We start from the raw sequence: 57671 nt of genomic DNA, 5'->3' as shown, positions 1-57671 counted from the left end.
TGGTCCGCGGCGATCCGAAACAGGGAAAGTTCTCGGTATTTCGGTTCCTCGACGGGCATCTGCGCGCCGTCGAGTCGATCAACCGGCCCGCTGATCACGTGACCGCACGACGCCTCCTGGCACTCGGTGACTCGCCGACACCGGAATCGATCACCACGACAACAGATCTACGCTCGCTCGTCCCGCTCGCAGCCGCTACCGCCTGACACTCAACGAGGAGAACACCGTGGAAATCAACTGCGTCTTCCCACCCGCGCTCGCTACACCCGACCACATCGTGCTGGCCGAGGAACTCGGTTACCAACGAGCATGGGTCTACGACGTCCCGGTTTCGTATGCCGACACCGGTGCCACAGTTGCTGCTGCTGCGGCCCGAACATCGACCATTCGACTCGGTGTTTCGGTCTTCACACCTCACCTACGGCACATCGCCGCCAATGCCGCCTTGATCGCCTACCTCGCCACCGTCGCACCCGGGCGCTTCGACGCAGGCGTGGGCGCTGGCTTCACCAGCTCCACATACCTGGGTCGCAAGCCCTCGCGGTGGGCCTACATCGAGGAGTACGTCCTCGCACTCAAAGAACTGCTCGCAGGTCGCGAAATCGAATGGGAAAACTCGATCTTGAGTCTGATGCACAGTCCCGCGTCCGGTATCAGCTACCCGATCGACGTCACCTACTGGATTGCTGCGCATGGGCCCAAGGGCTTCGGTGTCGCGCAGCGGCTGGGTGCTGGAGTGGTCACCAATCCCACACATGGCGACAATCCTGTCCCCTACGACGGAGCCTGCAATCTGACCTACTACGGCACGGTCCTCGAAGACGGAGAGGCGCTCGACGCGCCACGAGTGCTCGATGCCGCCGGCCCCGGTGCATCCCTCGCGCTCCACATGGGCGAGCACGGGCCCTTGGTGGGTATGCCGGAGGCGCTCGGCTATGCATCGGCGATCGAGTCCGTCCCCGAGAATCGGCGGCACCTCGAACTCTATCGAGGCCACCTGATCGAACCGAATGCCACGGATGTCCGATTCATCACCGGGGACGTCATCCGAAAGGGGACGATGACCGGCACTCGCGAGGACATCGCGAGGACACTGCTCCGTCTGGAGAACGCAGGAGCCAACGCCGTGCTCTATCAGCCCGCGGGAACAGATATTCCCCGAGAGCTGGCCGCCTTCAAAGAGGCCGCCGACCTTCGACACACCCTCACCGCCAAGGAGACCCAGCATGCGTAGAGTCGTTACCGGCCACGACACCTCCGGCAAGTCGATCATCGTCGAGGACGGCACACCCCCACGCAGGCACGACTTCGCGTCTTTCCCCGGGTTCTCGTCCACGGTCGCGTGGTCGACCGACGCGGACGTCCCTCTCGAGCAGGGCGGCACCGATCCCACACCCGCACTCTCGACCCTCCTCCCCTCCGCTGGCCAGACTCGGCTCATCGTGTTGACCCTTCCCCCGGACTCGTCGATGGCCGAGCCCACCTTCGACGGGCCGGGCTACGCCGCCGAGCAGCTACGGCACTCACCGGGACTGGCAGAGACATTCGAAGCCGACGGAATGCACACCACACCCACCATCGACTACACCCTCGTCCTCGACGGTGTCGTGACCCTCGAGCTCGACAACGGCGTCACCACCGATCTACACCCCGGCGATCTAGTCGTGCAGAACGCCACACGCCACGGCTGGCGCAACCGGACCGAACGCCCCGTGACCGTGGCTTTCGTACTCATCGGCACCGAGCAGAAAGACTGAATATGCCCTACTTCAGCAAAGTCGGAACCGTACCGCGCAAACGGCACACCGTATTTCGGCAGGACGACGGCTCGCTGTTCTACGAAGAACTCATTGGTGAAGAAGGCTTCACCGGTGACACCTCCCTGCTCTATCACCGGTTCCCGCCCAACGCCATCACCGCCATCGAGTCCGTGACCGGTATCGACGAGACGCTGCGCCCCAACGATCCGATGACACCCCTCCATCTCAAGCTCCATGACCTCGAACCCGGGCCCGACGCTGTTCTGGACCGAATCCTGTTGCTGGGCAATGAGGATGTCCGGATCACCTACGCCGTCGCGCAAGGCGAAAGCTCCTACTACAAGAACAGCGTGGGCGACGAGGTCGTCTACGTCGAAAGTGGAAGCGGGTCGTTCGAGAGCACGTTCGGCCGAATCGACGTGGCGGAGGGTGACTACATCATCGTTCCCACCTCGACTATCCACCGGTGGATCACCGACGACGACGAACTGCGCTTGTGGATCGTGCAAGCAACCGGTCACGTCAATCCACCCGACCGATACCTCTCCGATCGCGGCCAATTCATCGAGGGCACACCGTATTGCGAACTCGACATCCGTCGACCGACCGATGTCCTACTCGGCGAAGGAAACGATATCGACGTCATCGTCCGCACACGGACAGGGCTGACCAAACACACCCACCGCCACCACCCGTTCGACGTCGTCGGCTGGCACGGAGGGATGTATCCCTGGGCTCTGAACATCGCCGATTTCGAGCCGATCACCGGTAGCTTGCACCAACCCCCACCGATGCATCAGACATTCCAAGCTGCCGGATTCGTCATGTGCAATTTCGTGCCGCGACTGCTCGACTACCACCCCCAGTCGGTGCCCATACCGCCGTTTCACTCGAACGTCGACAGTGATGAAGTTCTGTTGTACGCAAAAGGCGATGCCGCTACTCGCCGCGGGACCGGTGTAGCCACCGGCTCGGTCACCGTTCACCCTGCCGGCTTCATCCACGGGCCCCACCCGGGCAACGTCGAACGAGCCCTAGGCGCGCAACGATCGAGCGAATATCAGGTCATGGTCGACACCTTCCGCCCCCTTCGGATCGGTGCTCGTGCCGCCACTCTGTGTGCCGACAGCGACTACCCCTTCACCTGGGCAACCTTGGAAGGGGTGAGCGCCGATGCGTGAACTCATGCCCGTTCGGATGCAGGAAAGCATGGGTGCAGACGTCTACTCGGGGATCGCCCGCGCATCGGGGCTGCTGTGGTGCGGTCGCGAACGCACTCAACCTGGTGCCAACTCGGACACTGTGTTCGTCTACTGCCACCCGAGCTCGAACTTCGTCGGACATTACGCACTGGCACCGACCGCCGCACTCGGGATCGACGCCGTCGGAGTCGTCACGCGCTACGCCGGGAACGACACCCAGGTGATCCTCGAGAACTGCGTCGCAGACCTCGGGTCGGTCATCACACATCTGCGAAACAACGAGGGCTACGACAAGATCGTTCTTGTCGGGAACTCAGGTGGTGGCGGCCTGTCCGCGTTCTACCAGCAACAAGCAGAGAAGCCGACTGTGCGCGATGCACCCGCAGGAGGCGGGACAGACCTCACCACGGCTTCACTGCCGCCGGCTGACGCCCTGGTCATGCTCAACGCGCATTCGGGACGCGCTGCGCTGCTACAGGGCTGGCTGGACCCGGCAGTGCACGATGAGAACGACCCCTTCGATCGCGACCCGGACCTCGATCTCTTCTCCCGAGACGAGGTGCCCCTCGACCTCGATTGGGTGGTTCGCTACCGCTCCGCCCAAGCGGACCGCGCCACCCGGGTCACGGAATGGGCCCAACAGCAGCTCGCGCAGTTGCACACCTCATACGGCGACTCCGTCCCCGACCTCCCCTTCCGAATTCACGGCACCTGCGCAGACCCCCGATTCGTCGACACCACCATCGACCCATCCGACCGACAGCCCGGAACACTGTGGGGAGAGGCGATCTCGGCCAACCTACGTCCCGTCACACTCGGCAGTGTGAGCACTCTGCGGTCCTGGCTCTCGCAATGGAGCACCGCAACCACTAACGGCCACGGACCGTCGTGTCTACAGCAGGTCACCGTCCCCGTGCTCGTAGCGTACGGAACCGCCGACAAGGGCTGCTTTCCCTCGATGGCACGAGAGCTCTACGACGCGGCGACTCATCGGGAGAAAGAACTCCTCACCGTCCCCGGCGCCGGTCACTACTTCGAGGGACCACCCGAACTACTGACCGACACCTTGGCCACCATCACCGGCTGGGCCGAGCAAGTGCTGTCGTGAGCACAGCATCTGTGTACCGGACTGCAGAAAGACCACTACGGTGAACGCCCCCCTCGCTGATCACCGGCGGGTCCCGCGGCATCAGACTCGGTACCGCCACTCACCTCACCTCACAAGGATGGGCGCTGACTTTGACCGCCCGCGACGCCGATCAGCTCGATCGAGCCCGAGCAATGCTGCTGCGCTACGACGAACCCGTCGCAGTCGTGGCCTGCGACCTCGAGGAGGACGCATCAGCAGAACGCGTTGTGGCCGAACACCAAAAGACGTTCGGGTCCCTGAACGCACTCTTCATGGCCGCCGGTGTCGGTTCCGCCGCCCCACTGGACCGCTACCCGATGACACGTTTCGACAAGCAGCTCGCGGTCAATCTGCGAGCACCGTTCGCGCTCACTACCCTGGTATTGCCACTGTTGCAGTCCGGTGCGAGGAATCAGTCGGTCGAAGTGCAGGGAACGATACGGGCGTACCCCGATGCTGGCCAGTCTCGCGACTGAACGGAACGCCCTATTTGAAACTTAGGTTCGCGCTCCTTGACCACCCCGAGACGGTACCGAATTCCATTGTTGCACTGCCGTCTCGGATCTATTGGTCTCACCGCAATGCGCTGTCCCGATGGTAATTTGGAACTTTGATGCGGCAACGAGAGGAACAGGTCCGGGTGGGACGCGTCCTTTGCGACAGTACGGCCGCCCGCTGTTCACCCAGGTCATCGCTGCCTGTTCGAGAACGTAAATATCCAACGCCCGACCCTGCAATCCGGTCACGTTCAACTCTCGAAAGCTCGGACGCGATCGCACAAAACAGTGCAGACTCCCAATCGGATCAAATTGTAGCTGGAACGGATGTGCTGCCGTGGGTGATCGTCATCGTGAGGACAACCTGGGGACCGGTCGCGTCTCGGGGATCGAGACGCATAGCGCGTCGATAGGTATCACCCGCTACTTCATCGACACCGGGCAACTCGAGTGGGATGCTCGTGCGGCCGACATCTTCGATGCGATCCGCGATCCCCGTCCGGCAATCGAGATATGGCAGGAACGTGTGCACCCGGACGACGCGCATCTGCTGGTCAAACTTTATGGAGACGCGAGCGCCGACATCGGTGCGGAGTGCATTTACCGTGTTGTTCTCTCCGACGGCACCGTTCGTCACATTCTCACTCGAAGTGTCGCCATAGAAACCGCGGTGAATGGAGATCCGACGGTTCTGACCGGTGTGGTTTCGCTGGTCCGACCGCATACCGGTACAAGTGACCACCTCGGTGCAGCGCTGGACTCCGTCTCGCTGGGTTTCGCGATTCTCGACCGCGAAATGATCATCCGGTACGTCAACAAGCAGACCGAACTGCACCTCGGCGTTGGACGCGATCAACTCATCGGACAGCACCTGCACGACGCGCTCCCCATTACCAGGGGCTCGTACATCGACGGCCTCCACAGCGACTCGCTGCGCACGCGTGGAGAGGTCAGCATCGAAGCACCCGCGATTTTTCTGCCCGGCAAAATAGTGGAGGTGACCGCCAATTACGTCGGCGACATCGTCGCTGTCAGTTTCCGAGACGTCACCGATAGAGTTCAGACATCCTCGCGGCTACTCGGCGCATACCGGGAACTTCTTGCAAAATCCCGGCTCGACGACCTCACCGGAGTCCTGAACCGGTCTGCGCTGATCGAACGAATCGAGAGGATCAGTGCTGAAACGTCCACTCCTGCAGCGGTGTTGTACATCGACATCGACAACTTCAAACAGATCAACGACACCTACGGCCATCTGGCCGGCGATCATGTTCTGCGCATCACCGCCGCCCGACTCGCCGACCTGTGCGGGTCCTACGCAGTCCTCGGCCGGATCGGGGGCGACGAGTTCGTCATCGCCTTGTTCGACGACGAACCACTGGCAACGACGAACGAGCCGGAACAGCTCCGCCGACGACTACGCCGCGCCACCCGCGCGCCGATCCGACTGGAAGACTCGTTCCTCTCGATCGAATTGAGTGTCGGAATCGCGCGCAACACGGGCGAGTCGACGCTCGAAGACATGCTCGTCCGAGCTGACATTGCCCTGTACGAAGACAAAACAGATAGCTCGCGTCGTCCTCCCAGGCCCGCTGACGACTGACGACTAACGGAGACCGAACCAGAGCAAGGTCGTCGGACACGAGCTCATCGGCTTTGTAACCGGATCGCAGTCTCGGACTGACGCGCTTCGCAGGAACGACGCGGTTTCGCTACCGAAGTAGCGGACACCAATGGAGTCCAAACGTGCCGAGCTGCAGACCGTCTACCGTGGTGAAACCAACAGTAGTGTCAGGGCGATCAGTACGACGATTCCGATGCCCTGGGCGGTCTCCTCGACGAAAAGGGCAGCCAAGCCGGCGGGCCACTCCTGCGTAATACATGCCCGAGCTGGCGATCGGCAGATTGCGCCTCGAAACGAGACGTCAGCTTGTGCATTTCCGCCGTGTTTGAGGACCGACTCGGCCCATAATGGGGGCCATGGAAGGCGCAGCCGAGAACGTCGCACATCGGGTGAATATTCGGACTGTTCGATTTGCGCTGACCCTAGCTGAGGAGCTGCATTTCGGTCGGGCTGCGCAACGCCATTACATTGCTGCTCAACCGTTCGGACGGATCATTCAGGGTTTGGAGTCCGATCTCGGTTACAGACTGTTCGATCGCACCAGTCGGCGGGTGTCACTCACTCCCCGTGGTCTCGTGTTTCTCGACCGTGCGCAGCAGGTCGTCGACGCCTTCGACAGGCTGATCCTCAGCCACCCCATCGGCACGTCTGCGGAGCACTTGACGTTCGGGGTGCTCGGGTTTGGAATCTCGACGCTGTGGGCGGACTTCAAAGACGGCTTATCGGCCGCGATTCCTGACCTGGCGATAAGTTTCGCTGATTTGACCTTGTCGGAGCAGTACGACGCAGTGCTTTCCGGTGCGGTTGACGTGGGGTTTGTTCAGGAGCTAGGGCTCGTCGACGGCATCGACTTGATTCCGGTGACCGCTGGGCCGCGGGTCGCGGTGGTTCCGAAGCAATCTGAGATGGCCGGTGCGACGTGGTTATCAGTGGCGGACATTGCGGAGAGCGAATTTGTCGATCTGGACACAGGTGGACTTCTGGAAGAGTGGGCCGGTCCGGCCTGGGTGAACGGTCGCCGGGGCGATCGTGTCCGCTATCCGGCCGCAATTCCTTCTGCAGTGGCGTTGACCGGGCGCATCGCCTTGCACGCAGCACCCGCCGCGTCGTACTACCCTCACCCTCAGGTCTCGTTCGTTCCCCTCGAAGGGCCGGACTGCACGATCGCTGTAGCGGTCCGGTCAAACGATCGTCGCCCGGAGACCGATCTGATCCGCAGAATTGCCGGTGCCCTGCTCTCAACCTGACCGGAAGCTGATCACAACTTTTTCGCCTGATGATGTCGGTGCGTCTGCGTGCTGAACTGTCGTGACTACGATCACAGACAGAAGGTATGAAATGACGCGTCAGCGCACAATCGTCCGCGGAGGCCATCTGGTCACGATGGATCCAGAGCAGGGCGATCTTCCCAACACCGATATTCTGATCGAGAATGGAACCGTAACAGCGATCGGCCCGAATTTGTCTGACCCGGATGCCGAAGTGATCGACGCCAGAAATCACATCGTCGCGCCCGGACTGATCGACACACACCGCCACACATGGCAGACCCAAATGCGGGCACTGTGCGCAGACTGGACCCTTGCCGATTACTTCCACGGAATTCGGCTCTTGGTGTCGCCAGCTTACACCGCGGACGATGTATACGTCGGCAACTGCCTCGGAGCGGTCGAGGCGTTGAACGCCGGTGTGACGACAATTCTGGATTTCTCTCACTGTATGAATTCGCCCGATCACAGTGATGCTGCCGTCGCCGGACTACGCGACTCCGGAATCCGTGGAGTCCTGGGCTACGGATTCTTCGATTCGAGTCCGCAGACGCCGCAATTCTTCGGAGATCACGACGACAGGATCGCAGACTTCGAACGCGTTGCTGCACAGCATTTCCCGGACCCCAATGGTCTACTGACCCTGGGAGTCGCCCTCACCGAGGTCGGACTGCGCCCGCTGCGGGACACCGCCGCCGAAGTTGCCGTGGCCCGGGCCCACGATGCACTGATCGTGACACACACTGGCTGCGTTTGGTCGATGCCGTCCGGCATAGAAGAGCTCGACGCAGCAGGACTGATAGATGAGAATCAGGTGCACGTGCACTGCAACACACTCACCGAAGACGAATGGGACATCCTTGCCAGCAGGGGTGCGAAGGTCTCCATCTCGCCGGAAACCGAACTGAACATGGGAATGGGCAAATTGGTCTTCGAAGCCGCCGAGCGCCGGGGAATCGAACCGACCCTCTCTGCCGACATCATGTCGCTCAATTCGGGGGACATGTTCGCGCAGACCCGTATGGCGATCGCATTCAAGCGGTGGTCGGACACCGAAAAGGTGAACAACGCGCGCCAAGACCCGGCGGCCGTGTCCGTCTCGGCGCACGATGCATTGAAGTGGACGACAGCAAACGCCGCGAAAGCACTGGGAATGCATGACCGCATCGGAAGCATCACCGTCGGAAAGCGAGCAGACCTCATTCTGGTCGGCGGCCCCTCCATCACGCAGCACACTCACATCGATCCCGCTGGCACCCTCGTCTTCCAGACATCGGCCGAAGACGTCCGAACCGTGCTCGTGGACGGCAAAGTCGTCAAGCGCAACGGAGTGATGATCGACGTCGATCTGCCTGCACTGACCGCACGAGCCGCCGAGTCCTCTCGGTCGGTGCTCGAACGTGTGCGCCGCGCAGTACCCGTGCTCCCCGGAACACCCGAGGGAGTGTTCGAAGGTGTAGGGGCCATGGCGAGAGCAAATCTGAAGGAAACACGATGATAGGTGCGGCGCAGCCCGACTCCTTGCCGATGCCTTCGTTCGATGAGATAGGGCCAGGGGTGTGGGCGTGGGTGCAACCTGACGGCAGCTGGTGGATCAACAACGCCGGGGTGATCGCGGGCGACGATGGTGATGTCATAGTCGATACCTGCGCGACTGCGGAACGCACTCAGGCGTTCCTTCGAGCCAGACGCCGAGCTCAACGCGGCGAAACTCCGATCAGGTTCGCGCTCAACACCCATCAGCACGGCGACCATACGTACGGCAACAGCGAACTTCCCGAGTCGACCGTCATCATCGGTCAACGTCAGATGCGTGCAGGCTTGGCAACCGACACCGTGATCTGCGGCTGCCCGCCATTCTGGCAGCCAGTGCCGCAATGGGGTGACGTGAGTCTACGTCTACCGTCGGTATCGTTCGATCAGTCGATGAATCTGCATCTCGGTGACCGGATCGTCGAACTTCACCATCCCGGATACACCGCGCACACAACCGGCGACGCGGTCGCGTGGTTGCCCGCCGAAAGGGTCTTGTTCGCAGGCGATCTCGTCTTCAACGGCGTTACGCCCCTGGCGTTCATGGGTTCGCTGACGGGGGCCCTGCGGTCGTTGGACTGGCTGCGAGAGTTCGACGCCGAGATAATCGTTCCCGGACACGGACCGGTCATCGAGCGTTCCGGAATAGACGACGTACTCGATGAGATCGCGGGCTACTACCGCTACGTGCAGAAAGCAGGGCAGCAGGGCTACCGCCTCGGCATGTCTCCGCTGGACGCAGCGCGCATGGCCGGACTCGGTGACTACGCCGAAATGCCGGACGCCGAAAGGCTCGTACTGAATATTCATCGCCACTACGCCGACATCTCGGGCACCGAACTGGACATCATCGCCGCATTTCAGGACGCGGTCTTGTTCAACGGCGGACCCATGACGTCGCATCTCTGAAAGAAGCTGATAAACAATGCGATTCGTCAACTTCTCCGATACCGGCAGGCCCCGTGTCGGGCTAGTCGAGGACGGTGTCGTTTTCGGACTCGACGACGGTATTCGTATCGTCGACCTGCTCGGAGACGACCACGCGAAACAACTGCGGGCGGCCGGAAACCGCGCGCGGGCGCACCCTTCTGTCACGCTCGACCTAGCGGAGGCGGACCTACTTGCACCGATCCCAGCGCCGCCCACCGTCCGGGACTATATGACATTCGAGCAACACGTTGCCGGCGTCGCGCGCCTGGTCGATGAGGACAGCGTGGTGCCTGAGCAGTGGTACAAGGCACCAGCGTTCTACTTCACCAATCCTTACGCAGTGATCGGGCCCTACGACCCCGTAGCTGTCCCACCGGGGTGTGAGCTGTTCGACTTCGAGTTGGAGATCGCGGCTGTGGTGGGGCGGTCAGGTCGAGACGTCCTGGTGGCGGATGCCGACTCGCACATCGCCGGGTACATGGTCATGAACGACTGGTCTGCCCGTGACCTGCAGTTCGCCGAGATGCAGGTCAGGCTCGGACCGGTGAAAGGAAAGGACAGCGCTACATCGCTGGGGCCGTACTTCGTTACGGCCGATGAACTAGAGCCACACCGGGCCGGCAACGCCTTCGATCTGAAGATGAGCGCATCGGTCAACGATGTTGTTGTCGGCGAGGACAACTGGGCAAACATGGCTTTCTCCTACCCGCAGATGCTGGCCTACGCATCGCGGGGAACGGAGGTGCGGGCGGGAGACCTTCTCGGTTCTGGGACGTGCGGCTCAGGTTGCCTGGCCGAGGTCTGGGGAAGGCGCGGTAGATCCGCCATTCCCCCCCCTGCAACCCGGAGACGTCGTCGCGCTCGACGTCGACATTCTGGGGGGACAACGCAGCACGATCGTCGCGACCGCCGATGCCGTCCCGATCGGTGCTTTCCGGGCAGTGGTCTCTGAGCGCCGACTGAGCACTGGCGGTGCCTGACTACGCACGGTAGACATCCGAACACGGCAGCGCCTGATTGGGAGTACGACAGCGGTAATCTACCGATCTCGTCTACTGGATGGTTCGTAGCCGACGTCACGCATCTCGACGCACGTGTTGGCGCAGTCGTGCGACTTGTTGGACGTCGACATCGACGGATCGGTCACCGCCGAACAGTCCGGCGAGACGATCCGGTCCACGGTCGTTGGCATCGACTAGTCATCGGCCTGAAGGTGAAGAACACCAACGAATTCTAGAAAATACTCGGTCACTACATCGGGTGCGCGACGAAGGCCGGGCCGCAAGCGCGAGCCTTCCCCTCCTCCGCGGCCTAACGGTTCCCGGTGCAGCGACTAGGCGCGCTCGGGAGCGGACACGAGCAATTCGAGGCCGCCGAACCCAATGCGAAACCGCCGCCGTGCATTTCGACAACAATCGGCATCGGACGATCCGAGACCCGGCTGGGACCGGTGATACGAACACCGACAGAGTGCCCGTCGGCCTCGGCAACCGAGTCCGTGACAACAACATCCGCGGACAAACGGACCGGACCACTCGTCGCCGCAGCCCGAGCAGCCGTGATGTCGCGAAAGTCCACGACCGGAACGTCGGACACCACAGCGTGCAGTTCGGGATCGAGGTCGTCGATGCGCATGCATTCCACGGTAGACGTCGCGGGCAGAGAAAAAGCCACCACTCTTGTGTCACGGGTCACTCCGATGTACGGTCACTAAACCGTTTAAGCAATCACTAGAGGAGACGCTGATGTCGAAACAATTCTCGGATCAACAGTGGTGGGACCGGTTCCTGCAGACGATCAACGAAGATCTCGAATGGGTGACCTCCTCGCAGCACTTCTCTGCCACCATCTCGTTCCGAAGCCCCGAGCATGCGTGGACCATCGACACCAGGAACGGCCGGGCAGTGTCGGTAGTCGAGGGGATTCCGCTGAGCGGAAGCGACGTTGTCCTGGATGCACCCGAACACGAGTGGCAGCGCGTGATCGAGGGGAAGACCGACTGGTTCGAGGGCACCTCACCTGGCCTTGGCGAAATCACAGTCTCCGGAGACTATGTCGCAGCGATGCGGAACGTACAGCCCATGTGGCGCCTGCTCGAGTGCATGCAGCAGGTCGACCCGATTCTGCGCGAGGACTCCTCGTTCTCGCCCGACCCGGTCGTCACCGATCGAGTGCCAGTCGGTCGCTACGTGAACGTCGACGGACTGCGCACCTACTACGAGGAAGCAGGTTCGGGCCAACCGATCGTCTGCATTCACGCTGCGGGCCAGGACACCATGATGTATCGCTGGGTCACCACGGGTCTGTCCGACCACTACCGCGTCATTTCGGTCGACGCCCCCGGTCACGGCAAGACGCTCGAACCAGAGGGCGGGGCGTTCACCTCGTTGGCCCAGCATGCGGAGTTCAACGAAAAGTTCATGGCGGCACTGGGATTGGAGAGGCCTATCATCGTCGGGTGCTCCATGGGCGGCAACATGGTCCTCGATCTTGCGGCCCGGCGCCCGAACTTCTATGCCGGTGTCATCTCCTGCGAGGGCTCGGACTACACGCCGACAGTCAGCCAGGATTTCCTTGCCATGCTCACGTTGAACAGCCCTCAGATTCTCGAATGTTGGGCACGTTCCATGACGGGTGACCGTACTCCCCCGGCGCGTGCGCGTGAGGTCGTTTGGCAGCTTCGCCGAGTGTGTCCGGAAGTCATCCGCGCCGACCTCACCGGATACGCGGGGTTCGATCGACGTGACACGGTAGGCGCGATCGAGAGTCCGGTGCTGCTGCTCCGCGGCGACGCGGACTGGCTGGTGCATCAGGACATGGTCGAAGCCACCCAGTCGAGAATCCCCGGAAGCGAAATCGCCGTGCTGGCCGGAACCGGCCACTACCCGATGATCGAAAATCCGGTGGAATTCAACGACGCCGTGCGCACTTTCGCGGACCGAGTCAGCTGACGTGGTCGCCGAGGAACCCGTGCGCTCATCGCGCGGATTCGCCGACCTGTTCGATCTCACCGGGTACACCGCCCTCGTCACCGGTGCGGCTCGCGGTCTGGGAAGAGCGATCGCGACAGCGTTGGCAGACGCAGGTGCACAGATCGCTGCGCTCGACGTCATCGACATGAGCGAGCTCGAAAGTGACATTTCGGAAGCCGGTGGAAAGTGTGTGTCGAGGACGGCCGATCTCGGTGGGCTGTCCGCTGATTCCGCGAACGACCTCGTGCGATGGGCAGAAGATGCAACCTCCAACCCCGCAACCGTCCTCGTCAACAACGCCGGCGTCATCAGACGAGGCCCGGCGCTGAACACCAGTGTCGAGGACTGGAACACCGTGCTGGCCGTCAATCTGACGGCACCGTTCCTCTTGTCCCAAGCCTTTGCCCAGTACCTTCGCGCAAAAGACTCCGCCGGCAGCATCATCAACATGGCGTCGGTGAACTCCTTTCAAGGCGGAGTCGAGGTGCCTTCCTATGCTGCGTCCAAACACGGCATTCTCGGAGTCACCAGAGCACTGGCCAACGAGTGGGCCCCACACGGCATCCGGGTGAACACCATCGCGCCGGGTTACATGTCGACCGACCTCACCACGGCACACCGAAATGACGCCGAGCGCGCCGCATTCATGCTGAAGCGAATCCCCATGGCACGGTGGGGAACTCCAGAAGACCTTGCCGGTGCCGCGATCTTCCTGGCATCCGACGCATCGCGCTACGTAACCGGCACAACCATCTCGGTCGACGGCGGATGGCTCGCTCGCTGAACATGTCTCGTTGGATTCACGATCACAGAACCTAGGAGTTTCTCATGACCGACACGACTACGAGAACGTCGATCCCCACGACGGTCGAACTATTGAAGGACCAGCCCCAGAATTGGGGCAGGTGGGGTCACGACGACGAAGTGGGGGCGCTCAACTATCTGGGGCCCGCCGAAGCCTTGGCCGGCGCAGCCGAGATCACCTCGGGGAAGTCGTTCACTTTGCAAGTGCAGATCGGAAACCCCAAGGGCGACCCGGCCTTTCCCGGTGCACGCGGGCCCGCCGAACGCGAGAACGTGATGGACCGTGGCGTCTACTTGGCCGGTGAGGGACCCGAAGCAGACGGAGGCGCGCAGTTCGCCGACGACAAGATCACCATGTACCTGCAGGGTTCGAGCCAGTACGACGCGCTCGGCCACCTGTGGTGCGGGGACCAGATCTACAACGGCTACGCAGCCGAAACGACAACCGGTGGCATGAAGAAGGCGAGCATTCTTCCGATCGCGGAGAAGGGCATCGTCGGTCGAGGGATACTGATCGACATCGCGCGTCACCGCGGCAAGAAGTCTCTCGCCAAGGGGGAAACCTTCGATCACAAAGACCTGTTGGCTGCCGCCGCAAGTCAAGGCGTCGACATTCGTAAGCGCGATATTCTGCTGATCCACACCGGCTGGCTCGAATACTTCTACGAGACACCACGAGAGGAGTTCTACGCGAATTTCAACGAACCCGGACTCACCTATTCTCCCGAACTCGTCGCGTGGTTCAACGAGATGGAAATCCCCAATCTGGTGACCGACACCCTCGCCAACGAGGTCACGACCGACCCAGTGTCCGGAGTGTGGCTCCCGCTGCACAACGCATTGATGCGCAACCTCGGCGTCACCTTCGCCGAAATCATCGCCCTCGACGCGCTGGCCGCCGATTGCGCCGCGGACGGTCAATACACATTCTTCTACACCGCCGCTCCCCTGAAGGTGGTGGAAGGGACCGGAGCTCCGGTGAACCCAGTCGTCGTCAAGTAGCGGATAAGCTTGGGCCATGCCCAAAGCGGAAAGTGGCGAGTCAGCCAAGAGCAACCCGCCTGCTCCCGTTCACCGACCACGTAAGGCCACCAAACGGGTAACGATCACCCAGGTCGCGGAGCATGCAGGTGTGTCCATTGCGGCCGTGTCGTTCGCGATGAACGGTGCTCCCGGGGTGAGCGAAGATGTGCGTGCTCGAATTCTCGATGTCGCCCGCGAACTGAATTTTCGTCCGAGCCGCACCGCGCGCGACCTCAGATCGGGCCAGGCCAACACAATCGGGCTTCTCCTGGCCGACATCGCCAACCCGTTCTACTCCGAGCTCGCGTTCGGTGCGATCTCTGCCGCCGCCGAGGCGGGTTTCGAGGTGTTCGTCTCGCACGTCGGCGTCGACGGTGCCCACCAGGCCGAGGCGGCCATGACTCAAGTCGACCGACACTCGGGCGGTCTGCTGTTCACCTCGGTCACATCCGCCGATACAGCGTTGCTCGCCGAACTGACCAAACGCCGAGAGCCGTTTGTGCAGCTGTACCGCCACATTGAAGGACTCGAAGCCGATTTCGTAGGTATCGACGATCTCGCTGCCGGCCGCGAACTCGGTCGACACGTCGTCGAGTGCGGCTACCGACGGGTGGCTGTCCTCGGAGGCCCCCCCTTGTCCAGCGCTTCCCGAAATCGTGCGAACGGTTTCGTCTCGGCGCTGACAGACGGGGGCCTCGAGGTCGTCAACCGCTCTGCCATGTGGGGAGCGCTCACCCGTGAATCTGGAATCCTGCGTGCACGAGAGCTGTTCCGCGATCACCCCGATATCGACGCGGTCATGTGCGGCAACGATGTGATTGCGGTGGGTGTGTACGACGTCTGTCGCGAAGCTGGGCTCAGCGTGCCAGGAGACATCGGTCTGACCGGGTTCGACGACATGAGTTTCGCAAGCGCAGGTCCGCTGCAGCTGACCACGATCACGGTGCCCCGAGAACTGATGGGACGGCGGGGAACCGAGATTCTCCTCGATCGCATCGGTGGTTCGACGTCCCCTGCGCAACATCTGATCCTCCCGTACACACTGCAGGTGCGCGAAACCACCGCCGCTCGGCCCTGATCCCTGCCGATCGACACGTGACGCTTGTCATATGGGGAGCGAGATGCAACACTGACTTAAACCTTTTAGTTGCCTTGGCGACCCCACCCTAGGAGACTCACGATGCGAGCTTTGGTGAAACGTACGAACACGCCGATGGACGCCGTCGTCCTCGACAGGCCCACACCAGAGCCCGGATCCGGTCAAGTTCTGGTCGCAACCGAGGCGTGCGGGTTGTGCGGAAGCGACGTACACGCCTGGAAGCAGGACGCCGGATACGACTGGGTCGCGTCTCCGGTCTGCATGGGCCATGAAGCAGTCGGCACTGTCGTCGAGGTAGGCGACGGTGTCGATCGCCGATGGATCGGACGACGGGTGGTCCCAGTGTCCATCGACGGCTGCGGTCGGTGCTCGGTCTGCCTGCGCGGGCTGCGCCAGATATGCCCGGACAAAGCAGTTCTCGGGCTCTCCTTCGACGGTGCCGCGGCGGAGTTCTTCGTCGTCGACGAGCACCGACTGGTACCCGTCGAGCACGATCTTCCCGCGACCGTTCTGGTACTGACGGAGCCCTTGTCCGTCGCCGGCCGCGCGGTTTCCCACCTGCAACGGGCAGACCCGGAAGCAAAGAACGTGGTGGTCTCCGGTCCGGGGCCGATCGGATTGATGATCGCACTCTTGTTGTCGCAATCGGGTCACGCCGTCCTCCTGACCGGTGCGCCGCGCGATCAGGATCTGCGGTTGGCCACTGCCAGATCACTGGGACTCGCCACCGCGGTCGGTGACGATCTGGGCGGGTTCGAAGCGCAGGGGTGGATCGAAGCTTCAGGATCGGGCGCCGGCCTCGGAACTGCGCTCCGCACTGTGATGCCCGGCGGGACCGTGGTGGTTCCAGCCCTCTTCGCGTCCGACGCGAATCCCGACATGAATCTGGTGACGCGACGCGAGATCCGCATCCTCGGAAGCTACGGTTCGCAACGAAGCGACTACGTGACCGCGATGAACTACCTGGCGACCGACCCGGAAATGTGGGGCTCGCTGGTCACTGTCCGCCAGCTGGAGGACGCGATCGACGCACTCGAAACGGCGGCGGCCGCACAGGCTTTCAAAGTCGTTCTCACTCCGTGACACTGCCCGCTCGGTAACGAGGAAGACCCCGTGGCCCCTGCGGGCCACGGGGTCTTTCTCGTCCTACCCGTCGAGTCGCGCTCACGCCTACGGGGATGCTGCAGCGAGCTCGAGTCCGAGCCGCGCCGGAATGGGTGTCGGGCGGCCGTCCGGTCCGACGGCCACCATCGACACGGTGGCGCGCGCGAATTCATGTGTGCCCGAACGCAACACAAAACCGAGATCGTACGACGAGCGTCCCGACCGCAGTGCCGTCATGACCACGTCGATCTCGTGGATGTCGAACCCGATCGGTGCAAAATAGTCGATCTCCTGACGCCGGATCACCTGTCCGAGATCGGCGGGCAGACCCGCCCGACGGTAGAGCACCGCCCTGGCCTCCTCGAAGAATCGGAAGTACTGAACGTTGCTCACATGTCTCTGCGGATCGAAATCACCGTAGCGAACCTGGGCGCGAAAGACGATGGGCGACATGTTCGGTCTCGCTCTCGGACGGGTCCAGCCTCGCCCACATATCGAGCGGGCGAGGCTGGACGATCTGTGGTGTGAATGGGGGTCGGCTCAGACTGTTTCGCCGGCGTCGCCCAAGTTGCAACTGGCCTTCGACACCAAGGACCGGTCGAGGTGGCGAAACTTGCCGATCGGCTCACGGGTGAACAGTGCCAGCAGTACCACTGCCACCACACATGCGGCAACGAGAAAATACAGACCCCAGTCGTATCCAGTTGCCGAGGAGAACCCGCCACCGGCACCGATGAGAACTCCGAGCACCAATGGAGACAGACCGCCCACGTAGGTGGCTGTCATCATCACCGAGTTCGCTGTGCCGATGGCACCCTTCTCCGCCGCGTCACTGACAAAGCTGTAGATGACCGGGAACACCCCGTTGGTCGCCATACCGGCGAAGAGCTGCAGCACGATCAGCCACGCCAATCCCAGGCCGGCGTACTGCAGCAGGAAGATGCCGACGCCGAGCCATACGAAAGCGATGATGGCTGTGAACTTTCGCCCCAGCCAGTCCGACACTGTGCCCCAAAGGATCTGGCCGATGCCGCCGGTGATGGTGAACACGGCCGAATACGCGGCAGCCTCGGCAAAGCTGTAGTTCCCCACGAACGCAATGTACTGCGGCAACCAGAAACTGATACCTGTGTAGACCGCGATACCGAGCATCGATGCCAGAGACGGAAAGATGATGTTCGGATTCCGCAACGCGCGTGCCAGAGCACCCGGCTCTGCGCGATGCGTCTCCTCGAAATTCGATCCGGACAGAGGCTTGGTCAACCCCGCTGCTTCGGTATCGCTCTCGAATTTGGCGTAGCGCTTCTTGGTGGCGAACAGCCAGTACCCGATCCAGATAGGAATCATCGCGAGCGGAATCAGCAAAAAAACGTAGCGCCAATTCTCCGGTCCGAAGGTCGCCAAGATGCCTGACGTGACGATCGAGGCAATCAGGGTGCCCCACGGATAGCCCGTGTGCTGCAGACCCAGCGCCAGACCTCGGCGCTCGACGGGGTAGGACTCGGCCATCGTGGTCACCTCGACGGCCTCACCAGCGCCGCCGAACGCGTTCTTCACCGACTGCAGGATCACGATGGACCACAGGGAGGACGTCAAGGCACCGATACCGGTGAAGATCGAGAAGATGAAGTAGCCCAAGGCCACGACGGCATTCCGATACTTACGCGCCCACCCATGTCCACCGCGGTCGAACCACGGTCCCAGTGGCAGCGCCAGGAGCGAGCATGCTGCGGTGATGATCGCGGCGATCACACCCGCCGTCTCCGGCGAGATCGAGAACTCATCGACGATCGAAGGCAGAACGAAGAAGAAGATCTGCCTGGTGTTGGCATTCATCGCATAGACCAGCCACAGGAAGATCAGCGCGCCGATCGCGTACGCCGGAGTTCGGGCACGCTTGCGCTTCCTCTCGAGCGGTTCAGGGGAAGGGGACAAGGAATCGCCTGACGGCGACGAGACGACATCGGTCATCGAAGATGCTCCAGTGAGAGTGGCCCGGGTCGAGCCTGAACGAATAGATGAAGTGGCTGCGCAACCGCACCTGAGGAGGTGTGGTTCTCAGCGTCGACGCACTCGATTGCAGGCCGCCCAGGTTGCCGCCGAACGGTTGACCGAACTGTACTAAAACGGTTAAGACGGTGGTGCCTTTTCGAGTAACTCCGATGAAGTCGCCCGAAATGCCGCTATTTACTCAAAGGCGTTCGCACACAAAAGAAACGGCCCCGAGTGAAAACTCGGGGCCGTTCGGAAGTACGGTGAGTCAGCGAATGAAGCGGTCGACGTAGTCCGCGCCGAGGCCGACACTCGTGTAATGCTTTCTGGCATTGTCCAGCTTGGTGAACACGTCCTCCACGCCCACTGGGTTGCCATCGGGGTCGACATAGATGTAGGCACCGGTGACGTGGAACATGGTGATCATCTCGTCGACACCTTCCGGAACCTCTAGCGTGTGAATGTCACCGGGAGGCTCGAAGGCGTAGCTTCCCTGCTCCGCCCACCAGTCGTGCTCGAGGTAGTGCCACCGCCCGCGGAGGGTGGTTGCGTGCACGGGACCGGCGTGGCGATGACGTGAGAGAATTCCGGTCTTGCGCACGCGCAGGATGTTGACGAAGAACCCCTGACTGACCGAGAGTAGCAGCGGCCGAAAGGTCACATCCGGCGACTGTGGAACCCACAGGCGCTCATCGCAATCCAGGTCGAGCGCCCCCAGTTCCACCATGTCGTCGAGCATGCTGTCCGACTTGGGGCCGCGATACGGAACTGCCGCATCGGACGTGTGATCGAGTGTCGAACTCATCGTTGAATCCCTTCTTCGAGGTCGAGAACTAAAACGTTTAATTCAGCATGACACGCGCTCGGTTGGATCCGCAAGGAAACAACCGAAGATTCTGTCATCGGACCGTTGCCACGAATGCAGGTCGATTCGATTTCGACAACTCGCCCTGTCCCGGCATGGCGGATCGAGCGAAGCAGAGAGCGACGATCGTGACCGCACTGGCGATCGCCAGATAGATGGACAGAGGAAGAGCACTGCCGGCCCACGCGACGAGGGCGGCCGCCACCAGTGGCACCGGCCCGCTCGTGAGAGCGCCTCCCAGGTGATAACAGACGGAGGTGCCCGTGTAGCGAACGTTGGTGGGGAACAGATCTGCCATGAAGGTCGCCATCGGTGCGTAGGTCATCGTGTGCCCCACTGCGAGCATCAAGAACAGTGCGAGGAATACCAGGACCGAGTTCCCCGTGTCGATGAGCCAGAAGAAGGGGAAGGACAGCACGAGCATGAACACCGCGCCTGCCATCAAGACCTTCACCACGCCCAATCGGTCGGCCAGCATGGCGGCCAGGGGAATACCGAGAGTCTCGACGAACCCGGCCACGCACAACGCGAGAAGCATGAAATTGCTGGTCATGCCGGCATAGTCCTGGGCGTACTTGATCACGAACACGGTGGCGAGATAGAACGGAATGTTGGGCGCAGCAGTCACACCGATACCGACCAGCAGTCCGCGCCAATTCTTCTTCACCACTTCGACGATGGGAAACTCGGCCGCTTCGTCGTTCTTCTTCATCTTCGAGAATTCGGGTGACTCGAGAATGGCTAGGCGGATGTACAGGCCGACGCCGATGAGCAAGGTGCTGGCCAGGAACGGGATGCGCCAACCCCAACTGAGGAACTGCTCCTCGGGCAGTTGGCGGACCGCGTAGAACGACAGCGTGGACAACACAAGTGCGGCGGGCACACCCATCTGCGGCCAACTCCCGTAGAAGGCGCGCTTCTTCGGAGGTGCTGATTCCACTGCCATCAAAATTGCTCCGCCCCACTCGCCACCGACTGCGAGTCCTTGCACGAGTCGCGAGATCACGAGCAAGATCGGGGCCGCCATCCCCCATGTCTCGTAGGTGGGTAGCACGCCGACCACGACGGTGCCGCCACCCATGAGGAGAAGGGACAGAACCAGCATCTTCTTGCGGCCCAAACGGTCTCCGTAGTGACCGAACAACACCGCGCCCACGGGGCGCGCCACGAAGGCCACGCCGAACGTCGCGAACGATGCGAGCGTCCCGCCGGCGGCGGACATGTTGCTGAAGAAGACCTCGTTGAAGATCAGCGCCGCAGCAGTACCGAAGATGAAGAAGTCGTACCACTCGATCATCGTGCCGATAAAGCTGGCGAACGCGGTCCGCACGATGCCTGGAGGCGCGTCGGTCCTATCCGGTCGCGAGGCGGCGCTTGCTGTCGTGGCCATCCGGTGCTCCATTCACTAAAAGGTTTAAGCAGTGAACCACACCGGGACGACGTATGGCAACCATCACACTGCACACCTCTTTGCGTGTCGCGCCACTCGCGCCCGGTGAATCGGTGAATCGGTGAATCGGTGAATCGGTGAACGGATTCATGCCACTGAGCTCGACGTCGGTCGACGACCCTGGTCCTATGCAGAAGGGAACCAGCCGATGTACAGATTCAGCGCGGGGTGCATTCGCGCACCGGTCGACGACGTCACGGCCCGTTTTCCGTCAACGGTCACCTTGCCGAAATCCGCTCGGTGTCCGCCCCGTCCGCACCCGAAAGAAGCTCGTGAAGTTGGACGGGTCGTCGTACCCGAGCTGAACTCCGATGTCCAACACCGAGAGTGACGTGAACACCAGCAATCGCTTCGCCTCGAGCACGATTCGGTCGTCGATCGTCTTCTTCGCCGTCGTCCCATGACTGTTGGCAGCTCGATTCAGAGTGCGCTCCGAATACCCGAGACGCTGCGCGTAGTCCGAAACCGTACGTATCGAACGGAATTGAGCTTCCACCTCGGCTCGAAACCATGCGAACACCTCGGCCCCCTCCAATGCGGGGTGACCGTCGGTCTCCGAACTCAGTCGTAGAAGTAGGCACGCCAACGCCGATCGTCCGATCTCGCGTCGGATACCGCTGCCGGACGACGGCGGCATAGGCGCGAAAAGCGCGTCGAGCGCCGTGTGGACCCCGGCGCTCGTGCCCGCATCCGCAGTCCAAAAGCTGCGCATGTTCACTGCCGTTATCGCCAGCAGTTGCTGAGTGGACGGCCCGACCGCATGAGAGGCGAACATCGCCACCGATCCGGACAGCGCGTCGATCTCGCCCCATTCGTGGACTTGTCCTGCATGAATCCAGACGACATCCCCCGGGGCGATGTCGTACTCGACGAAGTCGATTCGGTGCACAGTCCGGCCGGATTCCACTCGATAGAGCAAATCGAAATTCAATCGCTGCGGCGCAAGAAACTCTCGTCGACCACCGCTACGCACGATCGCTCGAAGCGTCGTCAGCTCGATCTCGATATCGGACGCGGAGGGTGTGAACTCGACACCACGAACAGATTTGCCTTGTCGCATATTCACCATTCTGCCGCAGGTCGTCACCAGATAGCCGTTTCCAGCTACGGCACTCTTGTGTGGAACCGATCCGCAAAACCGAAGGACGCAACGATGACTGACCTGACATTCACCACTCTGGATACCGGCCCGAACACGCTGGACAAGACCATCACGCTCGTGTCGGGTGACACCCAAGCTGTCCTCGTCGACGCAGGATTCACACGCGCGGACGGACACCGAGCCGTGGCAGCAATTCTCGACTCCGGCAAGGAACTTACGACCGTCTTCATCAGCGCAGGCGACCCGGACTTCTACTTCGGAGCCGAAGTGGTCCAAGATGCATTCCCGAACGCCCGGTTCGTCGCACCCGCCGATGTCATCGACCACATCGACCACAGCTACGACAAGAAGCTCGAGTCGTGGAAGAACCTCGGGGTCAACCTGCCGACCCGCCGCGTCACCCTCGAAGCATTCAGCTCCGACAGCATCACCGTCGACGACCAGACCCTCGAACTGCGCAACGCAGACCTCGATCCGCACAACCGCGGATGGTTCCTCTTCGACCCCGCAACTCGCACAGTGGTGGGCGGCGTCCTGGTATTCAGCGGCCTGCACGTGTGGACTGCCGACTCCTCGACCCCCGAACTCCGTCAGAAGTGGATCGACGGCTTGGACACAGTCAAGGCCTTGAATCCGACCACAGTGATCGCCGGACATCGCTCCGCGGGAGCTGCAGCGGACGGTGCCGCGTTGGCTCATACCCGCGATTACCTGAAGACCTTCGAGCGCATCGTCGGGGAGAAGGACAGTGGCGCTGAGGTCGAGAAGGCGCTGCTGGCCGAGTACCCCGACGCGGGTCTTGCGGTGGCCGCGCATCTCGGGGCACTTGTCGCAAAGGGCGAAATGGCATGGGGATGAACGAATATTCGTCCGATCCGTCACCGGCCGCAGTGGTCCGTCGGCAGTACATCGCATCGGCAGCCGGCGATCTGGACGCACTGCGCGACACGCTGGCCCCAGATGTCGAATGGACCGAGATGGCAGGGTTTCCGTTGGCGGGAACCTACCGCACCCCGACCGGCGTCACGGCCAACGTGATGGAAAAACTCGGTGCCGAGTGGAATGACTGGGCGGCTCACGACGACACCTATGTCGTGGATGGAGAAAATGTGGTTGTCCTTGCCAGATACACCGCCAGCCACAAGCAAACAGGTAAGGCCTTCACAGCTCGCGTAGCTCATCACTTCGTCGTTCGCGGCGGACTGATCGTCCGATTCGAGCAGTTCGTCGACACCGCAGTAGTTCGGGACGCGGCCACCGAGTAAACGCCTGGTGAGGGGCGTTGCGCCGAACTGCACGCTCCGCCCCTCACCGAGCGCAACAACGAATCGTCATGCCCGCAAGAAACCTACGCTCGGTCGTGATCCGCCCGCGCATGTGCTGTATGCCTGTCTACGGCGAGGATCCTCAGCGTTTGGTGTGTGGCAGTACCCGGGTTCGCGGTCATGACCATGAGTTGTTGGTCGGGATCGGTGGCACACGTGAGCATTTCCCACTCAAGGGTGAATTCCCGCGCGCGGATGGCGGAGAAGCTTCGTCCCGCTGGTCTTGAGAACTGCGAGGCCCACCAACCTCGAAAGTCCTTGTCCTGAAGTGATAATTCTCCGACAAGTGCAGCCGAACGAGAGTCACTCGGTGCCTGCGCAGCTTCCATGCGCGAAATGCGACGGCGTCACGTCCGGTAGTTTCCCAGTCCCCGTACAGAGATCGGATCGTTGGGTCGACAAATGCCAGACGGATGTAATTGCGCTCTGACACCGGTAGCTGGGAAAAGTCGGTCATGAGAGCCGAAGCGAGAAAGTTTTACCCCAGGATGTCCCCGTAGCTACCCACAACCACGGCCGGAGACTCGGTGAGCTGATCCAGAATCAGCTGCAAATGGGGTCGCAGACGTTGGTGGCCCGGCGTCGGGGACGGGGTGGAGGTCTTACGGGCGAGACTGTAGAGATACGTCTGCCGATCCTCGTGACCTGTACGACAAACCCGAACCGGTCCACGTTGCACTGGAGCGACTGGTCCCCTTCTACAAAAAGTTTCTCTGCTCCGCACGTGTTGGCAGGTGCCCCGCGTCGCGATTCCACCCCCGGCCGGAATGAAGGACGGGCCTTCGAGGTACTGTTGGTGACACACTTACGGAAGCCGATATGCCGACCAGTACACGTTTCATGGTGGCGATACACGCCCTCACTGCCCTCGCTGTCAGCGAGGGTAAGCCTGTGCGCTCCGACGAACTCGCCTACTCCATCAATACCGGCGCAGTCGTCATTCGCGGATTGCTCTCCAAACTGCACGAGGCCGGTCTCACCACCTCGCAACTCGGCGCGGGCGGAGGCGCTCTACTCGCCGTCCCCGCCGCCGACATCCGTCTACTGGACGTGTACCGAGCAGTGGAGGACTCCGCACTGTTCTCGCACCCTCGCAACGCCCCCTGTGACAGTTGCCCTGTCGGCGGCAACATCACGCGCGCCGTAGAGGGCCCGCTCGAACGGGCACGAACTGCGATGGAAAAGGAGCTGTCACGTGTGACCGTTGCCGACATTGCGGCCGATGTCGCACGCCTGGGGAAGTTTTCGATACCGTACGAGTGGTGAACCGCTTTCGGAGCCGCATGCCCGACGTCTCGAACCGGAGTCGACCTTGACCGAGGCACGCCGCGGCAGAGCGAAACCCTCGACGATGCAAGTCGCAAACGAGGCGTGGGAAGCGATGTATCGCGCGCACACTCGACTTCAGCGAGCGCTGTCGGACAGTGCGATATGGGAAGACCTGCAGCCCAACGAATACGCCGTCCTCTACGCACTGTCGTCGAAGACGGATGGCAAGCGCATCACCGAGTTGACGCAGGATGTCCTGTTGACGCAACCAGGGCTTTCTCGGTTGATAGCGAGACTGGAGTCGCAGGGTCTGATCGTGCGGGTTCTCGACGATTCGGACGGCCGTGCATCGTTGATACAGCTGACCGATGACGGAAGACAAGTCCAACGTCGCGTCGGATCGGCTCATGCACGTGAGGTGATGCTGTCGATGACCAGCTCACTGAATCGAACCGAGCTCGCCGACCTGCGGGACCTGTGTCGAAAATTCGACGAGGAAACCTGATCGAGGCGGATGGGCCCACTGCGGTCAGCGAGCCCATCCGTCACACAGAACGCGGTCAGAATCCCACTTTGTCCGCACCCTTGAGGTCGAGCATTTCACGGGCCTCATCAGGAGTGGCGACCTCGAAGTTCAGTGCCTCGAGAATGGTTCGAATCCGGATAACCTGCTCGGCATTCGATGCGGCCAGCTGTCCCGGGCCGATCCACAAGGAGTCTTCGAGCCCCACTCGCACATGGCTACCCATGGCAGCACCGATGGTCGCGAGCGGCATCTGGTTCTTGCCCGCACCGAGGATCGACCACTGGTAGTTCTCCCCCAGCAATCTGTCTGCGGTGCGACGCATGTGCATGAGGTCCTCGGGGTGGCCGCCGATCCCGCCCAGTAGACCGAACACGGACTGGACGAACAGCGGACCACGGGCAAGCCCACGTTGGTGGAAATGACTGAGGTTGTTCAGATGCGAGATGTCGTAGCACTCGAACTCGAAGCGGGTACCGCCGGCGTTCCCGATTTCCAGAATTCGCTCGATATCGGCGAACGTGTTCTTGAAGACCAGATCTCGTGATTTCTCCAACGCATCACGTTCCCACTGGTGCTCGAACTCGGTGAACCGGTCCAGCATCGGATACAACCCGAAGTTCATCGAGCCCATGTTCAACGATGCGAGCTCGGGGGAAAACGTCGCGACCGGCCTCATCCGCTCCTCGACGGTCATGTGCGGTGAACCACCCGAGGTCAGATTGATAACTGCGTCGGTGTTCGCCTTCAGTTTCGCCAGAATGGGCTCGAAGTGCTTGGGGTCCTGAGAGGGGCGGCCGTCTTCGGGGTCACGGGCATGCATGTGCACGATCGCCGCACCGGCCTCGGCTGCCCCGATGGCTGCGTCGGCGATCTCGTTGGCCGACACCGGTAGGTACGGGGACATACTCGGAGTGTGGATTGCGCCGGTCACGGCGCTGGTGATGATTACTTTGCGTTTGCTGGCCATAATTTGCTCTCTTTCGCGAGTTTTCGATAAGGGTGAAGGATCAGTGAGCGGCAACTGCCGCTTTGCTGGGATCCTCAGTGCCCATGCGGAGCTTCAAACTCAGAAGCGCGCCCACCGTGCACATTGCGGCGACGAAGAACAGCCCGCTGAACTTGTTACCGGTGGCATCCTCGAAGAAGCCCATGACATAGGGCCCGACGAATCCTCCGGTGAGGCCGATCGTGTTGATGAATGCGAGACCGAAGGCGAGGCGCTTGCCGCTCATTCGTGTCGCCGGGAACGTGAACAGGATCGGTTGGATGGCGTAGAAGCTGAACGCCGCCAGGCAGAATCCCATCAGTCCCAGCACGGCACCACTGACTGCTCCGATGGAAAAGCCTACTGCGATACCGAGCATTGCAACCGCGGCGATGATGCGGCTACGTCCGGCTTTGGTGGCGAATCGCGGCATGAATATTGCGCCGATGCCGGCGAAGATCCACGGAATCGCTGCGAGTAGCCCGATCTCGAATGTAGTGAGGTCGCCGTACGTCCCGATCAACGAAGGCAGGAAGAAGCTCAGCGAGTAAATTGCGATCTGGTGTGCGAAATAGATTCCGACGACGAGCAGGATTTGCTTGTCTCGCAATACATCTCGGAAGCTCGAATTCCCGGCCGAGTCTGCACCGGAGTCTTCTTCCGCTTTGATGCGCGCCTCGAGGTCCTTGCCTTCCTCTGGACTGAGGAAGGTTGCCTCGGTCGGCCGATTGGGAAGCGTCTTCCACACGACCACGCTCAAAAGGACTGCGGGGATGCCCTCGATGATGAACATCCACTGCCAACCGTGCAGGCCGCCGAGTCCGTCGAGCATCAACAGCAGCCCGCCGAGCGGGGATCCGACGATCTGAGCGATGACAACGCCCAGCAAGAAGAGTCCGATTGCGCGAGCACGGTCCTTGATCGGGAACCACTGAGTCAGGTAGAACATCACGCCCGGGAACAGGCCCGCCTCGGCGATACCGAGCAGCATGCGCAGGATGTAGAACGACATCTCACCCTGGATCAACGCCATCGACATCGACAGCAGACCCCAGGTGATCATAATTCGCGTGAACCAGAATCGGGCTCCGACCTTATGCATGATCAGGTTGGAGGGAATCTCGGAAAGCGCGTACGTGAGGAAGAAGAGCCCGGCACCGATTCCGTACGCGGTTGCTGACAACCCCAGGTCGATCTCGAGACGATCTTTCGCCATTCCGATGTTGGTCCGGTCGATGAAGGCAATGACGTAGACGATCACCAGAAGCGGCATCAGGCGGCGGAAAACTACCTTCGTGATGGTTTCCGGCGATCTCATCGCCGTTAACGGGGCTTGCGTTCGGGACATGGTCGGCCTCTGCAGTCGGTGAGTGTGTGGTCGGGGTCGGCGCTGGGGTGTGACCAGCGCCATATTCAACGTGTGATGCCCATTACAGAGGGGCCCCTCAAGGTTAAGCAACGTTAAGTAACGCGTTGCCCGATTCCCGATCTACGGCACTACTTAACGTTGCTTAACATTAAGCCCGGCGAGTGTAATCGGCATCACACAACCGTCGCGGAGTTGTAGAGCATGCTTCGCCCCTGCTCCAGGAAGGCATCCTGCGCGTCGGTCAGATTTCAGGAGACTTTGTGACTGCGACCCACGCGCCAGGCAACGACATCACGGTCGAACTTGCCTATGGCAGAGAAGGATTGAATGTTCGACTGCCTGCCGATCGAACCACCGTGGTCGAACCGGTATTCCGACCCGCCGCCACCGACCCGCACGCGACACTGAGAGCTGCACTTACAGGCCCGGTAGCCGGGCCTGCACTGCGAGACGTAGTCGAACGCGGCCAGACTATCGCGGTGTCATTGTGCGACTCCACCCGTCCGCAGCCTCGCGAAGCGATGGTCAGAGCACTACTGGCCGAGCTGGAAGGAATAGTCGATCGTTCCGACTTCGTCCTGCTCGTCGCAACCGGAACTCATCGCAGCAACACCGATACCGAACTCCGCGACATGCTCGGGGACGATCTCGTCGACACGATGCGGATCATCAATCACGACGGACGAGACCCTGAATCGTTGAAGTGGATGGGGACTTTCGGCAAAGGCGTCCCGGTATGGCTGAACCGCCACTGGGTCGATGCGGACATTCGGATCACCACGGGCTTCGTCGAACCGCACTTCTTCGCCGGATTCAGTGGAGGACCCAAATTGGTTGCTCCTGGTCTCGCAGGGCTCGACACCGTGTTGACACTCCACAACGCCGAAAGAATAGGCAGTGAGAACGCGACGTGGGCAGTGTGCGAGGGCAATCCGGTGCACGACGATGTTCGCGCAATCGCGGTGGGAACCGGCGTCGATTTCGCATTCGACGTCGTGCTCAACCGCGAGCAGAGAATCATTGCGGCGTTCGGTGGCGCATTGCTGGAGATGCACGCGGCCGCGCGCGAGGTGGTTCGTGAGCTGTCGATGTGTCCGGTGCCCCAGCTCTACGACGTCGTCGTCACCACCAACTCCGGTTTCCCGCTCGACCAGAGCGTCTACCAGGCGGTAAAGGGAATGACTGCTGCTGCCACGGTGGTCAAGCCCGGAGGCCTCATCATCTGCGCCGCAGAATGCAGCGACGGCTTCCCCGACCACGGTTCCTTTCGCGAAGTACTCGCATCCGAGGCCACGCCCGCGGCTCTGCTCGAGGCAATATCGGCGAGAACCGAAACTGTGCCCGACCAGTGGCAGGTGCAGGTTCTCGCACGGGTTCTGGCCCGAGCACGCGTCGGCATGTACACGACCTCGCTGTCCGACTCCGAATTACGAACAGCCCATTTGTTTCTCGTACCCGATGTCGGCGACGCAGTCCGAGCCGAACTGGCGCGGCTCGGCCCTGACGCCAGGGTCTGCGTCCTGCCCGAAGGACCCCAGACCATTCCCTACGTGACGACAGGAGTTCTCGCATGAAAGACAGCGCTACTCCGAATACAGCGAAGGACCGATTGATCGCTCGTCTGTCGCTCGAGGACCGGGTCCTGATCGCTTTCTCGGGCGGAGCCGACTCAGCACTGCTCGCCTACACCGCAACGCAGGTACTGGGCAGAAGAGCGCTGGCGGTCACGGCCGTTTCCGCAAGCTTGCCCGCATCCGAGCGCAGTGCGGCAGCAGAATTCGCTCGGAGCCACGGCATCGCACATATCGAGGTCTGCACGAACGAGATGAGCAATCCGGACTACATCGCCAATGATGGTGATCGGTGCTTTCACTGCAAGACAGCACTGTTCGATGCGCTCGAACCGATGGCTGCGCTGATGGGCGCACGGATGGCACTCGGGACCAATCTCGACGACCTCGGCGACCACAGGCCCGGACAAGCTGCCGGCCGCCTTCGCGGTGCGATAGCACCGATGGTCGATGCAGGTCTGTCGAAAGCCGACGTTCGTGAGATCAGCGCCTCGTACGGGCTCACGACTGCCACGAAACCGGCCGCTGCATGCTTGTCGTCTCGAATTGCTTATGGCGACAGCGTTACTCCTGCCGCGCTTGCTCGGATCGAACAAGCGGAAGAATCGCTGAAGCGGCTTGGGTTTCGAAACTTTCGAGTTCGCGCACATGCCGACGGCACCCTTGCCAGACTCGAAATGCCCCACGCCGACATGGACGAGGCCTTCCGCTCCAGAGACGAGATCAGAGCCGAGCTGCGTTCCGCGGGCTTTCTCTTCGTTTCGCTCGATCTCGGTGAATTCCGCAGCGGCGCAATGAATGTGCTACTTCCACTGACGGCGGTGACCCGATGAGTGCCGGCCACACTGCGCCTGCGGTGCACCAACTGAACTACACCGTCGACGTCGACCGGGAGCGCCGCCAAGGGCTACCGGAAGTCGTATACGGCCCCGGCAAGACTGCACCGGAGATCGCGAAAATCGTCGAGACACTTCTGCTCGCCAATTCCGGCCCGATTCTGGTGACTCGAATCGAAGCCGATGATGCGGCGGTGGTCACTGCATCGGTCGCCGGCGGACGCTACGACCGCGCCGCACGCCTCCTGGTGTGGAGGCCCGCCGATCCCCGTCGGATTTCGGTCGGAGTAGTGACCGCGGGAACCGCAGACGGGCCGGTCGCCGATGAAGCAGTTGCCGTCGCCACGGCAATCGGACTGTCCGTCGAGCACATACGCGATGTGGGTGTCGCTGGCATACACCGGCTTCTCGACCGCGTTGACGAGATCCGCGCGATGGACGCGGTCATCGTGGTCGCGGGAATGGAAGGCGCTCTTGCGAGCGTTGTCGGCGGACTCGTCGCGACACCGGTGATCTGTGTCCCCACCTCGGTCGGCTACGGGGCGTCGATGGACGGTGTCACCGCCCTGCTCGCCATGATGACGTCCTGCGCCGCGGGGATGGCGGTGGTGAACATCGACTCCGGTTTCGGTGCCGCCATGGCCGTTCATCGAATTTTCGCAGCTCGATCGATGATGTCGGACGATCGGAGTCGATCATGATTCTCTGGCTCAACCCCATCGCCGGCATTTCGGGCGACATGATGTTAGGGGCACTTCTCGACCTCGGCGCACCGATCCAGACACTTCGTGAGGCGATTGCCTCGACCGGAATCACCGGCTGGACCCTCGACGTCGAGAGCGTCGAACGGCAGGGCGTTCGGGCACTGCACGCTGTGGTCGACGTCGATGATGTTGTTTCCGAACGCCATGCACACGAGCTGATCACGATGGCAGAGAGGGCGAGGCCTCGCGAGGCCGCAGATCTCGCGGCCGCTGCCGTTCGTGCACTGGCCAGAATCGAGTCACGAATTCACGACACACCGGTCGAATCGGTACACCTCCACGAGCTCGGTGGTGTCGACACCATCGTCGACACCGTCGGTGTAGCCTCCGCACTGCACGCGCTCGACATCGACGAAGTATGGTCGGGGCCAGTCGGCTTGGGCGTCGGTCAGACACGAGCAGCACATGGCATCATTCCCGTGCCGGCACCTGCCACGCTCGAACTGTTGCGCGGATCGCGTGTTCGCGGAATCGATTCCGACACCGAAACGGTCACCCCGACCGGAGCCGCGCTCCTCGCTGCAGCGAATACTCGATACGGCCCGGTACCCGAAATGACGATGGACGCAGTGGGATACGGTGCCGGAACGCGAGACACACCGGGTCGTCCGAACGTACTCACCGCGGTGCTCGGAACACGCCTGCGTTCCGAGAGTCGCCCCGATGCCATGATCGTTCTGGACACCACAGTCGACGATGTCACCGGCGAGATACTCGGCGAGTTGATCCCAGCGCTGCTCACGGCCGGCGCAGCCGACGCATGGATCACCCCCGTGGTCGGCAAGAAGAACCGACCTGCCCACGTGATCTCGGCGCTGTGTACCCCGTCCACCATGACCGTCGTCGAGGAGTGTCTGCTCACGAGGACAGGCTCATTGGGCGTCCGCCGCACACACGTCGATCGGCGGACCCTGCCACGTCACATGGAGGTGGTGAACGTCGACGGACACGACGTGCGGGTGAAGGTGGGCCCGCATCGATCGAAGCCGGAACACGACGACTTGGTTGCGGTGTCCACCGCGACAGGAGTGCCACTGCGATCGGTGGCCGAGCGAGTACAGACCCTGGTGAACGATCACCACACCCACACCCACACCCATCCGCACACTCACTGATCGACACGACAACCGAGAGGTAGATTCATGACTACGACACCAACCATCCAGCAGATCGCTGTAGTGGGCGCCGGCTATATGGGCGGCGGCATAGCCGTCACATTCGCGGCGCACGGTTATCAGGTGCTCATCGCCGATGTCGATGCCGCCACTGCGGAGCGGGCTCGCGACCGTCTTCATGCCGAAGCCAAGCAGTTCGAGGCCAACGACCTTGTGCCCCTGGGCTTTGCTTCCGCAGTTGCACAGAACTTGTCCGCGGCCGAGTCCATGGAAGCAGCCGTCGCCGACGCCGACTTCATCATGGAGGTCGTACCGGAGATCGAGTCGATCAAACTCGACGTCCTTCGCCGCCTCTCGACCGCGAACCCGACGGCAACGATCGGAACCAATACCTCCGCAATTCCGATCACTTCTCTCGCAGTCGGAGTCGAGAATCCCGATCGATTCCTCGGTGTGCACTGGATGAATCCTGCGCCCTTCATTCCGTGCGTGGAGATCATCCCCCACACCGGCACCCGCGAAGGCCTGGTCGATTTCGCTTCGGACATGATGCGCGCGGTGGGCAAACGCCCGTCCACAGTGTCCGACAGCCCGGGATTCGTCGCCAACCGCCTGCAGTACGCATTGCTGAAAGAAGCATCGACCATGCTCTCCGAGGGGGTGGCAACCGCCAAGGAGATCGACGCAATCGTCTCGAACTCGTTCGGGTTCAGACTCTCGCTCTTCGGCCCCTTCGCCATCGCGGACATGGCGGGACTCGACGTCTACCAAGGAGCATTCGGTGTCCTCGAACGCGCGTACGGTGAGCGCTTCTCCACACCAGACGTCATCGAGAAGTCCGTTGCTGCAGGTAACTTCGGCATCAAGACAGGTAAGGGACTTCTCGATCTGGACGCGGAGAGTCAGGATGACCTGTTGGCCTACCGCGACCGCGCATACGTCGAATTGAACCGTCTGCGCGATCGACTCGGCGAGTCTCCCGCACTACGCTGATCCGACACGAATCGGTGCACCCACGGGGTGCACCGATTCGCCCGATCTCAGATTTCTGCAAGTGCCGCAAGTGCTTCCGCTCCCGGCCGAAGTCGGCCGGATTCGCACGCGTGCACGATCTCGACTACCCGATCGTTGAGTGGTGAAGCAATCCCGAGCGAGCGGGCAGTGGCGGACACTCCCCCGTTGATGACGTCCACCTCGGTGATTGCGCCGCGCTCGAGATCCTGGAGCATCGATGCTTTCGTCTTACCCAGTCGGCGCATGAGAATTGCAAGGGCCGCATCCGCCCGCGCTGAATCACCGGTGGACCTCACAACCAGGTCGTCGGGTGCTACCCCCACGATCTCCGCCAAGTCGACATCGAGTGCGGTAGCGACGTCGTACGCTTCGGTCCATAGCCGATACGCCACCGAACGTGCCACGGGGTCGGAGGCAATGTCCTCGTACAGTCCTCCGGTGACGGCTCCGAGCCCCGAGAATGTGCTGTTGAGCAACAACTTCGACCACACTTGACCGACGATGCGATCCGATGTCACCACCTCGGCAGCGGCCGAGAGAACGCCTCCGAGTGTCGCCAACCTCTGCGTCGATCGGCCGTCGACCTCGCCGATGACGAACGGCGCCACCGTGGTCTGAGCGAGGTGCCCCGGACCCAGGTTCGTTGCACCCCATTCGGTGATTCCCACGACGAACCTGTCCTGTCCGACCACGTCGCCGATCACATTCTGCACCAAACCATTTCCCAGACTCACGTACGTGTCGACGCGATCCGACTCCATCAGCGGTGTCAAAGCAGATCGAAGGTAGGGGGCCTTGAGTGTCACCAACGCGAAGTCGAACCGCCCGTCCAAGTCGTCTGCCGACTCGACGGCCGCCACCCGCACGGTCGAGGTTCCCGTCGGCTCGTCGAATTGCAGGCCGCGGCCCGATATGAGGCCGACGTGCTCGGAGGAGGTATCGAGAACGACGACGTCATGGCCGCTTCGGGACAGGTGCGCCGCGGTGACACCTCCGATGGCTCCGCCGCCGACGACGAGTACGCGAGGAGCTACTTCCGGGCTGTCGGGCATCCGCATGTGGTTCCTATCCGTAGATGGTGAGCGCGGAGGACGGTCTGGAAAGATCCCCCGGACCCGTCGATACGTCGAATGAGCAATTCCGCTGCCTGCGAGGCCATTTCGCGGCGCGGCTGAAAGACGGTGGTGAGCTCGAGTAACGGCGATGCGCCGGAATAGAGCCCGTCGAAGCCAGTGACCGCGATATCGCCGGGTACATCGACATCGGCGGCTCGTAGTGCGCTCATGGCACCCAGCGCCACCGCATCGCTTCCGCAGACGATCGCGCTCGGTAGTTCGTTGCGCGCCAGAATCGTTTCGACGACGTCGTAGCCGGCCTGCTCACTCACGTATGTGCTGTATTGCTGAGCGTCGGTATTGCGGAGCCCACGCACCTTGACAGCCTCCCGAAATCCTCTGGCCCGGGCATTCGTCGCGCTGGATGCGAGCGGACCGACAATGGTGACCACATCTTTGCAACCATGATCGGCCACGTGGTTCATCATCTCGAAAGCTGCTGTGTAGTCGTCGATTCCGACATAATCTGCCTCGATCTGCTCGATTCGACGATAGAGCTGGGCGATCGGGATATGTGCGCTGCGCAGTGCTCTGACGACGTTGCCATCGGAAGGGTACAGGACCGTCATCACGACGCCATCAACATTGCGAGCGATCATCGCGTTCACGATGGGCTCGAGCGTGTCGTGATCCTCCTGCGTGTGGGTCAGGAACACCTCGTACCCGTGAGCTCGCGCAGCATCGATGACGCCGGCAGCAATTTCGGTGTAGAAGGGATTGGCCACGTCGCTCAGGACCAAGCCGATCACCCTGGTCTGCTCGGACCGCAACCGGTGCGCGCGAGCACTGGAGGTGTGCCCGAGTTGTTCGGCGACCTCGAGCACCCGCAGACGCGTCTCTTCGGAGACACCTGATCGTCCGTTCATCACGTAGGACACGGTCGCGGGCGACACTCCGACCACCCGTGCGACTTGAGCGGCGGATACTCGGTTCGGCCGCGGATGGGCGAGGCCCGAATCCGACGCGCTCACCGCACACCTCCTTCGTTCACAGGGTGTGGGCCGCCCTGTGCCTGGCGACGTTGTCCACGTACGACCGGGCATTCGCGCGGTTTCCCTCTATCTCGTCCGACGTCAGACTACGGCGGACCTTGCCAGGGATACCCGCGACCAACGACCCGCTCGGCACGACTGCGCCCGCGGTGACGACGGCACCGGCCGCCACAAGACTCCCCTGACCCACCACCGCCCCGTTCATGACGATCGCACCCATGCCGATCAGGACGTCATCTCCGATAGTGCAGCCGTGCAGAACGGCGTTGTGTCCCACCGACACTCCTGTCCCGACAACGAGTGGAAACCCGGGATCGGCATGCAACACGCATCCGTCCTGGATGTTGGAACGGTCGCCGATCCGAATGCTCGCGTCGTCGGCGCGAATCACCGATCCGTACCAGACACCGACTTCCGAGCCCAGAGTCACTCGCCCGATCACCACGGCTGTGGGAGCAACCCACGCGGAATCGTCGGTCTCCGTCTGCATGCCGTCGAGGTGCACGATCATCGAACGTCCATCCGGTGCGCCGCCGGAGTGGTCGAGTATTCGCGCGCGATCCTTGTGCCGACTTCGACGAGCAGGGTGCGCGCATCGGCCATACTTCGGATCGGGTCCGGCTCGAGATCAGCCAGCGCATATACCCCGTCGAGCCCGGCGGCAGTGGCCTGCTCACTCGTCACGCTGGATCGACCCACCGCGGCGACGGCCGGAACACCTGCGCGCCGCGCCGAGGCCGCGACACCGATGGGGCCTTTGCCCCGTAGGCTCTGTTCATCGAGTGACCCCTCACCTACGATGACCAGGCTGGCATTGCTCAGCACGTCCTCGAAGCAGGTCAGCTCGAGCAGCAAGTCGATCCCGGATACCAGCGTCGCGCCGAATACCGCATGCAGACCGAATGCGATGCCTCCCGCAGCGCCCACCCCTGGCACCTCCCGCACGTCATTGCCGACCGCATCTGCGACGACGTCTGCCCAACGAGTCAGAGCACCGTCGAGCAAGCGAACAGTGTGGGCGTCGGCACCTTTCTGCGGTGCGTACACGGCGGAGGCACCATGTGTCCCGAGCAGCGGATTGTCCACGTCACACGCCACCACGAGTTCTACATCTGCTATGCGTGGATCCAGACCTGTGAGATCGAGCCGGTGCGCGAAAACCAGATCGCTTGGGCAGGGGTACACACTGTCGCCATCTGCGTCCAGGATGCGTCCGCCGAGGGCAGTGACCGCGCCGGCTCCGCCGTCCGTGGTTGCACTTCCGCCTACTCCCAGCACGATTTTCCGAGCACCTTTGTCGAGAGCATCCGAAATCAACTGCCCGACACCGCGAGTCGATGCCGTCCGGGCGGTCGTGGAGTTCGGCCCGCCGGTGCCGAGGACGGCAAGACCGGCTGTCGAGGCCATTTCGATGACTGCAATGCCGTCCTTCCAGCCGTAGGTAGCAGACAGCGTCGACTGGAGTGGTCCAGTCACCTGACAGGTCACCGCGGTGAATCCCTGGCGCAGAACCATGTCCACAGTGCCGTCGCCACCGTCGGCGATCGGAAATTCACAGATCCGGAGCGATGGGTCGACGGCCGTCAGACCGTTGGAAATCGCACTGGCTGCATCGGCAGCCGTCAGCGATCCCTTGAATTTGTCGGGTGCCACGACGACGTGGCCGATCTCCCCGAGGTGTGGTCGAGTGCTCAATGTTCTCTCCGGCCTTTCGGTGCGACACGACGGCTTGCTCCGTGGCGCAAAAGGATCGTTCTACGGCATGAACCTAAGTGTGATCCAGATCATTAAGCAATGTTAAGTCCGGCGATCAGGTCACTGGCCGGTCCGCGTAGTTTCGCCCACACAGAGACCCGAAGTCTGGTCTTGCAGGGTTCGGTCGGAAGGGTGATTTGGCAGTTACGCTTCGCTCCTCGGCCCCGAGGGTGCTGCTGCAGTGTTCGGCCCGCAGAAGGGTGCAAGCGCCGCAGAGGTAGACGCGATCGATTCCGGCCTCGAGCATCTCGCTGCAATTCTGCGCACCGAGACCGGTACCGACGTGACGGCGATCCCCGGGGCGGGGGCGGCGGGCGGCCTGCCCGCCTGCCTGGTACCCCTTCTCGGCGCGGTATTGATGCCGGGCTCCGACATGGTCATGCGTGCAATAGGATTCGCCGATCTCTGCGCCGACGCTGTTCTCGTCCTGACAGGCGAGGGATCCTTCGACTCGCAATCGCTGCGAGGCAAGGTGGTCGCAGGCGTAAGGCGGGTAACTCCGGCGGCCTGCCCGGTGGTCGTCATCGCCGGTCGCGTCGCTCTCGGTCCGCAGCAGACACGCGAGGCGGGAATTGCCGCAGCCCTGTCCATCGCTCCCGGACCCACTTGTTTCGATGAACTTTCCACCAGCACAACCGAACTCGTCCGCAACACCGCAGCTCATGTCGCGAGCATGTACGCCGCGTTCGCCGGGGTGTCGACCACCCCTGCCACACGGATCGCCTCCTGAATTCACCGACGTCGAAAGAGAACCGATGTTTCAACAAATCAGTGCACCCGTCGCAGGATCGCTGGCCCTGTCCGCGCTCTGCGCCGCCATCCCATTGGCCCTGCTGTTCGTTCTTCTCGGCGCATTCCGGGTCAAGGCCCACAAGTCCGCCCTCGCCGGCCTTGCCACCGCACTGATACTGGCAGTTGCCGTGTGGAAAATGCCAGTGGGACAGGCGTTGAGCTCGGCAGCAGCCGGCGTCGTCTACGGGTTGATACCGATCCTGTGGATTCTCGTCACTGCCTTGTGGATTTACCGAATCACCGTAGTGACACCGTGGTTCGACATACTCGGTACCACGATCCGGTCGGTGTCGAACGATCTGCGAATCCTCGCCATCCTCATCGTCTACTGCTTCGGAGCACTGCTGGAATCACTCGCAGGTTTCGGTGCGCCCGTGGCCATCACCGCGGCAATGATGATGGCCGCAGGGATGAAGCCCATGAAGGCCGCGGTGGTATGCCTTCTGGCGAACACGGCGCCGGTCGCATTCGGTTCCATGGGAACGCCGGTCATCGCGCTCAACGGGGTCACCGGCATTCCACTGCATGAGCTTTCCAGCATGGCCGGGCGCCAGACCCCACTCATCGCGCTCATCGTGCCCCTCCTACTCGTCATGCTGGTGGACGGACGCCGCGGACTGGCCCAGACGTGGCCCGTCGCGCTGATGGCGGGATTCGTCTTCGGTTTGATGCAATTCCTCACCTCGAACTACATCGCTGTCGAACTCACCGACGTCACCGCATCGGTAGCGACAGTTGCTGCTGTTCTGGTGATGCTCCACTTCTGGAAGCCGCGGGAGATTGTTTCGGGTGATGTCCCCGCAGCCCCCACCGACAGCGCAGACACGACTTTCGGTAACGACGACACCTCAGGATCGGCCGTGGTCACGCGACCCACGACGGACATTGCCGCAGTGACACGCCCGCCGCTCCCTCAGGTGATGATGTCGATAGCTCCGTACCTGGTCGTGATGGCCGTGTTCTCGATCGCCCAGATTCCGTCGATCAAGACCTGGCTCGGTGAAATCGGCAGCGTCACCTTCCAGTGGCCAGGACTGAATGTCGTCGACGCCGACGGCAAAGCGGTCGCGGCGCAGAAGTTCAAACTCGATCACCTCAAGGCAACAGGCACACTGCTTCTGTTGTCCGGAATGATCACGATGGCGATCTATCGAATGAAGCCGCTGGCAGGGTTGCGGATATTCGGCGGCACTGTGGTCCAGTTGAAATGGACCATCGTCACCGTGACGTCGGTGCTGGCGCTGTCCTCCGTGATGAATTTGTCCGGGCTCACCACCACGCTCGGCCTGGCACTGGCCTCGACAGGGGTGTTCTTCGCAGTGTTGTCCCCGGTCATCGGATGGATCGGCGTAGCGCTGACCGGATCCGACACGTCGTCGAACTCACTGTTCGGGCACCTACAGGTCACAGCAGCCGAACAGACCGGACTGTCGCCCACCTTGATGGCGGCCTCCAACTCCTCCGCAGGCGTCATGGGCAAGATGTTGTCGCTTCAGAATCTCGCCGTTGCATCCGCAGCAGTGGGAGTGGACGGAGCCGAGGGCAACCTGTTCCGGAAGCTACTTCCCTGGAGCCTCGGATTGCTCGCACTCATCACCGTTCTGATCGTCCTCCAATCGACACCGGTTCTCGGCTGGATGGTTCCGTAGATCCTCGTGCGACGGCCGTGCGTCCCTCGACGCACGGCCCTCCTCTATCGTGCCGACATGAAGGAGACACCAGTGGACGTACACTCCGCAGTGACCCGCTACCGCTCCGTGACACCGACGTTGCCCGCACCGGTTGTCGAACAATGGGATTGGCAACTCGGCGGATCCTGCAGGAACGAAGATCCGGTGGTCTTCTATCCACCGACGAGCGCCCGCGGAAAAGATCTCGCCGCAATCGAAGGGCGAGCCAAAGCCATCTGTGTCAACTGCCCCGTTCTCAAACGATGCCGGGCTTATGCACTCGAAGCAGCCGAGCCGCATGGCATTTGGGGTGCCATGACATCGAAGGAACGTGCGTTGGCGTGGATGGCCGGAGAGGATCGGGCCAAACGGTAAGGCGGACAGGGCCTGCGGGGCACGAGACTTTTCCGCGCCGCAGCGATCGGGTGCCACCATTTTCGGCGAGGCGGCCAAGGGATGTGGCCGGCTCGCTCCAGGTTCGTCAGAGAGTGCCCTGCCGCACCAATACGTTCGGCAATAGCAAGGGACGACGTTGCACCGGGCGAGGCGCATTGCGGACATGCTCCACTCGATTCCTTCGGCTGTTTACGAAGTCGTCTTCAAGCGTGCGCCGATCCGCGGAATACATGACTGTGCATGTTGTTGAGACGTAGGGAGCCGCAAGGCCTCACTCCTTCGAGCAGAACGGTCATCCAATGCAGATCGGAATCGACAACTTCGTGTCCTACGTCGTCGAGTACGACACCGGACGCGAAATCGACGCGCGCACCAGAATCTCGCATCTGATGGAGGAGGTTCAGCTGGCCGATGCTTCTGGCGTCGACGTATTCGGAATCGGTGAGCACCACCGCAAGGAGTTCTACGACTCGGCACCGACCGTGCTGCTCGGCGCCGCTGCGGCGAGAACCGAGCGGATCACGCTGACGAGCGCCGTCTCGGTTCTCTCCGCCGACGACCCGGTGCGTTTGCACCAGCAGTTCGCCACTGTCGACCTGCTGTCCGGTGGACGCGCGGAGATGGTGGTGGGCCGCGGGTCGTTCACCGAGGCCTATCCACTCTTCGGTTTGGACATCGCGAACTACGACTCGCTGTTCGCCAGCAAGCTCGATCTGCTGCTCACCATCCTCGACGATCCGACGTCGGTAACCTGGGCCGGCCGCCACCGACCGCCGATGACAGGTCAGGGCGTGTACCCGCTTCCGGTCCAGGATCGGCTGCCGGTGTGGCTCGGTGTCGGCGGTAGTCCACAGTCGTTCGTGCGCGCCGGATCGCTCGGACTCCCCCTGATGGTGGCGATCATCGGAGGCGAACCTCGACGCTTCAGGCCGTTGATCGACCTTTACCGTCAAGCAGGTGCTCGCGCCGGATACACCCCCGAGCAGCTACGGGTAGGTATCCACGCACCGGGGCTTGTAGCCGATACCGATTCCGCTGCAATCGACGCGGTGTATCCGGGATGGGCGAACATGATGGGAACCATCGGTCGGGAGCGCGGCTTCGTCACCCCGCGCAAAGCCGACTTCGAGCAAATGGCCGGCCCCTACGGTGCCATGTTCGTCGGGTCCCCCGACACAGTTGCACGCAAGATCGCGTCGGTATCGGAGGATCTCGGCGGAATCGATCGAATGACAATCCAGATGACAAACACTCAATTGCCGCACGCGAGCATGCTGCACGGGATCGAACTACTGGGCGCAAAGGTCAAACCGATTGTGGCCGAACTAGTTCCAGTCTGATCGACACGTACAGATGCGCTGCCCGTTTCGGGCGGCGCATCTGCTGCTGTTGGAAACCTCACCAGACAGCCATTCCCCCGTCGACCTTGATGTCCACGCCGGTCACGAACGAACTCTCCTCGGAGGCAAGGAAAATTGCCACATCGGCAACCTCTTCCGGCTTCCCCAGGCGACCGAGCATGGTCTTGCCCAGCATGTAGTCCGCCCAGTTCTTGTCTTCGAGCTGCGCTACGGTCTGCGGCGATTCGATGATTCCCGGCGAAATGGAGTTGGCGCGAATCCCGAACTCGCGGCCTTCCATCGCCAGGTGTTTGGTCATACCGACGATGCCCATCTTGGCGGTGGCGTGTGCGAGCCCGCCGAGCACTCGAAACGTCCTCCACCCAGTCAGAGACGCCGTGTTGACGATCGTTCCGCCGCTGGCCTTCAGATGCGGCCACGCGACCTTGGTCAAGAAGAAGACGAGATCGACCTCATCGCGAGTGTTCGCGCGCCAGTCCTCTTCGGTGATGTCTTCGATCCAATTGAAATGAGCCAACGCGGCATTGTTGTACAACACGTCGAGCCGGTCGTGCTGCTCCAGAACGAAATCGACCACTCGTTGACATTGCGCCATCGTGCTCAAATTGACCGGATGTATCGAGACCATGCGGCCACCCGCGGCCTCGACAAGCGACACCGTCTCCGCGGCGGACGCGGCATTGGTATCGCATCCGACGACGAGGGCACCCTGAGCCGCGAAGCGCAACGCTGCAGCCCGGCCCATGCCCCCTCCTGTGCCGGTTATCAGGCACACCTTGTCTTTCAACCGATCGCTCATCGCTGCGGCAATCAGATCTTGACGAAGTTGTGGGTAGCGAGGGCACCGAATGGCAACTGCGTCAACGGGCCACCGACGTCCAACGCGCCCAAATCGATTCCCGAGAATCCTGCCTGTTCGATCAGCGCGCCGACCGCGGCCTTGGCGTCGGCGTCGTTGCCAGAGTAGAACAGGACGCGCTTGCCTCCACCCACCGCGGGCTCACCGAGCACCGACACGTCCAGATGGTTGAAGGCCTTTATCACTCGCGCTCCGGTAACCCATTCGCTGAACACCTCGGACGAGTGTCGCGCGCCCAGATCGATTGCTCGGATTCCGTAGTCGGCCAAAGGGTTGGCCGGATCCTTGGGGGCTTCGGGATCCAGGAACTCGACCGGATTCGTTCCGTCGACGACGATGCGACCGTTCCAGTCGGGCAGCCCTTCCAGCGCACCCGGCAAGCTCTCCCAGCGCACCGCAACGACGACGATGTCCGCCGCGGCCGCTTCGGCGACGGTGCCTGCCGAGATGGACGCACCGAGTTCGCCGACCAGCGTGGCCAGAGACTCGGGCCCACGACTGTTCGAGATCGTGGCGCTGATCCCTTTGTTCGCCAGTGCCCGAGCCAGATTCGATCCGAGACCGCCGGATCCGATGATGCCGATACTCACGTCTGTGCTCCAGTCGATAATTTAGGCGACGTACTTCGCCGACGGATTCACACTACCAGTGTGTCGCCGACGTAACGACATTAATTTCCGTTTGCCTCTACCGAACCCCGAAATAGGCAGGAAACATCGACACTTCCGCTCCGCATCACCGAGCAGATCGTCCGAGTCGTGCTGCCCTCCGGCTTCGTGAGGCTCTGGTACCGCGCGTTCGCCTCGTATCTCCCGGGCACATGACCGGACGCGAGTCGATCCGTTCTCGGCATTGGTCTCGACGGTCATCGCATCGGTCATCTTCATCGCGGCTCTCCCGTTCGCGGGTGTTCTCCGATCGATTCGGCTGCTGCATTCTGCTGCTCGCATTGACAGCTTTCGCGACCAAGTCACCATTCTGATACTTGCCCTCTGGAGCCGACGTTCGCTCTGCAGTTGGTACTGCATGTAGCCGCCGCCCTGCTGCCGGTCTCGCCATAGCCGCGATCGGCCTTCTAACGATGGCAGAGCAGTTTCCCACCGTGCTCGGAACCGTCGGCTTCGGACTCCCCAATCCTCTAAGACTCGTCCTGTTCGGCGGCACCACTCCGCTGCTGGTGGAGTGGCGGTCCTGCACCGGAGCAAGCTGAGTGTTCCCCGTCTACGCAACGATGCTCGGCGCATGCACGTTCGTCGCGACCTGACCATCCGCGAACGCCGCACCCATGACATCACGGTCGTCACGGACATCCGAGAAGGAATGCGTCTCTACTCGGAATACATGCGCAATCATGTTGTTGCTCTGAAATGGCATACAAGACAACGGGGAAGGAAACCGACATGGCAAAGAAGAAACGTCACGACGTAGTAATCGCCGGAGGTGGATCAGCGGGCGCGGTGCTCGCTGCCCGACTCACAGAAGACCCGACAAGGACGGTGCTGCTACTCGAAGGAGGTCAGGCCTATCCCGTCGACGGCAACCCGGATGTTCTCACGAACGGGTCGAGAGTGGGCGGCGACGCCGAACACGACTGGGGGTACACCGCACAGACGAGGCCCGGAAATCCCGAGATCGCGATACCTCGCGGCAAGGCACTCGGCGGTAGCTCCGCAGTCAACGCAACAGTGGCCCTGCGAGCCCGCGCGGACGACTTTCAGCAATGGGCCGACCGCGGAGTTGTCGGGTGGTCCTACGACGAAGTTCTCGAGACGTACAAGATTCTCGAGAATACCCCGGACGGGGACGACGAGTATCGCGGTAGATCGGGCCCACTTCCGGTTCGCCAACGGACCTACGAAACTATTACCGAGTCGCTGCGCGCGTTCATCGACTCCGGCATCGAACTGGGTCTCGACCGGGTAGACGATCCCAATGGTGCAGCACAAAGGGGTGTTTCGCCCAATCCGTTGACTGCAGTTGACGGAATTCGACAGAGCACGGCACTCGCGTACCTGACGGCGGAGGTGCGCTCTCGCGAGAACCTGACCATTCGTGGAGAGGCGCTGGTGGATCGAGTCCTGTTCGAGGACACCTCCGCACTCGGTGTGGTCACTGCAGATGGAGACGTACACCTCGCCGACGATGTCATCCTTTCCTCTGGGACATATGGCTCGGCAGCTATCCTCCTTCGATCCGGGGTGGGTCCCAAGTCCGATCTCGATGCTCTTGGAATCGACGTGGTCGCCGACCTGCCGGTCGGGCGTCGACTGCAGGACCACCCGTTCTTCTTCAACGCCTACGCCCTGTCGCCTGAGTCGCTCGGGATGAATCCGGTTGCCGGAGCACTGGTGTGGACAAAATCCAGCGAAGCCCGTGGCGACGAGCTGGACCTGCACATCTCCGCGACCCACCTGATGGAACCCGCAGCCAGTCCCACAGGCGGCGCGATCGTCTTGGCGATCGCAGTCGTGCAACCAGAATCCGTCGGTACGATTGCCCTTCGCTCCACCGATCCCAACGACCCACCCGTCATCGACCTGAACCTGCTCGGAACGCCCAGAGACCGACGCCGGATGATGGAGGGCCTCAGACTCAGTCGACGTATCGCCTCGGGCACCGCGTTCTCCCAAGTCGTGGCGTCCGAGCTGTTCCCCGGCGACGCCGTACAAACGGACGATGACCTGTACGCGTTGATCGACTCGCAGATCTCGACCTACGCTCACCCGACGTCGTCGGTACCGATGGGTGGACCGGACGACGACCACGCGGTGGTCGACAACGCAGGCGTTGTACGCGGTACCAATCGCCTTCGCGTAGTCGACGCCTCGATCATGCCCGTGGTGCCCTCCACTGCAACGAATCTGACCACGATCATGATTGCCGAACATATCTATCGCAACCATCTCATGCGGTGAAAAAGCAACGCATGGAATGTGCGCGAAGGCAATCTGACGCGAGCAGATGCACCGTTGCACCCGGCGGATGAAGCTACGCTCGCGTATCTGCGTAGCAAGCAAACCCTCTTGTCGAGCAGTGTTGCGTCCCTCGGGTTCGCAGCAACGTCCGCCGGCGCGAACTATCCGGTCTGCGTCGAGTTCTTCGGGTGCCGGACGAGCAGTGCCCAGCCGGCGACGGCAACACCGACTGCGACGAGGATCGCGAAGCCGAACACGGCGTCGGGTGCGCTGGCCCCGACGTTGAGGGCTACGCCGGCACCGATGACCGGTACCGAAAGACCGAGGAACAGGGCGATCAGCAGGGCGGAGGTCGTCCTGAGCCGATCCGACGGCGCGACGCTTTCCAGCACAATTCCGGTAGTACCCTTGTAGATCGCGCCTGCGCCGGCACCGATGAGGGCGCCGCTGAGGAGGAACAACGCGAGGTTCGGTGTCGCAAGCCGCACGGAGACGACTAGCACCACCAAGCCGACGAGTATCGAGGCGGTGCCGAACTCGAGCACCCGCGGTGCAGCTAGCCGGTTTGTTGCCAGCTGGGAGACGACACCGGCCGAGAAAACGAGGAACAGGATCGCGCCGGCCAACGCATGGGCGGGATGATGCAGAGTGGATGTGAGGAGCAGTCCGGACAGCCCGGCGAAAAGCCCGTTGGCAGCGAATGCCGACAGCGCCGCAGCTGCCGCGGCGACGGGAAGCCTGGCCGAGCTCCGAGGGCTCGTCTCAGCGGTGTCGGAGGGTTGGGTCGGAGATGGTGTGCTGGTTTCGGGGGTTAACGCGAGACCGAGCAGCGCGATCGCACCGAGCGCGACGATGAGTAGGTAGGGAACGGTCAGTGGCGCTCCGACCCACTGCGCGAGGGCTCCGGCGACCAACGGTCCGACGCCGAGACCCCCGACGTTGATGGAGGTACCGATGATCCGGGCACGAGAGACAGACGCGTCGGGATCCGCCCGCAGCCGCAGTTCCACGAGGTAGGTGATCGCGGTGGCGGCGGCGAGGCCGACAGCGACGCCGGTGAGAAACCGGCCGATCAACAGTCCCGGCAAGTCCTTCCACACTGCGAGCAAACCGGCCGAAACGATCATCGTCGCCGTGGCGCTGATCATAAGGCCCCTTCGTCCCAAGCGGACGGAAAAGCGTGGCGCCACAGTCAGCGCAGCGATGGTGCCGCCGGCAAAGATTGCGTACACCAGCGTGATCGTGAACGCAGACAGATTGTCACGTTCCCGGTACAGCCCGTAGAGCGGGCTGGGAAGGGTAGCGCTCGCCATGACGAGCAGAAAGGCGTAGGCGACCATCCAGAACCCGACGTTCGGGTCGAGACTTCTATCCGTGACATGTGGCTGTGTCAACGAGATGCTCCTTCTCGAGCGTGTCCGAAACCTGAGGATCCAAACCGGGTACGACGGCGGCTGCACCCTCGTGTGCCATGAGGGTGCAGCCGCGTCCGGTCCTGTCGAACTATCGCCGGGACATGCTGCGGGTCCGAACTTAGTTCACCCGAGCGGCGTTGTAGTAACCGCCGAAGTGCTTTATCGGCGACCACTCGGGCAGGGGGTCGGGAAGTTCCGGCGACAGGTCGCTGTAGTTCACCGCGCCATACACCACTCGGCCGTCGACCACTGTCAACAAGGACGAGATTTTCTGGATTTCGTCTTCGGGCACCGTGAAGTAATCCGCGCTGAGAAGAGCGAAGTCCGCCAGATTACCCGGGGCGATTCTTCCTTTTTCGTGTTCCTGGTGTGAGAACCAGGATCCACCCAAGGTGTACAGCTTCAAAGCTTCTTCCCGACTCAGTCTATTGTCCTTACCGAGCACTTCCGACCCCGACACCGACTTACCGGACACTGCCCAGCCGATCCCGATCCACGGGTTGTAGTTGGAGGCTCTGTATCCGTCCGAAGTCAGCGCCAACGGAACGCCGCTGGCAACCAATGCCCGAAGGGGAGGCGTCTGCTGCGCCTTCTCCTTGCTGTAGGTCGCACTGAAACCATCGCCGTGCAGCGCCATTTTGGCGTCGAGCGCGATGCCACCGCCCAAATTCTTCACTCGTTCGATGTTCTCGGGAGTGATGGTCTCGGCATGCTCGAGACCCCAACGCAATCCGTCCAGAGGCGTGGTCTTGTTCACCTCTTCCAGGGCATCGAGGAACGGTGTGATGTTCTCGTTGTAACTGAGGTGCCGTCGGAACGGAATACGTCGTTCCACGAGCTTCGTGACATCGTCCAATGTCGATTGACGCATGGCATCGTGGTCGAGAATGACAGCAGGCCGGTCGAAGTTCTCGTGATCATGCAGGTCGCCTCTGAACTCTTCACCCATGCCTTCGTATTCGTGACCGTGCACCATGGTCGGGTGAATATTATCGCCGGCGCTGATCGGGGACTTCTCAGTGACGGCGTGGATGTGCCGGTCCACTCCCAAATCGCCGGTGGCAGGGTCGAAACCGAGATCGACAAACGAGAAACGGACGTTCAGTTTATTGTCCACCGCCAGCGTATTTATTGAGGTGTGTCCCTCTGGGAACCCCAGTACCGCGCCCGTTTCGAGAACGGACGTGACACCAAAACTGTTGAGATCGTTCACAACGTAAATGAGCGAACTTATCTCTTCGTCGAACGAGGGCTGAGGCGCGTAGCCCTCCATCGCGACGAATGTCCACGTAAAGGCTTCCACCACACCGGTATACGCCCCGTGGTCGTCCGTCTCGAGCACCGTATCGGGCAGCATCGGGAAATTCGGAGTGCCGACCCCCAATGCCTCCATGGCCAAACCATTGAGAATGGCCCGGTTGTAAGCGTATTGCACGATGGCGGGCCTGTTCGGCACTGCCTCGTTCAGTTCGGCCACGGTCGGGTGCCGGTTCTCTTCGAATTGGTACGGTGACCATCCGCCGATCACCCTGACCCAGTGTCCTTCGGGCGTCCTCTCTGCTTGATCGCGCAACATGTCGAGGGCTCTTTCGAGGGTAGGAACCCCTTCCCACCTGACGGTGAAGTTGTAGTTCCTCTCGTTCAACACATGGATATGAGCATCGTTGATTCCCGGAATCAGGCGCTTGCCGTCCGCATCGATTACTTGCGTGTCGTCGTCCTTCAGACCGAGAATCTCCGCATCGCTGCCCACCGAGTAGATTCGCCCCCTCTTCACAGCAAGCGCAGATGCCTCCGGTCGCGCCGGATCTTGCGTAGTGATTTTCGCGTTGAACACGATCAAATCGGCACCGACGAACCGTCCGCTGAAATCGACTGTCATTCCACTCTCCGCTTCGAGGAAGTACTTCGGGTAGGAAGTTCTTGTATCGGACTATCCGCGGACGGTTTTGAGAGCACCGGCCCACGACTCGACTTGATCGAACAGAACACCGGCACCGGCACCGTGGCGGGGCTCCGGTGCGAACGTGGAGAAGTTCTCGAAATCGGTGAAGAACGAGAAGCTGAGCTGCTGACGTACGTGCGCGATCTGCAGTTCGCTTGCGATTCCTCGCAGGTGCTCAATGGCGCGGGCGCCGCCCAGTCCTCCGTAGGACACGAAACCGGCGGCCTTGTTGTTCCACTCCGCGTAGAGGTAATCGATGGCGTTCTTCAGAACCCCCGACGTCGAGTGGTTGTATTCGGGGGTGACGAAGATGAAGCCGTCGTACTTGGCGATTTCGGCGGCCCACGCCTTGGTGTGACCGTTTGCGTACTGCCCCATGGATGCCGGTGCAGCCTCGTCCAAGTGCGGTAACGGGAAGTCGAGCAGGTCCACCAGCGCGTAGTCGGCGGACGTACGGCCCGTCGCCTGCGCGAGCACCCAGTCAGCAACCGCCTTACCATTTCTACCCGGACGGGTACTGCCGAGAATCACTGCAATCTTGAGATCGGCCATTTTTCCAACTCCTGTGGTCGTGTGTGGTGTGAACGGTCATCGGGCAAAGAATTCGGTCCTCGCGAGCGAACCGGTGGGTACCTGAGTGAGGTGGGCTCCGACATCGAGTCCTCCAAGATCGACGCCGTGAAAGCCCATCCTTTCGATCAACCGACCGACCGACGCCCGGGCTTCGGAATCATCACCGGAGTAGAACAACACGCGACGTCCGTGGGGTGTCTCGGGATCGGACAGAAGGGAGATGTCGAGGTGTTGAAATGCACGAACAACCTTGCTGCCCGGTGCCAACCCACTGATGACACGAGAGGACAGTTCGCCGTTCAGATCGACAACCTTCAAACCGTATCCGGCCAGCGGATTGTCGGGGTCCATGGTGCCCGGCGATCCCGGCGCGAGGAACTCCACAGCATTGGTGCCGTCGATCAGAATTCGCCCACCCCATCGAGGAAGCGAGCCTAGAACAGAAGGTGCATCGACCCACCGGACAGCCAGCACGACGATGTCGGCTCTCGCAGCCTCGGCCGTGGTCACCGCCGTGACCGAGGGGCCCAACTCTTCGACGAGCGGAGCCAGCGACTGCGGACCTCGACTGTTCGAGATCGTCGTGCGAATCCCACGCGCGGACAAGCCCCGAGCGATATTGGAACCCAGAGCGCCCGCTCCCAGGATGCCGACCGTGGGGGGCCTGTCCTCGGACATCAGAAGCGCTCGCCGCCGAGCGCCGCCAGGAAGACTTGCGGGTTCCAGTACTCGCGGTAATTGGCCACCAATCCGTCACGGAAGGTTATGAAGGTGGCGTACTCCATGTTGTACGGGTTTCCGCTGGTGACGACCTTGCCCTCCACGCTCCACTCCACGATGGCGAGGTTCGGGTCCTCGGTGGTGTAGATCGTGGTCGTCGGCAGGTTCTGTACGTCGATCAAGTCCGGGTATCCGCGCAAATACTCGAACAGCGCCTCCCGGCCCTCGATGCGCTTGGGAGAGCCCTCCGGTGCAAAGGGGAATTCCGCCACGACGTCGTCCGTGCACAGATCCGTCCACAACTTCATGTCCTTGGCCAGAAATGCGTTCAGCGAACGCTGCGCCATCTGTTCGGCGGTCAGAGTATCACTCATGAATTTTCTCCTCGATTGGTTTGTTTTGGTCCAACAGAAGCTAACATTGTGTCATCGACACAACTACAGATATGTCCGAGTTTGTTCCGCTGTTCCGATTCAATTCATCACGTTCCCCCCGTCGACGACCAGGACCTGTCCGGTCAGCGCCTCGCCTCCATCGGACGCGAGGAAGGCGACCGCGGCTGCGGTGTCTTCCGGGACGAGTGGACGCGCCAGCGCCTGACGACCCACGACATCGGCGAACTGCTCGTCGGAGTTGACCGTACGAGCGCCGGGAGTGTCCGTCAACCCCGGAGCCACCGCCGAGACCGAGATCTTCGACGAACCCAAAGTCCTTGCCAGCACTCTCATCTGACCGATCTGCGCCGCCTTGCTGGTGATGTACGGCAACAGAACGGGATCGGGAGGATCGAACACGGTGTTCGAGGTGATCAGGATGATCCGACCGAATCCACGTTCGGCCATGCCGGGAGAGAATTCCTGCGTCAGCCAGAATGTGGACTCGACGTTCACCGCCTGCACGTGACGAAAGGTATCGACCGTGATGTCGGCGACGGCCGCCTGATCGAAGGCACCGGCGCAGTGCACAAACACATCGACACGCCCTTCGCGTTCGAGAACCCTGCTGGCCGCGTCCCTGGCCGAAGACTCCGAGGAGAGATCGACAGCGATGCCACCGTCCTCGTCACCTCCCCGGTCGAAGACCACCGTGCGGTGTCCCGAGTTTTGCAACGCAGCCACGATTGCGCCCCCGATCGCGCCGGCACCGCCGGTCACCACTGCCACCCGCCGGTCACCCATCATCGAAGCACCGCCTCGGAACCGAACTCGCGATTGTTCATGACGAAAGCCATCCCTTCCAAACGGTCGCGAAGTGCGTCATCTCAATATATATCACTGTGTTGGTGACGTACCGACATATACCTTGCGAAGTATGTGCGCCGAGTCCGAGTACGAACCGTTCCTGGACTGTCGTCACCGCAACTCCCCCCGGTACCGGCCTCGCACGCAGGCTCGGTACCGAGCAACAGACCTTGGCCTTCATCAACGCCTGGGCCACCGGAATCGCACACGAGGACGTCTCCTCTTGGGCAACCGCCGCGGGTGCACCTGCGCTCAGAGGAACGCAGTTCACCCTTCGCTGAGACAGCCTGATCGAGTGGCGCGTGTTCCCGAATTCGATTGTGCTGTAGTATTTTACGTTCGACCCTGCAGCATTCACCAACCTCTCTGCCGCCGATACGTAGTAGAGGACCAGCGATCCCCGACTCCGAAGCGCCAGGTCCGACCGCCTTCGCCAGGCTGTGTCGGACTACATCAATCGCGACGGAGACCGCACAAACCCTCGGCAGTGGTCCAAATCACAACTTATCGTTGCTTAACGATTTCGACCCTGCATACAGTTCGGTCGTCAGAACGTGGGATCGGTCACATTTGCGGCCGGCGAGCGTTTTCTTGGAAGGACTTCGATGGACACCAGTGCTGCAATCTCGCGGCGCATTCTGCTGCAGGGTGGAGCCGCGGCAGCTGTAGCAAGTTTCCTCGCCGGCTGTTCGCCAGGTCGCAGCGCAACCACCGAGGCCGGAAAACTGCGAATCGGCTACTCCAACAGCGTCATAGGAAACTCTTGGCGTGGCCAGTTCGTCGCCAACATCGAAGCCAAGGGCGATGCGATGAAGGCGTCGAACATCATCGCAGATCTTCGAGTCGTCAACAGTTCCAACGACATCACCCAACAGATCAGCCAACTGAACAACTTCCTGACCGCCGATCTCGACGTCGTTCTCATCGACCCCGTCTCGGCCGGTTCGGTTCAGGCCATCATTCCGAGACTCAAAGCGGCAGGTGCGCTGGTGATCGTCTCGACCGACCCGGCTCCGACCGAGGACGCTTTGAACGTTGTCGGCGACAACTACACCTGGTGGAAGATGCAGACCACCTGGCTGGTCGAGCAACTCGGTGGCCAGGGCAAAATTGTCATGGTGACCGGAGTCCCGGGCTCGACTGCCGACGTGCAAAGAATCAAGGCAGCGCAGGAAGTGCTGAACACAGCTCCTGGCATCGAAGTCGTCGCATCGGTCCCCGGATTCTGGGATCCGGCCCGCGCCCGCACGGCAATGGCGAATGTGCTTGCTACTCAGACACAAATAGACGGCGTTCTGATGCAGGACGTCATGACCGAAGGTGTCATACGCGCGTTCCAATCCTCAGGGCGACCGTTGCCCCGCGTCATGACCGGGGATTACACCGCAGGTTTTCTCCGAGCGTGGTCGGCCTTACCGGACCTGGTGTCCATCGGTGTTCCCTACTCCCCTACTTATGGAGCCGATTCCATGGAGTTCGCGGTCCGCCTCGTCTCAGGTCGGACGCTGAAGGACAGCTCGATCTCGCCCAACCCCGAACGCGAGGATCTACGCAACGCGGTATTGCTCTTTCCCTCGCTCGCGATCACCAGGGACGGCTCGCGCGGTGCGTGGACGCCAGAGGGCACCGAGGTGATCAGCTTGGAGGAAGCGCTGAAGCGAGTGGACGGCAAACCCGACAGCTACACCCTCGAAGCACCCATGTCACCCGAGCAGATCGAGGACTACTTCGCATGACCCTGTTCGCGAATGCAATCACGAAAGACTACGGGCAGGTACGCGCCCTCAAAGGTGCCGACATCACCCTCGAGTCGGGTGAAGTGCGAGCCTTGTTGGGCGGCAACGGATCAGGCAAGAGCACGATGTCGAAGATCCTCACGGGAGTCACGGCGCCGTCCACAGGGGGTATTTCCATCGACGGAGCTCCCGTCTCGATCAACGGACCTCGCGACGCATCGACACTCGGCATCGCGGCGACGTACCAGGAGGTCGCCCTGGCAGGCGATCTGACGGTCGCGGAAAATCTCGGTGTCACCCGCTTACCTCGGCGGTTCGGGATCTTTTCGGCTCCGAACAGGCATCGATCCCTCCTCGCCGAATCGCTCGAACGGGTGTCACTGAACGAGGACATCCTCGGCGAACGAGTCCGGGATCTGGACCTCGAACAACGGTCTTTGGTGGAGTTGGCTCGTGTGCTCGGCACCCGCCCCCGATACGTGGTGTTCGACGAACTCACCGCCTCACTGCGCGCGCACCAGGTGGACTTGGTCGGCGACATCATCCGAGAACTGGCAGATGACGGTGCCGGAATACTTTTCGTTTCCCATCGACTCGAAGAGGTCGAACGATTCTGCGACGTCGCGACAGTCCTACGCAGCGGACGCGTCGTACTCGATGGGTCTCTGAAGACTCTCACCATCGAGGATCTTGTCACTGCGATGACCGGCGAAAAGCAGAACGAAGGCGACCGTCGTCGGACGGTTCGCGCGTCGACCGGTGCCGGTGCGACAGTGCTTTCGGCCGAGGATCTGCTCGTGGACGGTGCAGCCGGCCCGGTATCGGTGCACTCGAGGGCCGGGGAGATTCTCGGAGTAGCCGGTCTCAGCGGGCAAGGCCAGGGCGAGATGCTCCGAGCACTCGCCGGTACCAGCCGGGCGACCGGCCGAATTCTGGTCGGCACGAAGAGCATGAACTCGGGTAAAGTCAATGAATTCGTTTCCTGTGGAGTAGGTTTCGTATCGGGTGAGCGAGATCGTGAGATGTCCTTCGGAGTGCGAAACGTAGACGAGAACGCGCGTTCGGTCTCGCTTACCCAGCGACGTTCTATCGACATCGGTGCGATGTTGGAGACCTTGAGACTTCCGAAGTCCCACAGACGAGCAATGATGTCCGGCCTGTCCGGGGGCCAACAACAGAAAGTAATCCTGGGCCGCTGGCTCACCATGTCGCCCCTCGTTCTCGTGGCCGACGACCCGACGCGTGGGGTCGACATCGGAGCGAGACGTGAGATACACCGGCTGCTGAGAAAGATCGCCGATGCCGGTGCGGGTGTTGTCCTGACGTCGAGCGACGATCACGAGCTCGCCGAGATCTGCGACCGCGTGCTCATTGTGTATCGCGGGCAGATCGTGCAGGAACTGACCGGTGACTCCGTAACCGAACAGCAGATCGCAGACGCATCCGTCCGCAGCGGCACCTCCACGAACTCCTCCGGAAAGGCAGCCTTGCTGTGACGACGACCAATCCGCCGGTGAGCAGCGAGTCACTGCCGTCCGGCAGCACCAAGCCTCCGGCGGCACAGATTCGGACGGTAGTCCTGCGCTGGCCCGGAACACCGATTATCGCGTTGTTCGGTGCTGTCCTCGTGGTCTGCACCGTTCTGCGACCCGCGTTCCTCACTGCGCCTTCATTGTCTGGATTCCTGTCGATCTTCGCACCCACGATCTGTCTTGCGATCGGAGTCAGCTTCGTCATGCTCGTCGGCAGTATCGATCTCTCGATCGGGCCGATGATGGGGTTCGCAAATATCTTGACAGTCCTACTCGGGTCGGTCGGGTGGCAACTGTTTTCGGCAGGACCGAGTGGTGCTGCCGCGTCCTGCTCTACCGAAGGCGTGTGTACACAAGGTCTTCCGTTCGGTGTCGCAGCGACGCTCGCCATCGTCGTGACAGCGATATTTGGACTTCTGAACGGCATCTTGGTCGCAGTAGTGAGGTTGCAACCACTACTGGCCACCCTCGCCAGCGGCTTCGTCGCGACGGGGCTCGGGCTGTGGTTCTTCCCCAAACCTGGAGGTCGGGTCAGCCCCGACGCAGTGGGCAACTACGGCGCACCCCACCTGCTGTCCCTCCCACTCGTAGCAATTGCAACGATCGTGGTGGTCAGCCTGGTGCTGTCGAAATCCCCTCTGGGCGTGCTCATGCGAGCTGTAGGGTCCGATCGGACACGTGCATATTCCGCGCGCATCCGCGTGTCATGGGTCACTATCGCCGCATTCACTACGTCGGGAGTCTTTGCGGGGATCGCCGGAGTCTTGTTCACGCTGTCCGTCGCTTCCGCCGACCCCACAGTCGGCGTGACGTTCACACTCAACGCGATAGCAGGCGCAGTACTCGGCGGAGCCGCACTCAAAGGCGGGCGAGCAGAACCCATCGGTCCCCTGTTCGGCGCGGCAACATTGGGTCTGGTCGGCGTGCTCATCGACGCCCTCGACATTCCTACTTACTATCAACAACTCGCATCCGGAATCGTGATCGTCCTGGCCCTGGCTTCGACCGCTCGCACCGCGCAACGCAGGAAGGTTTGAGACGATGACTGTTCGCATTTCAGACACGGACGAGTCGCCGATCGCGGCCCCGGAGTCTGTCGGCAGACCTACCGCGAGAACCCGTTTACGCCGGGCCGCATGGCTTCCGGCAGTGGCAACCTCGGTACTTCTCTTCGTACTCGGAGGTGTGCTCTCCCCTGGTTACGCCACGTGGGAGAACCTCAACGACATTGTTGCTGTGGCGGCAATTCTGGCCATAGCAGCGGCAGGTCAGACCCTGGTGATCATCGGTGGTGATTTCGGTATCGACCTGTCTATCGGTGCAGTCATGTCGCTGACGGCTGTGGTCGGGTACATGGTGATGTCGGGCGGCAGCTCCATGCTGACCGTGGCCGTGATTGTCGTGCTCGTGCTCGGCGGTGTTTTCGGACTCTTGAACGGCCTCATCGTCACCGTGTTTCGGCTGCCGGCGTTGGTCGTCACTCTCGGCACGCTCGTCATCGCAAGCGGCGCGACGTTTGCCATCGCACAGGGTGGGACTCCCGCCGGATCGGTCCCCTCTGCGCTGCTGAACCTTTCATCCACAAGTATCGGCGGAGTCAGACCCGTGACCGTCATCGCAATAGTGGTCGTCGGTCTTCTGGCGCTGTTCATGAAACGCAGCAGGTTCGGGCAGCAACTTCTCCTCGTCGGCGCGAACCGCGAGGCCGCGAGGCTTTCCGGAATTCCCGTGCGCCGAGTGGTCGTCACAGCCTTCGTCGCCGCAGGCATGCTGGCGGGGCTCGCTGGGATTCTGCTCCTCGGCTATGCCGGTACTGCCAATCTGAGCCTCGGTGCCGACTATCAGATCCTGACGATCTCGGCCGCCGTCATCGGCGGAGCCGCGTTGGCAGGCGGCGACGGGAACGTGCTTCGTACCGCGGCCGGAGCCATAGCTCTGCAAGTCCTGACGACGTTCTTGCTTACCGTGGGAGTCGGAAATGCGTTGCGGCAGATCGTCACCGGCCTGATTCTGCTCGTGTTACTGATGTTCAATTCCAGAACTCCCAAGCTGCGCGCCTGAGCGCGAATTATATTCCCACAGAATCGGAGATCGGTATGCCCGAGAATGGTGCGCTGCGCGCCTCTACGCCCGGATACAGCATCGACGTGCTTGTCGATGTGAAGACAACGCTCGGAGAAGGGCCGTTGTGGGATCAACAGCAGCAGAGCCTGTATTGGATAGACAGCATGGACGGACGAATCTTCCGTTCGGACGCCGAGGGAAACGGCATTCGAGCATGGGAGGTCGGTGAGCGTATCGGGTCGCTGGCTCTCACCCGTGGCGGCGACGGTGCAATTGTCGCTCTCCAGAACGGACTCTCGCATCTCGACTTCGCGAGTGGCGGGTTGGAGTCACTGATAAATATCGAGACAGACCTACCCGACAACCGATTCAACGACGGAATTGCCGATGCCGCAGGACGATTCATATTCGGATCGTTGAACTCCGACGAACGAACACCATCGGCGAAGCTGTACAGCTACAGCGAAGACGAAGGCCTCAGAGTCCTGGACGACGGCATCATCGTCTCCAATGGTCCGTGCTTCAGCCCCGACGGCACGACGCTGTACTTTTCCGACACCTGGTCGGGGGAAATTTGGGCTTACGACTACGACGTCTCGACAGGTGCGGCGACCGATCGGCGAACCTTCGCGACAGTCGACACATCGTACGGCGGTGCAGCAGACGGAGCGACCGTCGATTCGGAGGGATTTCTCTGGCAGGCGATGGTGTACGGCGGCAAGATCGCGCGTTATGCGCCGGACGGATCTCTGGATCGGACGCTGGAATTCCCCGTCCTCAAGCCCACCAGTGTCATGTTCGGCGGGCCCGAACTCGACATTCTCTATGTCACTTCGATGGCCCGCCCGCCGCTTCCCCGCTTCCCTGGCGACGGGCAACTGCGAGGTTCTCTCTTCGCTGTCACGGGGCTCGGTGTGCGTGGACTGCCCGAACACCGATTCGGTCGGCCGTGACCAGATAGAGGTGATGCCAGTGTCCATTCAGCGAACACTTTGCCTGAGATTTTTCGCTTCATGAGCACTCTTGGTCTCCGCCTTGCCTCAAAAAGCTTTGTGCAGTTATCTTTCCGAGCACGGCCGGGCGATCGCCAGATGGACAGTCACGACTGTCCTCGCCGCAACAGAATCGAATCGAAGGTGAAACAGTCATGACGGTATCCGTCATCGTTGCCGGTGCTCGCACACCCGTGGGGCGTTTTTCGGGTGCCCTGAAGGACTTCTCGGGATCGGACCTCGGCGGCATCGCCATCAAGGGTGCACTCGAGAAGGCCGGTGTCGCGCCGGATCAGGTCGACTACGTCATCATGGGCCAGGTTCTCACCGCTGGCGCCGGCCAGATTCCGGCCCGTCAGGCTGCGGTTGCCGCGGGTATTCCGATGACCGTGCCTGCCCTGACGATCAACAAGGTGTGCCTGTCCGGAGTCGACGCCATCGCACTGGCCGACCAGCTGATCCGCGCCGGT

General features: G+C 61.8%; 56 protein-coding genes and 3 pseudogenes (1 of these 59 running past the window's edge). 37 read left to right on the top strand and 22 right to left on the bottom strand.

What is annotated here, in order from left to right; all coding sequences use genetic code 11:
- The 11 genes from CH251_RS13965 to CH251_RS13915 form a co-directional block, all read left to right on the top strand.
- Positions 1-206, top strand: the final stretch of a protein-coding gene (locus CH251_RS13965; RefSeq protein ID WP_179273594.1) for an NAD(P)/FAD-dependent oxidoreductase. 1033 nt of this gene lie to the left of the window's left edge; the window shows 206 of its 1239 coding nt (coding positions 1034-1239); the start codon falls outside the window, past its left edge; its stop codon occupies positions 204-206.
- Between the two features lie 20 nt (positions 207-226).
- Positions 227-1234, top strand: coding sequence for an LLM class flavin-dependent oxidoreductase (locus CH251_RS13960; RefSeq protein ID WP_094613664.1), 1008 nt, complete (start codon positions 227-229; stop codon positions 1232-1234).
- A complete protein-coding gene (locus CH251_RS13955; protein WP_094613663.1) occupies positions 1227-1757 on the top strand; it encodes a cupin domain-containing protein in 531 nt (176 codons plus the stop codon). Before CH251_RS13960 ends, CH251_RS13955 begins: the two co-directional genes overlap by 8 nt.
- A gap of 2 nt (positions 1758-1759) precedes the next feature.
- Positions 1760-2941 carry a homogentisate 1,2-dioxygenase gene (locus CH251_RS13950; protein WP_094613662.1) on the top strand — a complete coding sequence of 394 codons (1182 nt, stop codon included), beginning with the start codon at positions 1760-1762 and terminating at the stop codon, positions 2939-2941.
- Positions 2934-4070, top strand: a complete 1137-nt coding sequence (locus tag CH251_RS13945; protein ID WP_094613661.1) for an alpha/beta fold hydrolase — start codon at positions 2934-2936, stop codon at positions 4068-4070. Before CH251_RS13950 ends, CH251_RS13945 begins: the two co-directional genes overlap by 8 nt.
- Positions 4071-4126: 56 nt before the next feature.
- Positions 4127-4567 (top strand): SDR family oxidoreductase, encoded by a 441-nt coding sequence (locus CH251_RS13940; RefSeq protein ID WP_094613660.1) that lies wholly within the window; start codon positions 4127-4129, stop codon positions 4565-4567.
- A gap of 358 nt (positions 4568-4925) precedes the next feature.
- Positions 4926-6191 carry a diguanylate cyclase gene (locus CH251_RS13935; protein WP_256979060.1) on the top strand — a complete coding sequence of 422 codons (1266 nt, stop codon included), beginning with the start codon at positions 4926-4928 and terminating at the stop codon, positions 6189-6191.
- Between the two features lie 377 nt (positions 6192-6568).
- Positions 6569-7459 carry a LysR family transcriptional regulator gene (locus CH251_RS13930; RefSeq protein ID WP_179273593.1) on the top strand — a complete coding sequence of 297 codons (891 nt, stop codon included), beginning with the start codon at positions 6569-6571 and terminating at the stop codon, positions 7457-7459.
- A gap of 91 nt (positions 7460-7550) precedes the next feature.
- Complete coding sequence (locus CH251_RS13925) at positions 7551-8978, top strand: amidohydrolase family protein (protein WP_218828300.1); 1428 nt, start codon at positions 7551-7553, stop codon at positions 8976-8978.
- Positions 8979-9007: 29 nt separating this feature from the next.
- Positions 9008-9922, top strand: coding sequence for an MBL fold metallo-hydrolase (locus CH251_RS13920; RefSeq protein ID WP_094613658.1), 915 nt, complete (start codon positions 9008-9010; stop codon positions 9920-9922).
- Positions 9923-9938: 16 nt separating this feature from the next.
- Positions 9939-10895, top strand: coding sequence for a fumarylacetoacetate hydrolase family protein (locus CH251_RS13915; protein WP_218828299.1), 957 nt, complete (start codon positions 9939-9941; stop codon positions 10893-10895).
- An 87-nt stretch (positions 10896-10982) separates the two neighbouring features.
- Here CH251_RS13915 and CH251_RS27525 read toward each other — a convergent pair whose 3' ends face one another.
- On the bottom strand, positions 10983-11135 hold the full coding sequence (locus CH251_RS27525; protein ID WP_179273592.1) for a hypothetical protein: 153 nt from the start codon (positions 11133-11135) through the stop codon (positions 10983-10985).
- A gap of 553 nt (positions 11136-11688) precedes the next feature.
- Between CH251_RS27525 and CH251_RS13905 the strand changes: the two genes are divergently transcribed.
- The 5 genes from CH251_RS13905 to CH251_RS13885 all read left to right on the top strand — a co-directional run bounded on the left by CH251_RS13905 (position 11689) and on the right by CH251_RS13885 (position 16924).
- On the top strand, positions 11689-12894 hold the full coding sequence (locus CH251_RS13905; RefSeq protein WP_094613656.1) for an alpha/beta fold hydrolase: 1206 nt from the start codon (positions 11689-11691) through the stop codon (positions 12892-12894).
- A 19-nt stretch (positions 12895-12913) separates the two neighbouring features.
- Positions 12914-13699, top strand: a complete 786-nt coding sequence (locus CH251_RS13900) for an SDR family oxidoreductase (RefSeq protein ID WP_218828298.1) — start codon at positions 12914-12916, stop codon at positions 13697-13699.
- Between the two features lie 44 nt (positions 13700-13743).
- Positions 13744-14721: a cyclase family protein gene (locus CH251_RS13895; protein ID WP_094613655.1), complete on the top strand. Its 978-nt coding sequence runs from the start codon at positions 13744-13746 to the stop codon at positions 14719-14721.
- A gap of 16 nt (positions 14722-14737) precedes the next feature.
- Entirely contained in the window at positions 14738-15820 is a 1083-nt protein-coding gene (locus CH251_RS13890) for a LacI family DNA-binding transcriptional regulator (protein ID WP_094613654.1), read from the top strand.
- Positions 15821-15922: 102 nt separating this feature from the next.
- Complete coding sequence (locus CH251_RS13885; RefSeq protein WP_094613653.1) at positions 15923-16924, top strand: zinc-binding dehydrogenase; 1002 nt, start codon at positions 15923-15925, stop codon at positions 16922-16924.
- 87 nt (positions 16925-17011) lie between these two features.
- Here CH251_RS13885 and CH251_RS13880 read toward each other — a convergent pair whose 3' ends face one another.
- From CH251_RS13880 to CH251_RS13860, 5 genes are all read right to left on the bottom strand, one after another.
- Complete coding sequence (locus CH251_RS13880) at positions 17012-17398, bottom strand: thioesterase family protein (protein WP_094613652.1); 387 nt, start codon at positions 17396-17398, stop codon at positions 17012-17014.
- An 87-nt stretch (positions 17399-17485) separates the two neighbouring features.
- Positions 17486-18916 (bottom strand): nitrate/nitrite transporter, encoded by a 1431-nt coding sequence (locus CH251_RS13875; protein ID WP_179273591.1) that lies wholly within the window; start codon positions 18914-18916, stop codon positions 17486-17488.
- A gap of 289 nt (positions 18917-19205) precedes the next feature.
- Complete coding sequence (locus tag CH251_RS13870) at positions 19206-19742, bottom strand: 2,4'-dihydroxyacetophenone dioxygenase family protein (RefSeq protein WP_094613651.1); 537 nt, start codon at positions 19740-19742, stop codon at positions 19206-19208.
- A gap of 94 nt (positions 19743-19836) precedes the next feature.
- A complete protein-coding gene (locus tag CH251_RS13865; RefSeq protein WP_094613701.1) occupies positions 19837-21192 on the bottom strand; it encodes an MFS transporter in 1356 nt (451 codons plus the stop codon).
- 271 nt (positions 21193-21463) lie between these two features.
- Positions 21464-22312, bottom strand: coding sequence for an AraC family transcriptional regulator (locus tag CH251_RS13860; protein ID WP_179273590.1), 849 nt, complete (start codon positions 22310-22312; stop codon positions 21464-21466).
- A gap of 93 nt (positions 22313-22405) precedes the next feature.
- On the opposite strand from CH251_RS13860, the gene CH251_RS13855 reads away from it, so the two are divergent.
- Together CH251_RS13855 and CH251_RS13850 are read left to right on the top strand one after the other, a co-directional pair.
- The gene (locus CH251_RS13855) at positions 22406-23212 is read left to right on the top strand and encodes an MBL fold metallo-hydrolase (RefSeq protein WP_094613649.1); all 807 of its coding nucleotides are present in this window, start codon (positions 22406-22408) and stop codon (positions 23210-23212) included.
- Positions 23209-23619 (top strand): nuclear transport factor 2 family protein, encoded by a 411-nt coding sequence (locus CH251_RS13850; protein ID WP_218828297.1) that lies wholly within the window; start codon positions 23209-23211, stop codon positions 23617-23619. The genes CH251_RS13855 and CH251_RS13850 overlap by 4 nt, the downstream gene beginning before the upstream one ends.
- 83 nt (positions 23620-23702) lie before the next feature.
- On the opposite strand, the gene CH251_RS28265 is transcribed toward CH251_RS13850, so the two are convergent.
- Both CH251_RS28265 and CH251_RS28260 read right to left on the bottom strand, forming a co-directional pair.
- Positions 23703-24008: a hypothetical protein gene (locus tag CH251_RS28265; protein ID WP_179273589.1), complete on the bottom strand. Its 306-nt coding sequence runs from the start codon at positions 24006-24008 to the stop codon at positions 23703-23705.
- A 17-nt stretch (positions 24009-24025) separates the two neighbouring features.
- Positions 24026-24145: pseudogene (locus CH251_RS28260) on the bottom strand (transcriptional regulator); the annotation flags it as partial.
- A 353-nt stretch (positions 24146-24498) separates the two neighbouring features.
- Here CH251_RS28260 and CH251_RS13845 point away from each other — a divergent pair.
- Positions 24499-24945 (top strand): Rrf2 family transcriptional regulator, encoded by a 447-nt coding sequence (locus CH251_RS13845; RefSeq protein ID WP_094613647.1) that lies wholly within the window; start codon positions 24499-24501, stop codon positions 24943-24945.
- An 85-nt stretch (positions 24946-25030) separates the two neighbouring features.
- Positions 25031-25453, top strand: a complete 423-nt coding sequence (locus CH251_RS13840; protein ID WP_179273588.1) for a MarR family winged helix-turn-helix transcriptional regulator — start codon at positions 25031-25033, stop codon at positions 25451-25453.
- A gap of 55 nt (positions 25454-25508) precedes the next feature.
- Here CH251_RS13840 and CH251_RS13835 read toward each other — a convergent pair whose 3' ends face one another.
- The gene (locus CH251_RS13835; protein WP_094613645.1) at positions 25509-26441 is read right to left on the bottom strand and encodes a 3-keto-5-aminohexanoate cleavage protein; all 933 of its coding nucleotides are present in this window, start codon (positions 26439-26441) and stop codon (positions 25509-25511) included.
- Between the two features lie 40 nt (positions 26442-26481).
- Positions 26482-27732 (bottom strand): MFS transporter, encoded by a 1251-nt coding sequence (locus CH251_RS13830; RefSeq protein WP_256979059.1) that lies wholly within the window; start codon positions 27730-27732, stop codon positions 26482-26484.
- 356 nt (positions 27733-28088) lie between these two features.
- On the opposite strand from CH251_RS13830, the gene larA reads away from it, so the two are divergent.
- Genes larA through CH251_RS13805 form a run of 5 tightly spaced genes read left to right on the top strand, consistent with a single transcriptional unit; the run spans position 28089 to position 33107 of the window.
- Entirely contained in the window at positions 28089-29402 is a 1314-nt protein-coding gene (gene larA, locus CH251_RS13825; protein WP_256979058.1) for a nickel-dependent lactate racemase, read from the top strand.
- Positions 29399-30232 (top strand): ATP-dependent sacrificial sulfur transferase LarE, encoded by an 834-nt coding sequence (larE, locus tag CH251_RS13820; protein WP_094613643.1) that lies wholly within the window; start codon positions 29399-29401, stop codon positions 30230-30232. The genes larA and larE overlap by 4 nt, the downstream gene beginning before the upstream one ends.
- A complete protein-coding gene (gene larB, locus CH251_RS13815; protein WP_094613642.1) occupies positions 30229-30936 on the top strand; it encodes a nickel pincer cofactor biosynthesis protein LarB in 708 nt (235 codons plus the stop codon). Before larE ends, larB begins: the two co-directional genes overlap by 4 nt.
- Positions 30933-32114: a nickel pincer cofactor biosynthesis protein LarC gene (larC, locus tag CH251_RS13810; protein ID WP_094613641.1), complete on the top strand. Its 1182-nt coding sequence runs from the start codon at positions 30933-30935 to the stop codon at positions 32112-32114. Before larB ends, larC begins: the two co-directional genes overlap by 4 nt.
- Before the next feature lie 27 nt (positions 32115-32141).
- Positions 32142-33107 carry a 3-hydroxyacyl-CoA dehydrogenase family protein gene (locus CH251_RS13805; RefSeq protein ID WP_094613640.1) on the top strand — a complete coding sequence of 322 codons (966 nt, stop codon included), beginning with the start codon at positions 32142-32144 and terminating at the stop codon, positions 33105-33107.
- A gap of 47 nt (positions 33108-33154) precedes the next feature.
- Here CH251_RS13805 and CH251_RS13800 read toward each other — a convergent pair whose 3' ends face one another.
- The 4 genes from CH251_RS13800 to CH251_RS13785 are packed head-to-tail and all read right to left on the bottom strand — an operon-like array spanning position 33155 to position 36930.
- On the bottom strand, positions 33155-34180 hold the full coding sequence (locus CH251_RS13800) for a ketopantoate reductase family protein (RefSeq protein ID WP_094613639.1): 1026 nt from the start codon (positions 34178-34180) through the stop codon (positions 33155-33157).
- Positions 34159-35214: a LacI family DNA-binding transcriptional regulator gene (locus tag CH251_RS13795; RefSeq protein WP_256979057.1), complete on the bottom strand. Its 1056-nt coding sequence runs from the start codon at positions 35212-35214 to the stop codon at positions 34159-34161. The genes CH251_RS13800 and CH251_RS13795 overlap by 22 nt, the downstream gene beginning before the upstream one ends.
- Positions 35215-35230: 16 nt before the next feature.
- The gene (locus CH251_RS13790; RefSeq protein WP_094613637.1) at positions 35231-35746 is read right to left on the bottom strand and encodes a gamma carbonic anhydrase family protein; all 516 of its coding nucleotides are present in this window, start codon (positions 35744-35746) and stop codon (positions 35231-35233) included.
- Positions 35743-36930: a glycerate kinase gene (locus CH251_RS13785; protein WP_256979056.1), complete on the bottom strand. Its 1188-nt coding sequence runs from the start codon at positions 36928-36930 to the stop codon at positions 35743-35745. The genes CH251_RS13790 and CH251_RS13785 overlap by 4 nt, the downstream gene beginning before the upstream one ends.
- A gap of 223 nt (positions 36931-37153) precedes the next feature.
- Between CH251_RS13785 and CH251_RS13780 the strand changes: the two are divergent.
- The 4 genes and pseudogenes from CH251_RS13780 to CH251_RS13765 form a co-directional block, all read left to right on the top strand.
- A pseudogene (locus CH251_RS13780) lies at positions 37154-37720 on the top strand (glycerate kinase); the annotation flags it as partial.
- 25 nt (positions 37721-37745) lie between these two features.
- A complete protein-coding gene (locus tag CH251_RS13775) occupies positions 37746-39431 on the top strand; it encodes an L-lactate permease (RefSeq protein WP_094613635.1) in 1686 nt (561 codons plus the stop codon).
- A 57-nt stretch (positions 39432-39488) separates the two neighbouring features.
- The gene (locus CH251_RS13770; protein WP_094613634.1) at positions 39489-39827 is read left to right on the top strand and encodes a WhiB family transcriptional regulator; all 339 of its coding nucleotides are present in this window, start codon (positions 39489-39491) and stop codon (positions 39825-39827) included.
- A gap of 320 nt (positions 39828-40147) precedes the next feature.
- Complete coding sequence (locus CH251_RS13765; RefSeq protein ID WP_094613633.1) at positions 40148-41188, top strand: LLM class flavin-dependent oxidoreductase; 1041 nt, start codon at positions 40148-40150, stop codon at positions 41186-41188.
- Between the two features lie 58 nt (positions 41189-41246).
- Here the strand turns inward: CH251_RS13765 and CH251_RS13760 are convergent, their stop codons facing one another.
- Both CH251_RS13760 and CH251_RS13755 read right to left on the bottom strand, forming a co-directional pair.
- On the bottom strand, positions 41247-42008 hold the full coding sequence (locus CH251_RS13760) for an SDR family NAD(P)-dependent oxidoreductase (protein ID WP_094613632.1): 762 nt from the start codon (positions 42006-42008) through the stop codon (positions 41247-41249).
- A gap of 11 nt (positions 42009-42019) precedes the next feature.
- Positions 42020-42658: an NADPH-dependent F420 reductase gene (locus tag CH251_RS13755; RefSeq protein ID WP_094613631.1), complete on the bottom strand. Its 639-nt coding sequence runs from the start codon at positions 42656-42658 to the stop codon at positions 42020-42022.
- 491 nt (positions 42659-43149) lie between these two features.
- Here CH251_RS13755 and CH251_RS27925 point away from each other — a divergent pair, with 491 nt between their 5' ends.
- Both CH251_RS27925 and CH251_RS13745 read left to right on the top strand, forming a co-directional pair.
- Positions 43150-43278 (top strand): hypothetical protein, encoded by a 129-nt coding sequence (locus CH251_RS27925; protein ID WP_256979055.1) that lies wholly within the window; start codon positions 43150-43152, stop codon positions 43276-43278.
- A gap of 190 nt (positions 43279-43468) precedes the next feature.
- A complete protein-coding gene (locus tag CH251_RS13745) occupies positions 43469-44983 on the top strand; it encodes a GMC family oxidoreductase (protein WP_094613698.1) in 1515 nt (504 codons plus the stop codon).
- A gap of 161 nt (positions 44984-45144) precedes the next feature.
- On the opposite strand, the gene CH251_RS13740 is transcribed toward CH251_RS13745, so the two are convergent.
- The 6 genes from CH251_RS13740 to CH251_RS13715 all read right to left on the bottom strand — a co-directional run bounded on the left by CH251_RS13740 (position 45145) and on the right by CH251_RS13715 (position 50817).
- On the bottom strand, positions 45145-46377 hold the full coding sequence (locus CH251_RS13740; RefSeq protein ID WP_143537898.1) for an MFS transporter: 1233 nt from the start codon (positions 46375-46377) through the stop codon (positions 45145-45147).
- Positions 46378-46516: 139 nt separating this feature from the next.
- A complete protein-coding gene (locus tag CH251_RS13735; protein WP_094613628.1) occupies positions 46517-48280 on the bottom strand; it encodes an amidohydrolase in 1764 nt (587 codons plus the stop codon).
- Positions 48281-48331: 51 nt separating this feature from the next.
- Positions 48332-48895, bottom strand: a complete 564-nt coding sequence (locus CH251_RS13730; RefSeq protein WP_094613627.1) for an NADPH-dependent FMN reductase — start codon at positions 48893-48895, stop codon at positions 48332-48334.
- A gap of 36 nt (positions 48896-48931) precedes the next feature.
- Positions 48932-49594, bottom strand: a complete 663-nt coding sequence (locus CH251_RS13725) for an NADPH-dependent F420 reductase (protein ID WP_094613626.1) — start codon at positions 49592-49594, stop codon at positions 48932-48934.
- Positions 49594-50010 carry a nuclear transport factor 2 family protein gene (locus CH251_RS13720; protein ID WP_094613625.1) on the bottom strand — a complete coding sequence of 139 codons (417 nt, stop codon included), beginning with the start codon at positions 50008-50010 and terminating at the stop codon, positions 49594-49596. The genes CH251_RS13725 and CH251_RS13720 overlap by 1 nt, the downstream gene beginning before the upstream one ends.
- A 99-nt stretch (positions 50011-50109) precedes the next feature.
- Positions 50110-50817 carry an SDR family NAD(P)-dependent oxidoreductase gene (locus tag CH251_RS13715; RefSeq protein ID WP_094613624.1) on the bottom strand — a complete coding sequence of 236 codons (708 nt, stop codon included), beginning with the start codon at positions 50815-50817 and terminating at the stop codon, positions 50110-50112.
- Positions 50818-51482: 665 nt separating this feature from the next.
- Here CH251_RS13715 and CH251_RS13710 point away from each other — a divergent pair.
- From CH251_RS13710 to CH251_RS13685, 6 genes and pseudogenes are all read left to right on the top strand, one after another.
- On the top strand, positions 51483-52613 hold the full coding sequence (locus CH251_RS13710) for an ABC transporter substrate-binding protein (protein ID WP_143537897.1): 1131 nt from the start codon (positions 51483-51485) through the stop codon (positions 52611-52613).
- A complete protein-coding gene (locus tag CH251_RS13705; protein WP_094613622.1) occupies positions 52610-54109 on the top strand; it encodes a sugar ABC transporter ATP-binding protein in 1500 nt (499 codons plus the stop codon). The genes CH251_RS13710 and CH251_RS13705 overlap by 4 nt, the downstream gene beginning before the upstream one ends.
- Positions 54106-55182 (top strand): ABC transporter permease, encoded by a 1077-nt coding sequence (locus CH251_RS13700; RefSeq protein WP_179273587.1) that lies wholly within the window; start codon positions 54106-54108, stop codon positions 55180-55182. The genes CH251_RS13705 and CH251_RS13700 overlap by 4 nt, the downstream gene beginning before the upstream one ends.
- Before the next feature lie 112 nt (positions 55183-55294).
- Entirely contained in the window at positions 55295-56206 is a 912-nt protein-coding gene (locus CH251_RS13695; protein WP_179273586.1) for an ABC transporter permease, read from the top strand.
- Positions 56207-56241: 35 nt separating this feature from the next.
- Positions 56242-57162 carry an SMP-30/gluconolactonase/LRE family protein gene (locus CH251_RS13690; RefSeq protein ID WP_094613619.1) on the top strand — a complete coding sequence of 307 codons (921 nt, stop codon included), beginning with the start codon at positions 56242-56244 and terminating at the stop codon, positions 57160-57162.
- Between the two features lie 194 nt (positions 57163-57356).
- Positions 57357-57671 (top strand): annotated as a pseudogene (locus tag CH251_RS13685) (acetyl-CoA C-acyltransferase); the annotation flags it as partial.

It is taken from the genome of Rhodococcus sp. 06-462-5, from assembly GCF_002258315.1.
Taxonomy (GTDB): domain Bacteria; phylum Actinomycetota; class Actinomycetes; order Mycobacteriales; family Mycobacteriaceae; genus Rhodococcoides.
The sequence above is the reverse complement of the archived record's forward strand: the minus strand, read 5'-3'. Positions and strand labels throughout refer to the sequence as shown.

What these genes read in the sequence shown, in the direction of transcription:
- CH251_RS13950 (WP_094613662.1), top strand. Translation starts at nt 1,760, where the DNA reads ATGCCCTACTTCAGCAAAGTCGGAACCGTACCGCGCAAACGGCACACC.
- CH251_RS13870 (WP_094613651.1), bottom strand. Translation starts at nt 19,742, where the DNA reads ATGAGTTCGACACTCGATCACACGTCCGATGCGGCAGTTCCGTATCGC.
- CH251_RS28265 (WP_179273589.1), bottom strand. Translation starts at nt 24,008, where the DNA reads ATGGAAGCTGCGCAGGCACCGAGTGACTCTCGTTCGGCTGCACTTGTC.
- larC (WP_094613641.1), top strand. Translation starts at nt 30,933, where the DNA reads ATGATTCTCTGGCTCAACCCCATCGCCGGCATTTCGGGCGACATGATG.
- CH251_RS13840 (WP_179273588.1), top strand. Translation starts at nt 25,031, where the DNA reads ATGCAAGTCGCAAACGAGGCGTGGGAAGCGATGTATCGCGCGCACACT.
- CH251_RS13925 (WP_218828300.1), top strand. Translation starts at nt 7,551, where the DNA reads ATGACGCGTCAGCGCACAATCGTCCGCGGAGGCCATCTGGTCACGATG.
- CH251_RS27525 (WP_179273592.1), bottom strand. Translation starts at nt 11,135, where the DNA reads ATGCCAACGACCGTGGACCGGATCGTCTCGCCGGACTGTTCGGCGGTG.
- CH251_RS13875 (WP_179273591.1), bottom strand. Translation starts at nt 18,916, where the DNA reads ATGACCGATGTCGTCTCGTCGCCGTCAGGCGATTCCTTGTCCCCTTCC.
- CH251_RS13710 (WP_143537897.1), top strand. Translation starts at nt 51,483, where the DNA reads ATGGACACCAGTGCTGCAATCTCGCGGCGCATTCTGCTGCAGGGTGGA.
- CH251_RS13770 (WP_094613634.1), top strand. Translation starts at nt 39,489, where the DNA reads ATGAAGGAGACACCAGTGGACGTACACTCCGCAGTGACCCGCTACCGC.
- CH251_RS13915 (WP_218828299.1), top strand. Translation starts at nt 9,939, where the DNA reads ATGCGATTCGTCAACTTCTCCGATACCGGCAGGCCCCGTGTCGGGCTA.
- CH251_RS13725 (WP_094613626.1), bottom strand. Translation starts at nt 49,594, where the DNA reads ATGTCCGAGGACAGGCCCCCCACGGTCGGCATCCTGGGAGCGGGCGCT.
- CH251_RS13850 (WP_218828297.1), top strand. Translation starts at nt 23,209, where the DNA reads ATGAACGAATATTCGTCCGATCCGTCACCGGCCGCAGTGGTCCGTCGG.
- CH251_RS13855 (WP_094613649.1), top strand. Translation starts at nt 22,406, where the DNA reads ATGACTGACCTGACATTCACCACTCTGGATACCGGCCCGAACACGCTG.
- CH251_RS13860 (WP_179273590.1), bottom strand. Translation starts at nt 22,312, where the DNA reads ATGCGACAAGGCAAATCTGTTCGTGGTGTCGAGTTCACACCCTCCGCG.
- CH251_RS13715 (WP_094613624.1), bottom strand. Translation starts at nt 50,817, where the DNA reads ATGATGGGTGACCGGCGGGTGGCAGTGGTGACCGGCGGTGCCGGCGCG.
- CH251_RS13835 (WP_094613645.1), bottom strand. Translation starts at nt 26,441, where the DNA reads ATGGCCAGCAAACGCAAAGTAATCATCACCAGCGCCGTGACCGGCGCA.
- CH251_RS13955 (WP_094613663.1), top strand. Translation starts at nt 1,227, where the DNA reads ATGCGTAGAGTCGTTACCGGCCACGACACCTCCGGCAAGTCGATCATC.
- CH251_RS13765 (WP_094613633.1), top strand. Translation starts at nt 40,148, where the DNA reads ATGCAGATCGGAATCGACAACTTCGTGTCCTACGTCGTCGAGTACGAC.
- CH251_RS13890 (WP_094613654.1), top strand. Translation starts at nt 14,738, where the DNA reads ATGCCCAAAGCGGAAAGTGGCGAGTCAGCCAAGAGCAACCCGCCTGCT.
- CH251_RS13800 (WP_094613639.1), bottom strand. Translation starts at nt 34,180, where the DNA reads ATGCCCGACAGCCCGGAAGTAGCTCCTCGCGTACTCGTCGTCGGCGGC.
- CH251_RS13895 (WP_094613655.1), top strand. Translation starts at nt 13,744, where the DNA reads ATGACCGACACGACTACGAGAACGTCGATCCCCACGACGGTCGAACTA.
- larE (WP_094613643.1), top strand. Translation starts at nt 29,399, where the DNA reads ATGAAAGACAGCGCTACTCCGAATACAGCGAAGGACCGATTGATCGCT.
- CH251_RS13830 (WP_256979059.1), bottom strand. Translation starts at nt 27,732, where the DNA reads ATGCCGCTTCTGGTGATCGTCTACGTCATTGCCTTCATCGACCGGACC.
- larB (WP_094613642.1), top strand. Translation starts at nt 30,229, where the DNA reads ATGAGTGCCGGCCACACTGCGCCTGCGGTGCACCAACTGAACTACACC.
- CH251_RS13845 (WP_094613647.1), top strand. Translation starts at nt 24,499, where the DNA reads ATGCCGACCAGTACACGTTTCATGGTGGCGATACACGCCCTCACTGCC.
- CH251_RS13745 (WP_094613698.1), top strand. Translation starts at nt 43,469, where the DNA reads ATGGCAAAGAAGAAACGTCACGACGTAGTAATCGCCGGAGGTGGATCA.
- CH251_RS13805 (WP_094613640.1), top strand. Translation starts at nt 32,142, where the DNA reads ATGACTACGACACCAACCATCCAGCAGATCGCTGTAGTGGGCGCCGGC.
- CH251_RS13775 (WP_094613635.1), top strand. Translation starts at nt 37,746, where the DNA reads ATGTTTCAACAAATCAGTGCACCCGTCGCAGGATCGCTGGCCCTGTCC.
- CH251_RS13720 (WP_094613625.1), bottom strand. Translation starts at nt 50,010, where the DNA reads ATGAGTGATACTCTGACCGCCGAACAGATGGCGCAGCGTTCGCTGAAC.
- CH251_RS13705 (WP_094613622.1), top strand. Translation starts at nt 52,610, where the DNA reads ATGACCCTGTTCGCGAATGCAATCACGAAAGACTACGGGCAGGTACGC.
- CH251_RS13945 (WP_094613661.1), top strand. Translation starts at nt 2,934, where the DNA reads ATGCGTGAACTCATGCCCGTTCGGATGCAGGAAAGCATGGGTGCAGAC.
- CH251_RS13865 (WP_094613701.1), bottom strand. Translation starts at nt 21,192, where the DNA reads ATGGCCACGACAGCAAGCGCCGCCTCGCGACCGGATAGGACCGACGCG.
- CH251_RS13735 (WP_094613628.1), bottom strand. Translation starts at nt 48,280, where the DNA reads ATGACAGTCGATTTCAGCGGACGGTTCGTCGGTGCCGATTTGATCGTG.
- CH251_RS13930 (WP_179273593.1), top strand. Translation starts at nt 6,569, where the DNA reads ATGGAAGGCGCAGCCGAGAACGTCGCACATCGGGTGAATATTCGGACT.
- CH251_RS13690 (WP_094613619.1), top strand. Translation starts at nt 56,242, where the DNA reads ATGCCCGAGAATGGTGCGCTGCGCGCCTCTACGCCCGGATACAGCATC.
- CH251_RS13790 (WP_094613637.1), bottom strand. Translation starts at nt 35,746, where the DNA reads ATGATCGTGCACCTCGACGGCATGCAGACGGAGACCGACGATTCCGCG.
- CH251_RS27925 (WP_256979055.1), top strand. Translation starts at nt 43,150, where the DNA reads ATGGCAGAGCAGTTTCCCACCGTGCTCGGAACCGTCGGCTTCGGACTC.
- CH251_RS13885 (WP_094613653.1), top strand. Translation starts at nt 15,923, where the DNA reads ATGCGAGCTTTGGTGAAACGTACGAACACGCCGATGGACGCCGTCGTC.
- CH251_RS13920 (WP_094613658.1), top strand. Translation starts at nt 9,008, where the DNA reads ATGCCTTCGTTCGATGAGATAGGGCCAGGGGTGTGGGCGTGGGTGCAA.
- CH251_RS13905 (WP_094613656.1), top strand. Translation starts at nt 11,689, where the DNA reads ATGTCGAAACAATTCTCGGATCAACAGTGGTGGGACCGGTTCCTGCAG.
- CH251_RS13760 (WP_094613632.1), bottom strand. Translation starts at nt 42,008, where the DNA reads ATGAGCGATCGGTTGAAAGACAAGGTGTGCCTGATAACCGGCACAGGA.
- CH251_RS13730 (WP_094613627.1), bottom strand. Translation starts at nt 48,895, where the DNA reads ATGGCCGATCTCAAGATTGCAGTGATTCTCGGCAGTACCCGTCCGGGT.
- CH251_RS13880 (WP_094613652.1), bottom strand. Translation starts at nt 17,398, where the DNA reads ATGTCGCCCATCGTCTTTCGCGCCCAGGTTCGCTACGGTGATTTCGAT.